The organism is Homoserinibacter sp. GY 40078 (assembly GCF_008017545.1).
Classification (GTDB): Bacteria; Actinomycetota; Actinomycetes; order Actinomycetales; family Microbacteriaceae; genus Homoserinibacter.
The window spans coordinates 56126-112921 of sequence record NZ_VRTZ01000001.1 but is presented as its reverse complement, the minus strand read 5'-3'; the positions used below and the strand labels follow the sequence as shown (position 1 = coordinate 112921).

At 67.9% G+C, this 56796-nt stretch carries 54 protein-coding genes, 2 tRNA genes and 1 other RNA gene (2 of these 57 only partly in view); 39 read left to right on the top strand and 18 right to left on the bottom strand.

The genetic code is table 11. The annotated features are described in order from the left end of the window. Positions 1 to 42 carry the end of a GNAT family N-acetyltransferase gene (locus tag FVQ89_RS00545; RefSeq protein ID WP_222706018.1) on the top strand. The gene continues 555 nt to the left of window position 1, outside the view, so the window shows 42 of its 597 coding nt (coding positions 556–597); the start codon falls outside the window, past its left edge; the stop codon is at positions 40 to 42. A 19-nt stretch (positions 43 to 61) separates the two neighbouring features. Here the strand turns inward: FVQ89_RS00545 and FVQ89_RS00540 are convergent, their stop codons facing one another. Next, positions 62 to 703, bottom strand: coding sequence for a hypothetical protein (locus FVQ89_RS00540; protein WP_147899997.1), 642 nt, complete (start codon positions 701 to 703; stop codon positions 62 to 64). Between the two features lie 124 nt (positions 704 to 827). Between FVQ89_RS00540 and FVQ89_RS00535 the strand changes: the two genes are divergently transcribed. From FVQ89_RS00535 to FVQ89_RS00515, 5 genes are all read left to right on the top strand, one after another. Beyond that, positions 828 to 1754, top strand: a complete 927-nt coding sequence (locus tag FVQ89_RS00535; protein WP_222706017.1) for a carbohydrate ABC transporter permease — start codon at positions 828 to 830, stop codon at positions 1752 to 1754. Further along, complete coding sequence (locus FVQ89_RS00530; protein ID WP_147899996.1) at positions 1754 to 2650, top strand: carbohydrate ABC transporter permease; 897 nt, start codon at positions 1754 to 1756, stop codon at positions 2648 to 2650. The genes FVQ89_RS00535 and FVQ89_RS00530 overlap by 1 nt, the downstream gene beginning before the upstream one ends. Positions 2651 to 2688: 38 nt before the next feature. Continuing rightward, a complete protein-coding gene (locus tag FVQ89_RS00525) occupies positions 2689 to 4119 on the top strand; it encodes an ABC transporter substrate-binding protein (protein ID WP_147899995.1) in 1431 nt (476 codons plus the stop codon). Positions 4120 to 4204: 85 nt separating this feature from the next. Continuing rightward, positions 4205 to 5113: a nucleoside hydrolase gene (locus FVQ89_RS00520; protein ID WP_147899994.1), complete on the top strand. Its 909-nt coding sequence runs from the start codon at positions 4205 to 4207 to the stop codon at positions 5111 to 5113. Continuing rightward, positions 5110 to 6099 (top strand): LacI family DNA-binding transcriptional regulator, encoded by a 990-nt coding sequence (locus FVQ89_RS00515; protein WP_147899993.1) that lies wholly within the window; start codon positions 5110 to 5112, stop codon positions 6097 to 6099. The genes FVQ89_RS00520 and FVQ89_RS00515 overlap by 4 nt, the downstream gene beginning before the upstream one ends. 34 nt (positions 6100 to 6133) lie before the next feature. Here FVQ89_RS00515 and FVQ89_RS00510 read toward each other — a convergent pair whose 3' ends face one another. Next, the gene (locus tag FVQ89_RS00510) at positions 6134 to 7750 is read right to left on the bottom strand and encodes a hypothetical protein (RefSeq protein ID WP_147899992.1); all 1617 of its coding nucleotides are present in this window, start codon (positions 7748 to 7750) and stop codon (positions 6134 to 6136) included. A 78-nt stretch (positions 7751 to 7828) separates the two neighbouring features. On the opposite strand from FVQ89_RS00510, the gene FVQ89_RS00505 reads away from it, so the two are divergent. After that, positions 7829 to 10450: an alpha-L-rhamnosidase gene (locus FVQ89_RS00505; protein WP_147899991.1), complete on the top strand. Its 2622-nt coding sequence runs from the start codon at positions 7829 to 7831 to the stop codon at positions 10448 to 10450. After that, on the top strand, positions 10447 to 11340 hold the full coding sequence (locus FVQ89_RS00500) for a ribokinase (RefSeq protein WP_147899990.1): 894 nt from the start codon (positions 10447 to 10449) through the stop codon (positions 11338 to 11340). Before FVQ89_RS00505 ends, FVQ89_RS00500 begins: the two co-directional genes overlap by 4 nt. Before the next feature lie 80 nt (positions 11341 to 11420). Here the strand turns inward: FVQ89_RS00500 and FVQ89_RS00495 are convergent. Further along, positions 11421 to 11505, bottom strand: a tRNA-Ser gene (locus tag FVQ89_RS00495). A gap of 1 nt (position 11506) precedes the next feature. Further along, positions 11507 to 11603, bottom strand: an RNA gene (gene ffs, locus FVQ89_RS00490) — signal recognition particle sRNA small type. A gap of 62 nt (positions 11604 to 11665) precedes the next feature. On the opposite strand from ffs, the gene FVQ89_RS00485 reads away from it, so the two are divergent. From FVQ89_RS00485 to FVQ89_RS00475, 3 genes are all read left to right on the top strand, one after another. Continuing rightward, positions 11666 to 13897: a DNA polymerase III subunit gamma and tau gene (locus tag FVQ89_RS00485; protein WP_147899989.1), complete on the top strand. Its 2232-nt coding sequence runs from the start codon at positions 11666 to 11668 to the stop codon at positions 13895 to 13897. After that, the gene (recR, locus tag FVQ89_RS00480; protein WP_147899988.1) at positions 13897 to 14493 is read left to right on the top strand and encodes a recombination mediator RecR; all 597 of its coding nucleotides are present in this window, start codon (positions 13897 to 13899) and stop codon (positions 14491 to 14493) included. Before FVQ89_RS00485 ends, recR begins: the two co-directional genes overlap by 1 nt. 76 nt (positions 14494 to 14569) lie before the next feature. Continuing rightward, the gene (locus FVQ89_RS00475; RefSeq protein ID WP_147899987.1) at positions 14570 to 15835 is read left to right on the top strand and encodes an aspartate kinase; all 1266 of its coding nucleotides are present in this window, start codon (positions 14570 to 14572) and stop codon (positions 15833 to 15835) included. A 273-nt stretch (positions 15836 to 16108) separates the two neighbouring features. Here FVQ89_RS00475 and FVQ89_RS00470 read toward each other — a convergent pair whose 3' ends face one another. The 3 genes from FVQ89_RS00470 to FVQ89_RS00460 are packed head-to-tail and all read right to left on the bottom strand — an operon-like array spanning position 16109 to position 18734. Continuing rightward, a complete protein-coding gene (locus FVQ89_RS00470; RefSeq protein WP_222706016.1) occupies positions 16109 to 16375 on the bottom strand; it encodes a hypothetical protein in 267 nt (88 codons plus the stop codon). Continuing rightward, complete coding sequence (locus tag FVQ89_RS00465) at positions 16369 to 17550, bottom strand: TFIIB-type zinc ribbon-containing protein (protein WP_147899986.1); 1182 nt, start codon at positions 17548 to 17550, stop codon at positions 16369 to 16371. Before FVQ89_RS00465 ends, FVQ89_RS00470 begins: the two co-directional genes overlap by 7 nt. An 11-nt stretch (positions 17551 to 17561) precedes the next feature. Then, positions 17562 to 18734, bottom strand: a complete 1173-nt coding sequence (locus tag FVQ89_RS00460) for an SPFH domain-containing protein (RefSeq protein WP_147899985.1) — start codon at positions 18732 to 18734, stop codon at positions 17562 to 17564. A 120-nt stretch (positions 18735 to 18854) separates the two neighbouring features. Between FVQ89_RS00460 and FVQ89_RS00455 the strand changes: the two genes are divergently transcribed. Next, on the top strand, positions 18855 to 19916 hold the full coding sequence (locus FVQ89_RS00455) for an aspartate-semialdehyde dehydrogenase (RefSeq protein ID WP_147899984.1): 1062 nt from the start codon (positions 18855 to 18857) through the stop codon (positions 19914 to 19916). 3 nt (positions 19917 to 19919) lie between these two features. On the opposite strand, the gene FVQ89_RS00450 is transcribed toward FVQ89_RS00455, so the two are convergent. Then, positions 19920 to 20513 carry a MerR family transcriptional regulator gene (locus FVQ89_RS00450; protein WP_147899983.1) on the bottom strand — a complete coding sequence of 198 codons (594 nt, stop codon included), beginning with the start codon at positions 20511 to 20513 and terminating at the stop codon, positions 19920 to 19922. 46 nt (positions 20514 to 20559) lie between these two features. On the opposite strand from FVQ89_RS00450, the gene FVQ89_RS00445 reads away from it, so the two are divergent. Both FVQ89_RS00445 and mqo read left to right on the top strand, forming a co-directional pair. Beyond that, entirely contained in the window at positions 20560 to 20985 is a 426-nt protein-coding gene (locus FVQ89_RS00445; protein WP_147899982.1) for a hypothetical protein, read from the top strand. Between the two features lie 38 nt (positions 20986 to 21023). Further along, positions 21024 to 22502: a malate dehydrogenase (quinone) gene (gene mqo / locus FVQ89_RS00440; RefSeq protein WP_187264839.1), complete on the top strand. Its 1479-nt coding sequence runs from the start codon at positions 21024 to 21026 to the stop codon at positions 22500 to 22502. 18 nt (positions 22503 to 22520) lie between these two features. Here the strand turns inward: mqo and FVQ89_RS00435 are convergent, their stop codons facing one another. Beyond that, positions 22521 to 23078, bottom strand: coding sequence for a TetR/AcrR family transcriptional regulator (locus tag FVQ89_RS00435; RefSeq protein WP_147899980.1), 558 nt, complete (start codon positions 23076 to 23078; stop codon positions 22521 to 22523). A 45-nt stretch (positions 23079 to 23123) separates the two neighbouring features. Here FVQ89_RS00435 and FVQ89_RS00430 point away from each other — a divergent pair, with 45 nt between their 5' ends. From FVQ89_RS00430 to FVQ89_RS00405, 6 genes are all read left to right on the top strand, one after another. Continuing rightward, positions 23124 to 23840: an MBL fold metallo-hydrolase gene (locus FVQ89_RS00430; RefSeq protein WP_147899979.1), complete on the top strand. Its 717-nt coding sequence runs from the start codon at positions 23124 to 23126 to the stop codon at positions 23838 to 23840. Between the two features lie 47 nt (positions 23841 to 23887). Next, complete coding sequence (locus FVQ89_RS00425) at positions 23888 to 24961, top strand: Rv2578c family radical SAM protein (protein WP_147899978.1); 1074 nt, start codon at positions 23888 to 23890, stop codon at positions 24959 to 24961. Positions 24962 to 25016: 55 nt separating this feature from the next. Further along, positions 25017 to 25700, top strand: coding sequence for a response regulator (locus FVQ89_RS00420; RefSeq protein ID WP_147899977.1), 684 nt, complete (start codon positions 25017 to 25019; stop codon positions 25698 to 25700). Then, positions 25700 to 26383, top strand: a complete 684-nt coding sequence (locus tag FVQ89_RS00415) for a thymidine kinase (protein ID WP_147899976.1) — start codon at positions 25700 to 25702, stop codon at positions 26381 to 26383. The genes FVQ89_RS00420 and FVQ89_RS00415 overlap by 1 nt, the downstream gene beginning before the upstream one ends. 51 nt (positions 26384 to 26434) lie before the next feature. Further along, positions 26435 to 26511 (top strand) — tRNA-Pro (locus tag FVQ89_RS00410). A 72-nt stretch (positions 26512 to 26583) separates the two neighbouring features. Further along, positions 26584 to 28128, top strand: coding sequence for a UDP-N-acetylmuramoyl-L-alanyl-D-glutamate--2,6-diaminopimelate ligase (locus FVQ89_RS00405; protein WP_147899975.1), 1545 nt, complete (start codon positions 26584 to 26586; stop codon positions 28126 to 28128). Between the two features lie 29 nt (positions 28129 to 28157). Here the strand turns inward: FVQ89_RS00405 and FVQ89_RS00400 are convergent, their stop codons facing one another. Further along, the gene (locus FVQ89_RS00400; RefSeq protein ID WP_147899974.1) at positions 28158 to 29117 is read right to left on the bottom strand and encodes a metallophosphoesterase; all 960 of its coding nucleotides are present in this window, start codon (positions 29115 to 29117) and stop codon (positions 28158 to 28160) included. Continuing rightward, the gene (locus FVQ89_RS00395) at positions 29114 to 31705 is read right to left on the bottom strand and encodes a transglycosylase domain-containing protein (protein ID WP_147899973.1); all 2592 of its coding nucleotides are present in this window, start codon (positions 31703 to 31705) and stop codon (positions 29114 to 29116) included. Before FVQ89_RS00395 ends, FVQ89_RS00400 begins: the two co-directional genes overlap by 4 nt. A gap of 53 nt (positions 31706 to 31758) precedes the next feature. On the opposite strand from FVQ89_RS00395, the gene FVQ89_RS14690 reads away from it, so the two are divergent. Both FVQ89_RS14690 and FVQ89_RS00385 read left to right on the top strand, forming a co-directional pair. Further along, entirely contained in the window at positions 31759 to 31923 is a 165-nt protein-coding gene (locus FVQ89_RS14690) for a DUF4177 domain-containing protein (protein ID WP_147899972.1), read from the top strand. Beyond that, positions 31920 to 32378, top strand: coding sequence for a RidA family protein (locus FVQ89_RS00385; protein ID WP_147899971.1), 459 nt, complete (start codon positions 31920 to 31922; stop codon positions 32376 to 32378). The genes FVQ89_RS14690 and FVQ89_RS00385 overlap by 4 nt, the downstream gene beginning before the upstream one ends. Before the next feature lie 152 nt (positions 32379 to 32530). Here FVQ89_RS00385 and acs read toward each other — a convergent pair whose 3' ends face one another. Beyond that, positions 32531 to 34501 carry an acetate--CoA ligase gene (gene acs / locus FVQ89_RS00380; RefSeq protein ID WP_147899970.1) on the bottom strand — a complete coding sequence of 657 codons (1971 nt, stop codon included), beginning with the start codon at positions 34499 to 34501 and terminating at the stop codon, positions 32531 to 32533. A gap of 462 nt (positions 34502 to 34963) precedes the next feature. Here acs and FVQ89_RS00375 point away from each other — a divergent pair, with 462 nt between their 5' ends. Both FVQ89_RS00375 and FVQ89_RS00370 read left to right on the top strand, forming a co-directional pair. Continuing rightward, complete coding sequence (locus tag FVQ89_RS00375; protein WP_255513316.1) at positions 34964 to 35899, top strand: TadA family conjugal transfer-associated ATPase; 936 nt, start codon at positions 34964 to 34966, stop codon at positions 35897 to 35899. Continuing rightward, on the top strand, positions 35896 to 36825 hold the full coding sequence (locus tag FVQ89_RS00370; protein ID WP_147899968.1) for a hypothetical protein: 930 nt from the start codon (positions 35896 to 35898) through the stop codon (positions 36823 to 36825). Before FVQ89_RS00375 ends, FVQ89_RS00370 begins: the two co-directional genes overlap by 4 nt. Positions 36826 to 36901: 76 nt before the next feature. On the opposite strand, the gene FVQ89_RS00365 is transcribed toward FVQ89_RS00370, so the two are convergent. Further along, positions 36902 to 40033 (bottom strand): hypothetical protein, encoded by a 3132-nt coding sequence (locus FVQ89_RS00365; protein WP_147899967.1) that lies wholly within the window; start codon positions 40031 to 40033, stop codon positions 36902 to 36904. A gap of 586 nt (positions 40034 to 40619) precedes the next feature. On the opposite strand from FVQ89_RS00365, the gene FVQ89_RS00360 reads away from it, so the two are divergent. The 4 genes from FVQ89_RS00360 (at position 40620) to FVQ89_RS14335 (ending at position 42714) form a co-directional block, all read left to right on the top strand. After that, complete coding sequence (locus FVQ89_RS00360; RefSeq protein WP_147899966.1) at positions 40620 to 41381, top strand: hypothetical protein; 762 nt, start codon at positions 40620 to 40622, stop codon at positions 41379 to 41381. After that, positions 41378 to 41950: a hypothetical protein gene (locus FVQ89_RS00355; protein WP_147899965.1), complete on the top strand. Its 573-nt coding sequence runs from the start codon at positions 41378 to 41380 to the stop codon at positions 41948 to 41950. The genes FVQ89_RS00360 and FVQ89_RS00355 overlap by 4 nt, the downstream gene beginning before the upstream one ends. After that, positions 41947 to 42465 carry a hypothetical protein gene (locus tag FVQ89_RS00350; protein WP_147899964.1) on the top strand — a complete coding sequence of 173 codons (519 nt, stop codon included), beginning with the start codon at positions 41947 to 41949 and terminating at the stop codon, positions 42463 to 42465. The genes FVQ89_RS00355 and FVQ89_RS00350 overlap by 4 nt, the downstream gene beginning before the upstream one ends. 84 nt (positions 42466 to 42549) lie before the next feature. Next, positions 42550 to 42714, top strand: coding sequence for a hypothetical protein (locus tag FVQ89_RS14335; RefSeq protein ID WP_187264837.1), 165 nt, complete (start codon positions 42550 to 42552; stop codon positions 42712 to 42714). 243 nt (positions 42715 to 42957) lie between these two features. Here FVQ89_RS14335 and FVQ89_RS00345 read toward each other — a convergent pair whose 3' ends face one another. Continuing rightward, on the bottom strand, positions 42958 to 43815 hold the full coding sequence (locus tag FVQ89_RS00345; RefSeq protein ID WP_147899963.1) for a hypothetical protein: 858 nt from the start codon (positions 43813 to 43815) through the stop codon (positions 42958 to 42960). Between the two features lie 299 nt (positions 43816 to 44114). After that, positions 44115 to 44939 carry a hypothetical protein gene (locus FVQ89_RS00340; RefSeq protein ID WP_187264836.1) on the bottom strand — a complete coding sequence of 275 codons (825 nt, stop codon included), beginning with the start codon at positions 44937 to 44939 and terminating at the stop codon, positions 44115 to 44117. An 88-nt stretch (positions 44940 to 45027) separates the two neighbouring features. Here FVQ89_RS00340 and FVQ89_RS00335 point away from each other — a divergent pair, with 88 nt between their 5' ends. Next, positions 45028 to 46761, top strand: coding sequence for a hypothetical protein (locus FVQ89_RS00335; protein ID WP_147899961.1), 1734 nt, complete (start codon positions 45028 to 45030; stop codon positions 46759 to 46761). A 38-nt stretch (positions 46762 to 46799) separates the two neighbouring features. On the opposite strand, the gene FVQ89_RS00330 is transcribed toward FVQ89_RS00335, so the two are convergent. Genes FVQ89_RS00330 through FVQ89_RS00320 form a run of 3 tightly spaced genes read right to left on the bottom strand, consistent with a single transcriptional unit; the run spans position 46800 to position 48663 of the window. Next, positions 46800 to 47354, bottom strand: a complete 555-nt coding sequence (locus tag FVQ89_RS00330) for a hypothetical protein (RefSeq protein WP_147899960.1) — start codon at positions 47352 to 47354, stop codon at positions 46800 to 46802. A 24-nt stretch (positions 47355 to 47378) separates the two neighbouring features. Next, positions 47379 to 48140 (bottom strand): hypothetical protein, encoded by a 762-nt coding sequence (locus FVQ89_RS00325; RefSeq protein WP_147899959.1) that lies wholly within the window; start codon positions 48138 to 48140, stop codon positions 47379 to 47381. Further along, positions 48130 to 48663 carry a hypothetical protein gene (locus FVQ89_RS00320; protein ID WP_147899958.1) on the bottom strand — a complete coding sequence of 178 codons (534 nt, stop codon included), beginning with the start codon at positions 48661 to 48663 and terminating at the stop codon, positions 48130 to 48132. Before FVQ89_RS00320 ends, FVQ89_RS00325 begins: the two co-directional genes overlap by 11 nt. 829 nt (positions 48664 to 49492) lie before the next feature. Between FVQ89_RS00320 and FVQ89_RS00315 the strand changes: the two genes are divergently transcribed. The 10 genes from FVQ89_RS00315 to topA form a co-directional block, all read left to right on the top strand. Beyond that, positions 49493 to 51430, top strand: a complete 1938-nt coding sequence (locus FVQ89_RS00315; protein WP_147899957.1) for a bifunctional DNA primase/polymerase — start codon at positions 49493 to 49495, stop codon at positions 51428 to 51430. Between the two features lie 450 nt (positions 51431 to 51880). Then, positions 51881 to 52150 (top strand): hypothetical protein, encoded by a 270-nt coding sequence (locus FVQ89_RS00310; protein ID WP_147899956.1) that lies wholly within the window; start codon positions 51881 to 51883, stop codon positions 52148 to 52150. Beyond that, positions 52132 to 52467 carry a hypothetical protein gene (locus tag FVQ89_RS00305; RefSeq protein ID WP_187264835.1) on the top strand — a complete coding sequence of 112 codons (336 nt, stop codon included), beginning with the start codon at positions 52132 to 52134 and terminating at the stop codon, positions 52465 to 52467. The genes FVQ89_RS00310 and FVQ89_RS00305 overlap by 19 nt, the downstream gene beginning before the upstream one ends. 449 nt (positions 52468 to 52916) lie before the next feature. Continuing rightward, positions 52917 to 53135, top strand: a complete 219-nt coding sequence (locus tag FVQ89_RS00300) for a hypothetical protein (RefSeq protein WP_147899954.1) — start codon at positions 52917 to 52919, stop codon at positions 53133 to 53135. A gap of 44 nt (positions 53136 to 53179) precedes the next feature. Next, positions 53180 to 53554, top strand: a complete 375-nt coding sequence (locus FVQ89_RS14330) for a hypothetical protein (RefSeq protein WP_187264834.1) — start codon at positions 53180 to 53182, stop codon at positions 53552 to 53554. Continuing rightward, positions 53440 to 55278, top strand: coding sequence for a recombinase family protein (locus tag FVQ89_RS00295; protein ID WP_147899953.1), 1839 nt, complete (start codon positions 53440 to 53442; stop codon positions 55276 to 55278). The genes FVQ89_RS14330 and FVQ89_RS00295 overlap by 115 nt, the downstream gene beginning before the upstream one ends. After that, positions 55265 to 55333 (top strand): hypothetical protein, encoded by a 69-nt coding sequence (locus FVQ89_RS14685; RefSeq protein ID WP_370454454.1) that lies wholly within the window; start codon positions 55265 to 55267, stop codon positions 55331 to 55333. Before FVQ89_RS00295 ends, FVQ89_RS14685 begins: the two co-directional genes overlap by 14 nt. After that, on the top strand, positions 55308 to 55661 hold the full coding sequence (locus FVQ89_RS00285) for a TadE family protein (protein ID WP_255513314.1): 354 nt from the start codon (positions 55308 to 55310) through the stop codon (positions 55659 to 55661). The genes FVQ89_RS14685 and FVQ89_RS00285 overlap by 26 nt, the downstream gene beginning before the upstream one ends. An 8-nt stretch (positions 55662 to 55669) precedes the next feature. After that, positions 55670 to 56002, top strand: coding sequence for an Rv3654c family TadE-like protein (locus FVQ89_RS00280; protein ID WP_187264832.1), 333 nt, complete (start codon positions 55670 to 55672; stop codon positions 56000 to 56002). An 83-nt stretch (positions 56003 to 56085) separates the two neighbouring features. Further along, on the top strand, positions 56086 to 56796 hold the 5' portion of the coding sequence (gene topA / locus FVQ89_RS00275; protein WP_147899950.1) for a type I DNA topoisomerase. It continues 1992 nt past the right edge of the window; 711 of the gene's 2703 nt are visible here — the first part of the coding sequence; its start codon is at positions 56086 to 56088; its stop codon lies off the right edge, out of view.

The following is a 56796-nucleotide window of genomic DNA, read 5'->3' as shown; positions in this document are numbered from 1 at the left end:
CTACCGTCGGGCGCACTCGGCCGGTGGATCGCTCGCCGCTGACCCCGCGTCGACATCGGCGTCAGAGGAACCGCACGGGCAGACCGAGCTCGACCATCACGAACGTCGTGAGCGCGAATCCGGCGAGGACCGCGGCGGTCACGAGGGTGATCTGCAGCCAACGGCGGTCCTCGAACCAGTACGCGGACCTCGGGTAGGTGCGGTAGAAGTCCGAGATCGGGATCGGATCCGGTACCACCTCGAGCGGAGCGGGCACCGCCGCGGCGAGGCGCACGAGATCCTCGGCGTGCCAGAAACTGCCGCGCATCCGGAACAGGCGCTTGCCTTCGGCGTCGACGACGAGCAGCTGGGTCACGGGATCCGGCGCGGCGCCGACGTAGGTGGGGACGAAGAGCACGCGGGCGATGCGCTCGTAGGGCACACGCACGACCGGGCTGAAGATGCCGTTGCCGATGAGCTCGGTGCCGGTCGCCTCCGAGTGCACACGCAGCTGGCGCCACAGGAGGGCGAGGCCGATCGTGACCACGATCGCGTGGGCGATGACGACCAACTCGACCCCCCGGCGAGGGATCGCGAACCAGTACATGACTCCGAAGATGGGGCTCGTGAGCAGCAGGATCGCCGCGAGCGAGTTGCTGAGCACCGAGAACTTGGGACGCACCCGGACTCGGGCGCGCGCGTCCGCAACCGTGGGCCCCCTCACGCGAACATGCTATTGCCGCGCGAGACCGCCCCGCGCCCCCCGGTGTGGGGCCGAATGCGTCGACTTGTGGGGTTCCCCGATCGGCCGTAGTATTAAATCGATTTAAGACCTCAATGGAGAGCTTGTGGATCCAACACCTCACCCGACGCGGGCGCCCCGGCGGCGGCGATTCCCCTGGTACGCCTACCTCGCACTGCTCCCTGCGGGAGTGGTGCTCGGCGTCTTCCAGTACTACCCCGCGCTGAGCGGGATGTACTTCTCGTTCTTCGACTGGAACCCCGCGGGGCAATCCGACTTCGTCGGTTTCGACAACTATCTCCGGATGCTCGACGACGACCTCTGGTGGAGGTCGTTCCGCAACCTCGGCATCATCTTCGCCTTCAGCATCGTGGCCTGGGTGATCCCGCTCTTCGCAGCAGAGGTCGTCACCTCGTTCCGCTCCGACCGCGCCCAGTTCGCGTATCGCACGCTGTTGATCCTGCCGATGGCCTTCCCCGGCATCGTCACCGCGCTCATCTGGGCGTTCATGTATCAGCCCAACCGGGGTGTCATCAACGAGGCTCTTCGAGCTCTCGGACTCGGGGATCTTGCTCAGAACTGGGTAGGGGACCCCGACCTCGCGATGCTGTCACTGCTGCTGATCGGATTCCCCTTCATCGCGGGACTGCCGTTCCTGATCTTCTACACCTCGCTGCGAAATGTGCCGCGAGAGGTATACGAAGCTGCGCAACTGGACGGAGTGGGGCGACTTCGCCGCGTGGTCTCGATCGACCTGCCCCTCATGCTCACCCAGCTGAAGCTCCTGGTGTTCCTCGCGGTGGTGGGGACTGTGCAGTACGGCTTCGTGGCCTACGTGGTCACCGGCGGCGGGCCCGACAACGCGACGCTCGTGCCGCTCCTGCGCATGTTCAGCGTGGCGTTCCAGGCGCAGGACTGGGGCTATGCGGCGGCCCTGTCGACCATGCTCTTTGCGGTCACGCTCGTGCTCAGTTGCGTGATCGTGTTCGTCCGCCGGGGTTCGCCCGGTTCCGTTGATGTGAGGGGAATGTGATGGCGGTTCTCGAGGCGACGGCGGTGAAGAGCCCGTCTGGAACGCGCGCCCGCGGGCAGGCCCGTCCTCCGCGGCTGCGCGGATCCCGGCCGCAGTGGGGCCTTCATATCGCCGCCGTCGTGCTTGTGCTCGTTGGCCTCGGTCCGTACATCTTCATGCTGACGACCTCCTTCAAGGACAATCAGCAATTCGCGGAGAGCTACTGGCTTCCGGCGTTCCCGTTGCGGTTCGAGAACTTCGCCACGGCATGGACTCAGATCAGCCCGTATCTCCTGGCCTCCGTGATCGTCGCGGCCGGGTCGATCGTGGCGATCGTCGCGATCTCGCTGGTGACAGGCTTCGTGCTCGCGAGATATCGCTTCGTCGGTCGCACGTTCTTCTTCACGATGGTTGCCGCACTGATGATGATCCCCGGGATCGCCAGTCTCATCCCGCTGTTCGTCATGGTGAAGGACATGGGTCTCATCAATACCTACCTGGTGCTGATGATCCCGCACATCTCCGGGGGCATCGTCCTGGGGACCATCCTCATGAAGACGTTCATCGAAGGGATTCCCCAGACGCTGTTCGACGCTGCGCAACTCGACGGCGCCGGAGGCGTGCGGATCTTCGCCTCGATCATGCTCCCGTTGTCGCTGCCCGTCGTCGGGACGGTCGGGCTCATCACCGTGAACGGTGTCTGGAATGACTTCTTCTGGCCGCTGTTGACGATCACCCAGAACGAACTTCGGACGGCGTCGGTCGGGCTCCTTTTCTTCCAGAGTCAATCCGGCACGAACTACGGGCCGATGTTCGCCGGCTACCTGCTGGCCAGCATCCCGCTCGTGCTGCTCTTCACCTTCTTGTCCAAATACTTCCTGGCCGGAGTCCAAGGAGGGCTCCCCGGGTCGCACTGAGAACCACCTTCGAAACCACAGAGAGGAATCACCATTCCATGAATCGCACACGCACAGCGACGACGAGCATCGCGCTCGCGGCAGCATCCGTTCTGGTGCTGTCGGCGTGCTCGACCGGAGACGGATCCGACGGCGTCGTCGAGATCACGATCGCCGGCCCCAACCAGTGGAACTCCGAGACGACGACGTTCGGGGCAGGCTGGGATCAACTGATCGCGGACTTCGAAGAGGCAAACCCTGACATCCGGGTGAAGACCAACGTGCTCCCCGGGGCGGACTGGTCCCAGACCCTCTCGACTCAGCTCTCGGCCGGGACCGCCCCCGAACTGATCTTCAACCAGGCGCCGCACAGCCCCGACCAGATCGTCCCTCTCGACGAGTACCTCGACGAGCCGAATCCCTACGTTGACGGCGTGGACCGGTGGATCGACACGTTCAATCAGGACTACTTCGGCGAGAGCGCGACGCGAGCGAGGAACGCGGCAGGGAACTTCGAGTGGATCCCGTTCAATCTCGTGATCGCCGGCATGTACTACAACGCGGATGCCTTCGAGGACGCGGGCGTCGACCCGTCATTCGACAGTGTCGGCGATCTGATCGAGGCCTGCGGGAAGCTCGAGGCCGCAGGATACGACGGCATCGCCGCGGACCGTGGTCCGCTCACGTCGACCTGGATCTTCAACGCGATCAGCTCTGCGCTGATGGACAAGTACAAGGATGAGCTCAACCAGTTCGATGCGGAGGGCAACCCCGGCACGGCGGCTGAGGTGACGCAGAAGAGCCTCGCAAAGGCGTACCTCACGGGCGAGCTCGACCCGACGACCACCCCCGAGTTCGGCGAGAGCCTGCGGCTCATGAAGGAGGTGTACGACGCCTGCATGACTCCGAACTGGTCAGGCATCAACACCGGTGGTGCCTTCCACGGCGCTGAGGACTTCCTCAGCGGTCGGGCGGCGATCGCCTGGGGGTCGAACTTCTCGGCGCCCGCACTGGACGAGGTGGACTGGGAGTGGGGCACCTTCGGGTTCCCGAACGTCTCCGTAGAGGACTCGTCGTACGCCGACGGCACCCCGTCTCGATTCGGGGCGGCGCCCGGCGGTACGAGCTACATGATCCCATCGACCACGACGGGGGCGAAGCTCGAGGCCGCGGTCCGCTTCATGCAGTTCATCACCTCGCCGAACGCTCAGGGATGGCTCGACTCCTCGGGCGGCATCCCCTCGACCAACGACACGGTCGCCGCGCCGGGCCTCGAGGGGCTCACCTCGGGCGACTGGGCCGCGACTCCGGTCGTGAAGGACCTCGGGATCAGCTCCAAGGCGAAGGGCGGCCTTCCCGACTTCAGTGGCTACCTGCTGGGCACCAAGCGCATCGACGAGGAGTTGGAGGAGCTGAAGGCCGACTTCATCCTCTGGGCGCAGGAGCTCGCGGCCGACGGCGGCTGGACCGAGGGCTGGGCCAGCAGCTGACACAGGAGCGCAGGCGGGGGCGGGGCCATTCGGCTCCCGCCCCTTCCGGCGTCTGACGACGACCCTCAATGCGAGATGAGAGAGTATGCGACCCGCCATCCTGATCGACACCGACTTCCAGATGGACGTCGACGACGTCGGCGCCCTCGCCCTCGCCCATGCGCTGCATGACGCGGGGATGCTCGACCTCCTTGCGGTCGCGGTCGACACGTCGAGCCCGTTGGGGCCGCTCGCCGTCGACATCGTGAACCGGGCTTGCGGGCATCGCCTCGTGATCGGAGTGCGCCCCGCTGTCGACGAGCCGATCCCGTCCCCCGAATATGCTCATGGCCTGGTACAGCGCTTCGGGGCTGCGAAGGACGCGCCGCTCGAGTCGGCGCTCGGACTGTATCGGCGCATGCTCGCATCCGCCGTGCCCGGCTCGGTGACGATCGTCTCGATCGGCTTCTACGGCAACCTCGTCGAGCTGATCGACAGTCCCCCTGACGGCCACTCGGATCTCTACGGTCGCGCGCTCATCGAGCGGGCGGTCGCCGAGACGATCGTCATGGGAGGCATCTACCCGGAGGGGCGCGAGTTCAACTTCCTCGGCGACATCGAGCTCACCCGTCGATTCCTGTCCGAGTGGCCCCTTCCGATCCGATTCGTCGGATTCGAAACCGCTCACGGCGTCATCACGGGGGCCGAGTTGTCGAGTTCGCGCGGAGTGGATGACCCGGTCGCCGTGGCCTATTCCGCCTACAACGGCGGCGAAAGGGGGCGAGACAGCTGGGATCCGCTCACCGTGCTCGTCGCGGCGGATCCGTCGAGGTTCGCCTGGAGTGACACCGGAGTCGTGCAGATCGATGCGGAGGGGGTCGACCGATTCGACGAGGTGCCGGGCGGACCGCACCGGATCCTTCTGCCGCTGGCTTCTCCCGATGACATCGCGGCAGAGATCGACGGATACCTCCGGACCGAGCCGAAAGCGGTGGAGTACCGTTGCGATTCGTGAAGGACGTCAAGCTGAGCGAGGTGGCTCGCCTCGCCGGAGTGTCGCCCGGTACCGTCTCGAACGCATTCAACCGGCCGAGCGTCGTCGCGCCCGAGACCCTCGAGCGCGTGATGGCCGCCGTGGCGGCGCTCAACTACGTCCCGAACGGGGCCGCGCGTCAGCTTCGCGTGGGAACCAACAGCACGATCGGCATCCTGCTTCACGATCTGAAGAACCCCTTCTTTGCCGATCTCGGCGAGGGTGCCGAGATGCGGGCCGCCGAGCACGGCTTCTCGACCCTCATCGCCACCAGCAACGGATCGGGCGAGAAGCAGCGCGACTATCTGGCTCTCTTCGAAGAGCAGCGTGTGCACGGGGTGCTGCTGCAGCCGAACGACTTCCCCGCCGCGGCGCTCGATCAGTTGAGGTCCCGCGGCATCCCCGTCGTCCTCCTCGACCCCGCGCCCGATGGATCTGACGTCACCTCCGTATCCGGTGACGACCTCGAAGGCGGCAGGATGGCTGCCCGGCATCTCATAGAGTGCGGGCGCCGCCGGGTGGCGATGGTGTCCGGCCCGCTCGAGGAGCGCGCGTTCGCGGAGCGCTGGGAGGGCGCGCGCGAGGAGTTTGAGCGCGCCGGCGTGGAGGTCCTGCCTATGCCGTCGGACGCGACCATCCAGGCCGGCCGGGCGGCTGGCGAGTCGATCATCGCCGACGGGGGATTCGATGCCGTCTTCGCGGGCAACGACATACTGGCTCTGGGTGTCTTGCACGCACTGCGTGTGGCCGAGATCGAGGTGCCCGATCGAGTTGCTGTGCTCGGGTACGACGACATCGAGATATCGCGTGCGGCGATCGTGCCGCTCAGCTCGATGCGCCAACCCGCCGGCGAGATGGGGCGCGTCGCCGTTCAGATGCTTTTCGACCAGATCGAAGGCCGGGAACCCGAGCAGACGCGCGTCGTGTTCACACCGAAGCTGGTCGCCCGAAGCTCGACCGTGGGGTGAGCGGCTGCGTGCGCGGCCGCCCACCACACGCGTCTCACGAGGCGTCGAGCCGGATGTCGTCGACGAAGAACTTCGAGACCCACGGGGTTGTCGAACCCACCGCGCGGAATCCGATCTCGATCGAGGTCACCTCGCTGCGGCTGGTCCAGCCGCTGAGGTCGAGTTCGATCGTCTGCCACGAGCCTCCCGGCGAGAGCACTGTTGTGGAGCGTGTCGTCGCGTCGGCCGCGTGCACGATCACTCGCGCCTCGTAGTCGGTGGCTCCGGGCGCGCCGCCCCAGTGGTCGAGATCCACCCGCAACACTTCGTGCTGCGAGAAGTCGACCTCCCGTTCGAAGCTGCGGACCACGCTGCGCCAGGTCTCGCCGGTCACGGCGGATGACTCGGCGGAGAGGAGGCGTGCTCCATCGGCCGCGTTCGGAACCGATGCGCTCGCGTCGCCGAAGCGCGATACGGCGGACGCAGTGCCCGTGCCGGCGACCCATCCCTCTTCGCCGGTTTCGAACCCGCCGAGAGCCACCGACTCGTCGACCAGTCCGGTCGGGAACGGATCGTGCGCCTTGTAGGCGGCGATGTATCCCTCCATGTAGTCGAGGTAGCGGTCGCCGAGGGGCCCCGACGAGGGCTCGATGTCTCGGCTGTATTCGTCAGTGAAGTTGTCGACGAACCTCGTGTTCCCGTATTCGTCCTCGAATCGCTGTGCGATCCACTCGTTCCACCAGGTGAGGGTGACGATCTTGGGCCGTACGTCGAACGCGCGCTGCCATTCTGTCGCGAAGGTGATGCCTCCGCGTCTCGGGGTCGCGGTGAGCGGATGCGACATGTAGCTCTCCTGGAAAGCCGTCGCGACGCTGAGCTGCTCGGGGTCGGCGCCGTTCATCGCCACCGATTGCGGGTAGGGCTGAAGGAAGGACCACTCGCCTGCCGCGAGGCTGGGCTGGAGGCCCCACATCCGTCGCTGGGTGAAGTCGGCGTCGAGCGCGGTCGGTGTCGTATCGGTGCCGAGCATGAGCGGCTTGCCGTCCCACTCCACGAACAGCTCGTCATAGGTGCCCGGTGTGTAGAACTCGTCGCGGATACCCTTGCCGGCGAATCCCGGATCTGCTTCCGCCGGGCTCGTGCGGTTCCAGAACACGACGTGAGGAGTGTCGATACCCTCGTGCCTCATGGTGAGCATCTCGTCGAGCAGAACGGCGACCGGGTCGAGGAAGATGTCCTCGTAGTAGGCCGTCGGCCAGGTGCTGTTGGCGTTGGAGTTATCGATGATGATGAAGTCGACTCCGGCGGCCTCGAGCTGGGTCATGTGTCTGCGGATGACGTCGCGATCGTCGGACCGGTAGTAGCCGCCATCTGGTTCCGACCAGTAGTGGAACGCGCCGAGCGGTCCCCAGGCTGGGGCGGTCTGCGTCGCATTGGCGGTCGCGAAGATGTCGCTGATGTCGGGCGGCGCGGGCGTTCCGGTCTCTGGGATCACCGGATCGAACCAGACGGAGTAGAGGATCGATACGAGATCATCGCGATCGGTGATGTCGAGCGGTTCGGACTCGATGCACGCGTTGGCGGCCGTTCCCACCGCGCCGGTGGCGGTCGTGGCGAGGGCGAGTGCGACCGCGGCTCGTGCAAGCGGGGGAGTGAGGCGTCGTCGGCTCATTCCATTTCCTTCCAGTAATGTGGATGCTGCTTTAAATCGATTTAACCAAACCGGTCCGATTCTGTCGAGGGAGACTCCATGCTGACCGCCTACGCCCTGTCCGTCGAAGTGGAGGAGACGTCCGCTCGCGGATCGCTCACCCGTTTCGCGTGGCGGCTCCGCGCCGATGAGCCTGCAGAGGATCAGGGCGCGATGCGGATCCGGATCGAGCGCGTGGATGGTGATCGCACGCCGCTCGTCGTCGACACGGGGTGGCGCGACGATCGTGAGGTGCTCTTCCGCGAGACCCTTCCGCTCGAATCGAGTTCGAGGTATCGGGTGCGCCTCGAGGTGCGCGGCGTCGACGGGCGCCTGGGTACAGGTGACGAGACCGACTTCGTGACCGGATATCTCGACCCGTCCCAGTGGAGGGCCCAGTGGATCGGTCGTGACCCCGAGCCGGGCGGCGCAGCAGCACCGGTCGCGGCACCGCGCGACTTCGGTCGCAGCTGGCAGACCATGTATTCGCCGGCCCCGCTCCAGTTGCGGCACTCGTTCCAACTCGACCGGCTGCCCGTTCGAGCGGTCTTGCACTGCACCGCGCGTGGCATCCATCTGAGCTATCTCAACGGAGAACGTGTCGGGGATCGGGAACTCGCGCCCGGCTGGACCGACTACGCCACGCGGATCGAGAGCGACTCCTTCGATGTCACCGACCGTCTCGTGATCGGTGAGAACGTCGTCGCGGCGCTCGTCGCCGACGGGTGGTGGGCCGGATACGTAGGGTTCGACACGCGCCGTCACGCGAAGCTCTACGGTGACGCGCCTCAGTACCTCGCCCAGCTGGAGCTCCTGATGCCGGACGGCTCGCGCCGGATCGTCGTGAGCTCCGAGGAGTGGTTCGAACGACCGGGCCATGTCGCGATGGCCGACCTGTTGATGGGGGAGTACCACGATGTGGCCCTTGAGACCCCCGGCTGGACGGCGCCCGGATTCGACAGCCGTGACTGGCGCCCTGTCGCCGTCGCCGACACCGAGCTCGGCCCCGTCGTTCCCGCCTCGGGGCCACCGATCCGGGTGATCGATCGGCTCGCCGCCACGTCGGTCACCTCCGTCGGGGAGACCACTGTCGTCGACTTCGGCCAGAACCTCGTCGGGCGTGTGCGGCTGACGCTGAAGGATCAGCGTCCGGGGGCGCTGGTGCGCATCCGCCACGGCGAGATGCTTGACGGCGAGTCGGTGTACACCGCCAACCTGCGCAGCGCGGAGGCGACGGATGCGATCGCGCTCGACGACCGGGGCGCCGCCGTGTTCGAGCCGCAACTCACGATTCACGGTTTCCGGTATGTGGCCATCGAGGGGCTGACGGGACGTCTCGACCCAGAGGACATCGCGGCGATCGTGGTCGGGAGCGACCTGCCCGACACCGGGACCTTCGCCTGTTCGTCGCCCCTCCTCAACCAGCTCTACGAGAACATCCGGTGGGGGCAGCGGGGCAATTTCGTGGGCATCCCCACCGACTGCCCGCAGCGCGACGAGCGCCTGGGTTGGACTGCCGACACCCAGGTGTTCGCCCCGACGGCCTTGTTCAACAGCGACGCCCGATCGTTTCTCGAACGCTGGCTCGTCGATCTGCGCTCCGCTCAGGATGCCGACGGAGCCGTGCCCGACGTCGTCCCGGTGCCTCCCGGCTCGGCAGGCCTGGAGCGCGGCGCGCCCGCCTGGGGTGACGCCGCCGTGCTCGTTCCGTGGGCGATCTACCGCGCAACCGGTGACCGTCGAGTGCTCGAACGGTCGTTCGACAGCATGCTCCGCTGGAACGACTACTGTCACGAGCGAGCTCTCGACGGAGTGTGGGATCGCGCGCGGGGTAACGACTACGGCGACTGGCTCTCGGTCGATGCCGAAACCTCGAAGGCGCTCGTCGCCACCGCGTACCTCGCGCACACCACGCGGATCGTCGCCGAGACCGCCGCCATCGTCGGGCACACCGAGTTGGCCGAGCAGATGACCAATCGCACCGAGAAGGTCGTCCGGGGGTTCCGGGCGGCGTTCCTGAGCGAGGACGGGCTTCTCGAGCCGACCCAGACGGCGTGCCTGATGACTCTCGCGTGGAGACTCGCCGAAGCGGACGCGGCGGCGCAGGTCGAGCGACAGCTCGTGGCGGATCTCGAGGCGCGCGGTCGTCGGCTCACGACCGGCTTCCTCGGAGTGAGCCTGCTGTGCCCAGTGCTCGCCGACATCGGACGACTCGACCTGGCGTACGCGCTCCTGCTGCAGGAGGAGTACCCGTCGTGGGGCTACTCGATCCGTCATGGCGCGACCACCATCTGGGAGCGCTGGGACGGCTGGACCGAGGATCGCGGGTTCCAGACGATCGCGATGAACTCGTTCAACCACTACTCCCTCGGATCCGTCGGCGAATGGCTGTACCGGGGCGTGGCCGGCATCGACCAGGCTCCGGGTGATGCCGGATTCCACGATGTGATCCTGCGGCCGCTGATCGCGCCGGATCTGGAGCGCGCGGCCGCCTCGTTCGAGGCGCCGCGAGGGCGGATCAGCTCGTCGTGGCGTCTCGACGGCGAGGGCTATGCCGTCGACGTGGAGCTGCCTCCGGGGGTCCGCGGACGGGTCGAGCTTCCCGGCGTCAGCCATGACGTGGGGTCGGGTGCCTACTCGTTCCGGGTGCCCCTGCAGGCGGTGCTCGGGGGACTGCGGTGAGCGTCGTCGTGGTCGGGAGTGCGCACCTGGACCACGTCGTCCGGGTCGAGCGCCGACCGGAGCCGGGTGAGACGGTATTCGGCGCCTCGTTCGACACGAGCCCCGGCGGCAAGGGGCTGAACCAGGCGGTGGCGGTCGCCCGAGCCGGGGCAGCGGTCGGCTTCATCGGAGTGGTCGGCGACGATCCGCCGGGCGCGGAGCTCCGTGAGGTGCTTCAAACGCGCGCGGTCAACGTCTCGCGGCTCGTGACTGCGGCGGGCGCCACCGGGACGGCCCACATCACCGTCACGAGCGATGGTGAGAACTCGATCGTTGTCGTCCCCGGTGTCAATGCCGCGATCGACCATCTCGACGAGGCGGATCGGCAGGCGATCTCCTCCGCACGCGTGCTCATGCTGCAGCTGGAGCGGCCGATCGGCCTTGTGGCCGAATGCCTCGCGTGGGCTCGGCGGGTCGGAGTCATGACGGTACTGACGCCCGCCCCCGTGCGTGCCCTCGACGAGGAGCTGCTCGCGCATGTTGACGTGCTCGTGCTCAACGCGATCGAGGCGCGGGCGCTGACCGGACTCACGGATGCGGTCGAGGCGACCAGGAAGCTTGCTCAGTTGGTCGGCACGGTGATCGTGACGCTCGGTGCCGAGGGGGCTCGTGTCGTCGACTCGTCCCGCGAACAGCACGTGCAGGCACCTCGGGTCGAGGCGATCGACACCACGGGCGCGGGGGACGCATTCACCGGGTGGCTCGCGGCGGGGCTCGCCCGCGGCGACGATCTCATCCGCGCGGTCGACCTCGCCGTCGAGGCCGCCGCTCTTTCGGTGACGCGTCCGGGTGCCGCAGAGTCCGTTCCGGACCGCAACGAGGTCGCCCGGTGGATGCAGGCGCGCCGGTAGGCGGGCGCCGAACAGGCGAACCCCCGCGATCGGAGGTCGCCCGAGGCGCCGGGGTCGAGCCCCGAGCAACATCACATCGGCGGAGGATGGGGGATTCGAACCCCCGAGGGTTTTCACCCAACACGCTTTCCAAGCGTGCGCCATAGGCCACTAGGCGAATCCTCCTGACGAGGACCCCCCGCGCACCCGCCAGAGCCCGGTTACCCTTGCTGCGTTTCCGCCCTGGGGGAGTTGGCCTGGATGGCGCCACGCGGGGAGCCGCGGACAGTCTACCGGTATCCGCAGGGCCCGGGCCCCCGTCGGTCGTGGCGACTACTCTTGACCCGTGGTCACCGCCCTCTACCGTCGATATCGCCCGGAGACCTTCGCCGAGCTGATCGGGCAGAGCCAGGTGACCGATCCGCTGCGCACCGCGCTGCGCACCGACCGCGTCAATCACGCCTACCTCTTCTCGGGGCCCCGCGGATGCGGAAAGACCACGAGCGCGCGGATCCTCGCCCGGTGCCTCAACTGCGCCGAGGGGCCCACCGACACCCCGTGCGGCGTGTGCCCCAGCTGCGTCGAGCTGTCGCGCGAGGGCGGTGGATCGCTCGACGTCGTCGAGATCGATGCCGCGAGCCACAACGGCGTCGACGACGCCCGCGACCTGCGTGAGCGCGCCGTCTTCGCGCCGGCGCGCGACCGCTACAAGATCTTCATCCTCGACGAGGCGCACATGGTGACGCCCCAAGGATTCAACGCGCTGCTCAAGATCGTCGAGGAGCCGCCGGAGCACGTGAAGTTCATCTTCGCGACGACCGAGCCCGAGAAGGTCATCGGCACGATCCGCTCGCGCACCCACCACTATCCGTTCCGGCTCGTGCCGCCGGCGCAGATGCTCGACTACGTGCAGCAGCTGTGCGCGTCGGAGGGCATCGAGGTCGAGGGTGGCGTGCTGCCGCTCGTCGTCCGGGCGGGCGGTGGCTCGGTGCGCGACACGCTCTCGCTGCTCGACCAGCTGATCGCCGGATCCGAGGGTTCGACGATCGCCTACGAGCGGGCCGTCGCCCTGCTCGGCTACACGCACGGCGCCCTGCTCGACGAGATCGTCGACGCGCTGGGGTCGCGGGATGCGCAGGCCGTGTTCGCGGGGGTCGACCGCGTGATCCAGACGGGTCAGGATCCGCGCCGCTTCGTCGAGGATCTGCTCGAGCGCATGCGCGACCTCATCGTGGTCGCGGCGACGCGGGATCACGCGGCCGCCGTGCTGCGCGGCGTCCCCGCCGACGAGATCGAGCGGATGCAGCACCAGGCCTCCTCATACGGCGCCGCCGAACTCTCGCGCGCCGCCGATGTCGTGAACGACGCTCTCAGCGAGATGACCGGCGCGACCTCGCCTCGACTCCACCTCGAACTCATGGCCGCCCGCCTGCTCGTGCCCTCCGCCGACGACACCCAGCGGGGTGCGCTTGCGCGCGTCGAGCGGCTCGAGCGACGCATCGGCATCGAGGGTTCGGATTCGGTCATCGGTTCGGTCGCCCCGCCGCCCGCCCGTGAGTCGGCGCCTGCTCGGCCGCCTGCTGCAGCCGCGCCTGCGGCATCCGCTGCTGCGGCATCCGCTGCTGCTCCCGAGGCGCCCGCGCCCGCGCAGGGGTCGGAGCCTGTCGAACCCGTGGTGTCGCCCGAGCCCGCGGCGGCGGCCGCTGAGGCACCCGAGCCCGAGGATCCGCCCGCCGCGAAGCAGGCGCCCGCCCCGCAGGAACCCGCTGCCGCCGAGGAGCCCGCGCCCGCAACCGAGCCCGCGCCCCCAGCCGAGCCCGCGACCGAGGAGCCGAGGCCCACCGCCGTGACTCCTGGCGCTCCGGTCACTCTGCAGCAGCTGCGCGACGCATGGCCCGAGATCCTCGAGGGTGTGCAGGAGATCAAGCGCGGATCGTGGATGGTGGTCTACACCTCCACGCCGCGCGCGTTCGAGGGCGATGTGCTCACCCTCTCGTTCCAGAGCGATGGCGATGTGCAGAACTTCCGCCAGGCGCAGGGCTCCGGTGACAGCGTCAGCGAGCACCTGCGACGCGCGATCCTCGCGGTGCTCGGGGTGCGCGTGAAGTTCATCGCCCGCGTCGAGGGCGCGGCGCAGGCTCCCGGTGCCCCCGCCGCCACGCCCGCACCCGCGTCTCGTCGTGCCGCCGACCCGCCCGCGAGTGCGGCTCCCGCATCCGCGTCGATCGGGTGGAATGTCACCCCGATCCCCGGCGCTGCTCCCGCCTCCGACGATGTCCCCCCGCCCGACGACGCGGACGCTCCGCCCGCAGACGACGAGCCTGAACCACCGGCCGACGAGACCACTTCTGCCCCCGCCGAGTCATCCACATCGCGTCGACCTTCGGCGGCGTCGGCTACGCCCCCGGCGCCCGCTGCGGCGAGCCGCAACCCGAACCGTCCCGGCCGCTACGGCGAGGCGGTGGTGCGCGAGGTGCTCAAGGCGAGCTTCCTGCAGGAGGAGCAGCTGAACCCGCGTGACCGTCCGGTGCGCCTGGTCGAGGAGCCGGCCCCGACCGACGCCAGGAACGAGAGCTGATGTACGAGGGAATCGTCCAGGACCTCATCGACGAACTCGGCAGGCTGCCCGGCATCGGGCCGAAGTCCGCGCAGCGGATCGCGTTCCACATCCTGCAGACCGAGAGCTTCGACACCACCCGGCTCGCCGAGATCCTCACCGTCGTGCGCGACAAGGTCAAGTTCTGCCAGATCTGCGGCAACGTGTCGGAGCAGGAGACGTGTGCCATCTGTCGCGACCCGCGTCGCAACGGTGCCGTCATCTGCGTGGTGGAGGAGGCGAAGGATGTCGTCGCCATCGAACGCACCCGCGAGTTCCGCGGGCTGTATCACGTGCTCGGCGGCGCCATCAGCCCCATCGACGGCATCGGCCCCGACGATCTGCGCATCGCGCAGCTGCTCCAGCGGCTCGCGAGCACCGAGGTCACCGAGGTCATCATCGCCACCGACCCGAACCTCGAGGGCGAGGCGACCGCGACCTACCTCACTCGGCTGCTGATCCAGCCGGGGCTGCGGGTCACGCGCCTCGCGTCCGGCTTGCCGGTCGGAGGTGACCTCGAGTACGCCGACGAGGTCACCCTCGGACGGGCCTTCGAGGGGCGCCGGGTCGTCGAGTAGCGCCCGGTGCGTGCGTAACCGGGAATGGACGCCTCGGTAGGATGACGTCGTTCCCTTCCCCTGGAGTGCCTTTCCCGTGACCCTCATCGTCCAGAAGTACGGCGGATCGAGCGTCGCCGACGCCGAGAGCATCAAGCGGGTCGCGAAGCGCATCGTCGAGACCCGCAAGGCGGGCAACGAGGTGGTCGTTGCGGTGTCCGCGATGGGCGACACGACCGACGAGCTCATCGACCTCGCCAACCAGGTCTCGCCGATCCCCGACCCGCGCGAACTCGACATGCTGCTCACCACCGGTGAGCGCATCTCCATGGCTCTGCTGGCGATGGCGATCCGCGACATGGGCTTCGAGGCCCGTTCCTACACCGGCAGCCAGGCGGGCATGATCACGGATGCGCGGCACGGCTCCGCCCGCATCGTCGACGTGACCCCGGGCCGCGTCCGCGAGGCGCTCGACGCGGGAGCGATCGCGATCGTCGCCGGATTCCAGGGCTTCAACCGCGACAGCCGCGACATCACGACCCTCGGTCGGGGCGGCTCGGACACGACGGCGGTGGCGCTCGCTGCCGCGCTCGGCGCCGATGTCTGCGAGATCTACACCGACGTCGACGGCGTTTTCACCGCCGATCCGCGGATCGTGCCGAAGGCCCGCAAGCTCGATCGCGTGACGAGCGAAGAGATGCTCGAACTCGCGGCTGCGGGGGCGAAGGTGCTCTATATCCGCGCCGTGGAATACGCGCGCCGTCACGGGGTGACGCTGCACGTTCGATCGTCGTTCAACAACAACGAAGGCACCTGGGTTGTGAACCCGGTGGAGGGAGAGACCGTGGAAGAGCCCATCATCACCGGGGTCGCGGGAGATCTCAGCGAGGCGAAGATCACCGTCGTGGGTGTGCCCGACGTTCCCGGCAAGGCGGCCGAGATCTTCACGATCGTCGCGAAGACGGGCGCCAACATCGACATGATCGTGCAGAACGTCTCGGCGGCCGCCACCGGCCTCACCGACATCTCGTTCACCCTCCCGAAGGCGGATGGCGAGAAGGTGCTGGCGGCCCTGCGGGTCGCCCAACCGGATGCCGGGTTCGCCTCGCTTCAGTACGACGACCAGATCGGCAAGCTCGCCGTCGTCGGCGCAGGCATGCGCACGAGCGCGGGTGTCTCGGCGGCTCTGTTCCGTTCGCTGTCGGAGGCGGGCATCAACATCGAGATGATCTCGACCTCCGAGATCCGCATCTCGGTCGTCACTCGTGCCGACACGCTCCCGCAGGCGATGCGCGTGGTGCATGCCGCGTTCGGTCTCGACGGCGACGCCGACGCCGTGGTCTACGCAGGAACCGGACGCTAAGAGCGAAGGCCATTTCTGGCCTTCGCGCGTCCGGTTCCCGCGGCCGTCTCGGCCGCGGTGGACGCTAAGAGCGAAGGCCATTTCTGGCCTTCGCGCGTCCGGTTCCCGTGGCCGTCTCGGCCGCGGTGGACGCTAAGAGCGAAGGCCATTTCTGGCCTTCGCGCGTCCGGTTCCCGTGGCCGTCTCGGCCGCGGTGGGTGTTGCGCGGTTCCCCCGTCCGTATGGGCCTCGGTGGACGCGCCCGTACAACGCGCCCGTCCGACTGGGCCCGGCTCAGAGGCGGCGGCGCGGCTCGTCGGAGTTCATGCCGCGGATGGTGCGTGCGGTCGTGCCGTTGTTGGTCCCGATCTTCACGTCATCGCCGCGCATGTCGTCGACCGCGATCGCCGTCTCGCGCTCGAAGCTGTGGCTCTTGTTCGTGTTGCGGTACGACATCCACACCGCCCAGTAGAAGACGGACGCGCCGACGGGTCCGAGAGCGAGCAGCGCGAGGACCCAGTCGGAGTCTGCGGACGCGAGCACGTGCACGGCGATCACCACGCGCTCGCCGCGACGATGGGTATCGCGATGGCCTCGAGCACGGCTCCGACGACGAGCGCCGCGACCACCAGCTTCGGCACGTTGACCGGGATGCTTCCCATGGTCTCTCCTGTGCGGCCGTTGACCGCGATGTAGTGCAGGAAGGCGCTGCCGTCGGACTTCTTCTCGTAGTAGGAGTACAGCCACACGGGGAGCAGCACGGCCACCCAGCGGGTGCCTTTCACATCCAGCTGCTCGCTCTCCCAACGGATGCCGCGGTCGTATCCGGGTGCCGCATCCGTCGCGGTCTGACGCGCGATGCTGAGGAGCTGGTGCCGCACGGTGGGCATGACCCCGGCGATGTCGAGGTCGCGCTTCTCGGAGGTGAAGTCGCCCATGTAGCGCGCGTCGTAGGCGACCGCGTTCTTCGTGTCGAACGGGAGGATCGTGTTGATCACGTTGTTCGTGTTGCGCGACGTGTCGAGGTCGGCCCGGGCGGACGACGACTCGACGGTCAGGTCGTCGACTGTGAAGTCGAAGCTGCGGGTCACGCGGTAGACGTCGGCGTCGTAGTAGGTGGTCTTGTTGTTGTCGGGGCCGCGTTGGTAGGTGCGGGTCTTGATCTCGCCCTGGCCCGCGATGTCGGCGTGCAGGTTGCCGTCGACGAGCAGGTACGGCATGTAGACACCGACCACGTTCTCGGGCACGAACTCTTCGCGGAAGCGCTTGAGGGCGAACATGCGCCGCCGCGATGCGAACCCGCGGATGAGCTCGACCGCCTGCGGATGCGTGACCGTGAACGGAAGCAGCGCGTCGGGGACCGCGCCGTTCGGGATCTGCGTGTTCTGCGAGAGCACCTGACGGCACCAGTGGCAGCGGGCTTGCAGGCTGCGGCCGGTGTCGATGACCACCTCGGCGCCGCATCCCTGGCATTTGAGGGTCACCATGGTCGAGGCTGCGGCCTCGATGTCGGCGACGCCGGTCGTCGTCACGGTTCCGACGATCTCATCCAGTGGCACGTCGAACGCGGCGCCCGCGTCGAAGGCGCCCGGCTCCCACTCGTAGCGGCAGAACGCGCACTGCAGCTTGTGAGTGCCGACCACCGGGCCGATCTCCGTTGCGCCGCACCTCGGGCAGCGGTCGAGACCGTCGCGCTTGTCATTGCCGGTGTCGACCGGCTCCTGGATGTCGCTCATCGTCGCGTCCGTCAGGCGCCGAGCACCCGCGCCTTCAGGGCGTCGTAGTCGTCTTGCGTGATGAGCCCGGCGTCGAGCATCTGCTTGGCCTGGGTGAGCTTCGCCATCGGGTCGTCGGCCGGCGCGGCCGCGGGCGCCGGAGCGGGAGCGGGAGCGGGTGGCGGCGCAACAGGCTGCTGGAGGCCTCCGAGTCCGGTTGTCCCGGCTGCCATGCCGAGCCCGACGAGGCCCGCGGCGCCGCCCGACTCGCCCGCGCTCTCGAATCCCTGCGCCACCGAGGCCTGCAGGTTCGAGTTGCCGCGTGCGCCGCTGAGCGCATCCGCCCGCTTGACCTTCGAGAGCAGCTCGGTCGTGTCGGCGTCGTACTCGATCGAGATGATCGCGGTCGAGACGATCTCGAGCCCGCGGTTCGCCTTCCAGGAGTAGCCGTCCTCGACGGCCGCCGCGAGGCTCTTCGCGAAGCCGAGCGAGTCGGACTGGATCTGCGTGATCCGCCCCTTCGCCGGGTCGTTCGTGTACTTCGAGAACGCGGGGGCGAGGGCCGAGACGACCTCGTTGAAGAGCTGCGTCGCGGCGTCGTTGTTCATGTCGGTGAAGTCGAAGACCTGCCCGCCGCCGAAGTAGCTCGCGGGCACGAAGTTCTTCACGAACAGGATCGGGTCGACGATGCGCAGCGTGTAGGTGCCGCGGGTGAGCGCGCCCACCTGAGTTCCGAGCCAGGCGTCGTCCCAGTAGATCTCGCTCTGGGTGCCGAAGCGGTTGTTCGGCAGTTCCTTGAGGTTCACGTAGAACGCGGCCTGCTGCGATCCGGGGATACCGCCGCGCTTGAAGCGCTCCCAGGTCTGGGTGATGAGCGGCGAGACGATGCCGTTGCCGGCGAGCAGCGATTTGCTGTTCACGTCGTCGGACTGCCAGATGTAGCCGCCGGCCTCGGTGACGAGTCCGGTGATCTCGCCGTCCTGCATCGTGAGGAGGCCATACCCCTCGGGCACGACGATCTTCGAGCCGTTGGTGATGATGTTGTCCGAGCCCTTGGTGTTGGAGCCGCGGCCCGCGTTGGTCTCCTGCTTCACTGCGGGGAACAGCGCCGCGGTCGGCTGCACCGACGGGATCGAGTAGAAGTCGATCCACTGGTCGGCGAAGGTCCCGCCGAGCGCTCCGACGAATGCCGTGATGAAGCCCATGTCGCTCTCCTTCGGGTGGCTGTGCCCACACAGTATCGCCCGGTGGTGTCATCCGTCTCTCCCCGGTTTCGCCGTCCGTCCATGCCGGAAACGCTCGGATCGCGCCGGTACGATGGCGGGATGAGCAGCAGCGGTATCCGTCTCGGCGTTGTCGGCGCCACCGGCCAGGTGGGCGCGGTCGTGCGCCGCCTCCTCGTCGAGCGCGACTTCCCGATCTCCGAGATCCGGTTCTTCGCGTCGGAGCGCAGCGCCGGCACGACGCTCCCGTTCCGCGGAGAGGACATCGTGGTCGAGGACGCCGCGACGGCCGACCCGACGGGGTTGGATGTGGCGATCTTCTCGGCGGGCGCCACGATGTCGCGCGTGCAGGCGCCGCGGTTCGCGGCCGCGGGCGTGCTCGTCATCGACAACTCGAGCGCGTGGCGTATGGACCCCGAGGTCCCGCTCGTCGTCTCCGAGGTGAACCCGCACGCTCTCGACGAGGCCGTGAAGGGCATCGTCGCGAACCCCAACTGCACGACCATGGCCGCGATGCCGGTGCTGAAGGTGCTCGACGCGGAGGCGGGTCTCGAGCGTCTCGTGGTCTCCACGTACCAGGCGGTGTCGGGTGCGGGGCTCGCGGGCGGCGAGGAGCTGCTCGAGCAGGCGGCCGCGGCGGTCGCACAGAACGCCATCGGCCTCGTACACGACGGCCACGCGGTCGAGCTGCCGGAGCCGGTGAAGTTCCCGCGCAACATCGCGTTCAACGTGGTGCCGCAGGCGGGCTCGTTCGTCGACGACGGGCTGGGCGAGACCGACGAGGAGAAGAAGCTCCGCAACGAGAGCCGCAAGATCCTCGAGCTGCCGGAGCTGCTCGTCTCGGGCACGTGCGTGCGCGTCCCGGTGTTCACGGGTCACTCGCTCTCGATCAACGCGACCTTCCGCGACGCCCTGACCCCCGCCCGCGCCACCGAGCTCCTGGCGGATGCGCCGGGTGTCCAGCTGTCCGAGGTGCCCAACCCGCTCGAGGCGGCGGGCGCCGATCCGAGCTTCGTGGGGCGGATCCGGCAGGATCAGTCGGTGCCGGAGGGCAAGGGCCTCGCGCTGTTCATCTCGAACGACAACCTGCGCAAGGGTGCGGCTCTCAACGCCGTGCAGCTCGCCGAGATCGTCGCGGCGAAGCTGAGCGCCTCGGTCGCCTGACGTTCAGCGGGTCGCCGCGATGTCCTGGTGGGCGAGGCGGCGGAGCGCTGCGATGACGGGCTCGTGCGCGGCGGTGCCGAGCACCGCGTAGGCGATCGCCGCATCGGGATCCTCCGGGATGCCGTCCATGTCGTACTGCGCGATGCCGCGGATGTGCGGGGCGTACGCCCGCAGGCGCGCCTCGTCGAGCGGCACCCCGACGGCCTCGGCGGCGGCGATCGCGTTCTCGAGTTGACGCACGGCCGGGTAGCCGGGGTCGCACATCCAGCCGAGCGCGCCGAGCGCCGCGCGCGCCCGCGGATAGTCGTCTTGCTCGGGCACCTCGGGCGGCAGATGAGAGAGGGCGCGTCCGAACGCGTCGAACAGAGACGGGCCGGGGTCGTCGACGACGGCGAGCACGCCGCGGGTCTGCTGCACGCTGAGGCCCACGGTCTCGGTGAGGGCGCGAATGACGCGCACCCGTCGCACATGGCTCTCGTCGTAGTCCGCTCGGGTCTGAGAGAGGGGAGTGCCCGCGGGGAGCAGGCCTTCGCGCAGGTAGAACTTGAGCGTCGGGACGGGTGTGTCGGTCGCGGCCGAGAGCTGTGACATCAGCATGGCGCCCCCTTGCATTGGGTAGTGCAACTATCTAACATTGGATACCATGACAATCCAACCATGGACCGCCGTCCTCCTGGGGGCGCTGCTCCTCTCCCTCATCACCGTCGAGTCCGGCGGCTGGTTCCTCACTCGCGTGGTGCGCGGGTCGGTGCCGGCCAACGCTCTGCAGACGAGCTTCTTCCGCGCCGGCCACGCCCACGCGGCCGTCCTGCTGCTGTTGAGCCTCGCCGTGATCCCCCTGCTCGACACCGCGGAACTGCCCCTCGCGATTGATCTGATCGCACGGTTCGGCATCCCGACGGCGGCGCTGCTCATGCCCGCCGGGTTCTTTCTCTCGGTGCTGGGGCGCGACCCGCAGCGACCGGGCCGGGCGATCGCCGTGCTCTGGATCGGCGCGGCGAGCCTCACGCTCGGGCTGGCCGCCGCGGGCGTCGGACTCATCGGGGCGGGCGTCTCGCAGTTCGGCTAGGACCTCCGGCCCGCTGACCCGCGGGGCGCCCGGTTAGGATGGAGGCCGTGTCCGAACCCGTCGACGTCGTCCTCATCGGCGGCGGGGTGATGAGCGCGACCCTCGGCTCGCTGTTGCAGCAGCTCGAACCGGAGTGGTCGATCACCATCCTCGAAGCCCTGCCGAGCATCGCCCAAGAGAGCTCCAACCCGTGGAACAACGCGGGCACCGGGCACTCCGCACTCTGCGAGCTGAACTACTCGCCCGAGAAGAACGGCGTCATCGACATCACCAACGCGGTGAAGGTCAACGAGCAGTTCCAGGTGTCGCGGCAGTACTGGTCGCACCTCGTGCAGGAGGGGCTGCTGCCGGAGCCCGACAAGTTCATCAACCCCGTGCCGCACCTGAGCTTCGTGTGGGGCGCCGACAACGTCGAGTACCTCCGCAAGCGCTACGAGGCGCTCAAGGACCACCCGCTCTTCCCGGGAATCGAGTTCACGGAGGATGCGCGCGTCATCCGCTCGTGGGCGCCGTTGCTCATCCCCGGCCGGTCGAAGAAGCAGCCGATCGCGGCGACCCGCATCGTGGGCGGCTCGGACGTCGACTTCGGATCCCTCACCACCCACCTCGTCGAGGGTCTCGTCGAGCGCGGAGCCACCCTGCGCACCGAGCGCCGCGTGACGGGCCTCAAGCGCTTGGCGGACGGCACCTGGCGAGTCCGCGGACGGCACACCGTGGGCAACACGCCGTTCGAACTGCATGCGCGATTCGTCTTCGTCGGCGCGGGCGGCGCGGCCCTCGGTCTCCTGCAGAAGTCGGGCATCCGCGAGATCCGCGGATACGGCGGGTTCCCGATCAGCGGGCAGTTCCTCCGCACCGACGACCCCGAGATCGTCGCGAGGCACCAGGGCAAGGTGTACGGCAAGGCGGCCGTCGGCTCGCCTCCGATGTCGGTGCCGCACCTCGACACCCGCGTGGTCGACGGGCAGGCGAGCCTGCTGTTCGGACCGTATGCGGGGTTCTCGCCCAAGTTCCTGAAGTCGGGCACGTGGTTCGACCTGTTCGGGTCGATCCGGTGGCACAACCTCGGCACGATGATCGCGGCGGGCGTCAAGAACCTCGACCTCGTCTGGTACCTCGTGACCGAGCTGCTCGCGAGCAGGCGAGCCCAGCACGAGGTGCTCCAGCAGTTCGCGCCGACCGCCGAGCAGGGTGACTGGTACCGGATCACCGCCGGCCAGCGTGTGCAGATCATGAAGCGCGGCTCGGACGGCAAGGCCGTCATCCAGTTCGGCACCGAGGTCGTCTCGGGCGCGGATGGCACGATCGCCGGGCTGCTCGGGGCGTCGCCCGGTGCGTCGACCGCCGTGCCGATCATGCTCGACGTTCTCGCCACGTGCTTCCCCGACCGCATGGCGGCGTGGACGCCTGAGCTCGGCCGCATGATCCCGTCCTACGGAACCAAGCTGTCGGATTCGCCCCAGGCGGCGGCGACGGAGCTCGCGGAGACCGCGAAGGTGCTCGGCCTCTCCGTCTGACCTCCGCGCGCCCGGCGATCAGTGCGGTTCGAGCGTCGCGATGATTCGCGTGAGGCCCCAGTTCCATGCCTCGTCGATATCGCCGCCCATCCGGAGCGAGCCCGCGAGCTCCATGGTGATGAACCCGTTGGCCCACGCAGTGACGAGGCGGGCGCCGTCGAGCGCATGCTCGTCGCCGGTCAGCTCGCGGACCGCATCCAGCAGCGGCGTCACGCTGCGGGCGAGGGCCGCCGGTTCGCCGCGGGGTGCGCCGTGCGCTCCGAAGAGGAGCGCGTAGCCGACCGGTCGCTCGTGTGCGAAGCGACGCAGGCCGTCGGCCTGGGTACGGATGCGCGTGCGAGGGTCGGGGTCGTCGAGCGTGGCGTCCAACTGCGACGCGAGCGCGTCGATCGTCGATGCGACGACGAGGGCGAGGAGCTCGTTGCGGTCGCGCACGCGCTTGTACAGCGAGGGTGCGCGCACGCCCACTCGTGTGGCGACCGCTTGCATGGTGAGGTCGTCGATGCCGAGCTGCTCCACCAGGTCGCGCGCCGCGGTCACGATCTGGTCGAGCGTCGTCTTCTCGGGTGCCGGCATCGGATCTCCTTGACTCATCGTCGATGGCTAATTATCGTAGCCTTCATGGAACTCGCCCCGCAGCTGCGCCGCATCGGCAACGACCTCGTCGCTGTCCATCTCATCCTGACCGACGAGGGGATCACCGTCATCGACACGGGGTTGCCCGGGCATTACCGCGATCTCCGCCGTGAACTCGAGGCGATCGGGAGGTCGCTTTCGGATATCCGCGGCGTGGTCTTGACCCACGGCGACAGCGACCACACGGGATTCGCCGAGCGCCTGCGCGCCGAGCTCGGCATCCCCGTCTACGTCGGCGCGGACGACGCCGGTCGCGCGATGGGCGAGAAGCCGCCGTCGCCGCCGAAGGACCGCCGGCGCCTCGGTCCCGTGCTGCGCTTCTTCGCGTACGCGATCAGCAAGGGCGGCGTGTCGATGCCCAAGGTGGCCCAGGTGGAGTCGGTCAGCGATGGGGATGTGCTCCCGCTGCCGGGTGATCCGGTCATCATCGGGATGCCGGGGCACTCGCCGGGCAGCGTCGCGATCCACGTGCCCGCCGTTCGCGCGGTGTTCGTGGGCGACGCGCTCACCACGCGCAGCGTGCTCACCGGGGTCGAGGGACCGCAACCCGCGCCGTTCACGGATGACTGGAGCGCCGCGTCGCGGTCGATCGAACGCCTCGTGGGGCTCGACGTCGACTGGGTGATCCCGGGGCATGGAGCGCCCTGGGTGGGAGGGGTCAGTGCCCTCGTCGCCGCGTACCGGGCCGCCGAGAGCGCGTGACCGTCTGACCGCTTGACAGTCACTCGAACACATGTTCGAATGACTCGATGAGGTGGAGCGGGCAGGAGCTGAGCGTCGAGAGCGGCGACGCGCTGCCCGGCCTGGCCCGGCTCGACAATCTCGTCCGTACCGTGCGCACACCCGAGTTCGCAGGGCTCACCTTCCACGAGGTGCTCGCGAAGTCCGCGCTCAATCACGTCCCGGGCGCCGCCTCCGCGCTGCCGTTCGGATGGACGATCAACCCGTACCGGGGCTGCTCCCACCAGTGCGTCTTCTGCTTCGCCCGCAACACCCACACCTACCTCGACCTCGATGCGGGTGCCGACTTCGACAGTCAGATCATTGTGAAGGTGAATGTGGTCGAGGTGCTCGAGCGCGAGCTCGCCCGACCCAGCTGGCAGCATCCGAACGTCGCGCTCGGCACCAATACCGACCCGTACCAGCGGGCCGAGGGGCGGTACCGGCTCATGCCCGGGATCATCGCGGCGCTCGCCGCGTCGGGCACGCCGTTCAGCATCCTGACCAAAGGCACCTTGCTGCGCCGCGACATCCCGCTCCTGCGGGCTGCGGCCGAGCGGGTGCCCGTCGAGACGGCCATGTCGATCACCGTCTTCTCGGACGAGGAGCTGCAGCGCTCGATCGAGCCCGGCGCCCCGAGCACCGCGGCTCGGCTCGCCACCGTACGCGCCGTGCGTGAGGCCGGCCTCCCATGCTCCGTCTTCCTCATGCCTGTGCTCCCGCACCTCACGGATTCCCGTGAGCAGCTCGACGACGCCCTCTCGCGGATCGCCGAGGCCGGGGCTACGAGCGTCGTCTACGGCGCGCTGCACCTGCGGCCGGGCGCGCGCGAGTGGTTCGCGGCGTGGCTGCGCCGCACCCATCCTGACCTCGTCGACCGCTATCGGCAGCTGTATGGGTCGGGGTCCTACGCGGCGAAGGGCTATCGCCGCGAGCTCGGGGCCCGCATCCGCCCGTTGCTGCGCCGCTACCAGCGCGAGCGCCCTCGCCTCGACCCCGGTACCGGCGTACCGTCTGCTCTGCCGAGGAGTTCAGGCGTCGCCGAACTCGCCTCCGAGCTCAGCCCCCGTGCCGCCGCAGCCCTCCAGCCGACGCTCTTCTGAGCGTGTCGGAGCGGGGCCGACGAGCCGGGCGGATGTGCGAGGTAGGCTCGAAGTCATGGCTTCCACTCTCAGCGCGGCTCCCGCGCGTACCGAGACGGGGAGCACCGTAGTGCGGCTTGCGATTCTCGACGACCACGAGGTGCTCCTCGACACCCTCGCGAGCTGGATCGAGCGCAACGCACCCGACTTCGACCTCGTGCTGGCTGCGTCGAACTGGCTCGACCTCGTCCAGAGTCCCGCGTTCCCCACCGACCTCGTGTTCATCGACCTCCAGCTCAAGGAGCCGATTTCGATCGAGGCGCGCGTGCGCACCTGTCGCGCTGCCGGCGCCAAGGTCATCGTGCTGTCGAGCCTCGACACCCGTGAGGCGCGCGAGCGTGCCTCTGCAGCCGGTGCCGCCGACTTCCTGTCCAAGTCGCTCCCGATGACGGCGGTCATGGCTGCCGCGCGTCGCGTCATGGGGATCGATCAACTCGGCGAGGAGTCCACCGAGACGCGCGAGACTGTCGCTCCGCTCGAGCAGCTGCGTCCGAAGCTGAGCCCCGGCGAGGAGGAGGCGTTCAAGCTCTACGTCTCCGGCCACAGCACCATCGCCGTCGCGCAGCGCATGAACGTGCAGTACGAGACTGCCAAGACCTACCTGCGTCGCGTGCGCGAGAAGTACGCCAAGGTGGGGCGCCCCGCGGGCAAGAAGGCTGAACTCATCCGCCGCGCTGCAGAGGACGGATATCTCGAGTAGTGGCGAAGCTCTACTTCCGCTACGGGGCGATGAACTCGGGCAAGAGCACCGCCCTGCTGCAGGCTGCCTTCAACTATGAAGAGCGCGGCCACGAGGTGCTGCTGGCCAAGCCCGAGATCGACTCGAAGGGCGACAACGCGATCGTGTCGCGTCTCGGCGTCGTGCGTCAGGTCGACTTCACGGTCGGTGCGGCCGAGGACCTCCTCGACCGCTTCCAGCGCGAACGCGCGCGTGCCGTGCAGCAGCGTGGACGCGACATCAGCTGCCTCCTGCTCGACGAGGCTCAATTCCTGAGCGAGGGGCAGGTCGACGACCTGCTGCGCATCGCCATCCAGCTCGACATCCCGGTGCTCGCGTACGGCATCCGCACCGACTTCCAAACGGTCGCGTTCCCCGGCAGCCGCCGACTGCTCGAGATCGCCCACTCGCTCGAAGAACTCAAGACGATCTGCCGATGCGGACGCAAGGCGGTGTTCAACGGGCGGCGGGTCGGCGACCGCTTCGTCTTCGACGGCGACCAGGTCGCGATCGACGCGTCGCTCGCATCCGGCGGGGTCGAGGTGGCCTACGAGTCGCTCTGCGGCGCCTGCTACCTGGAGGAGTCGGGCGGGGTGCTGAATCGCGGATGGCGGCCCAAGCTCGAGTTCAGCTACGGCGAGGAACCGGACGCCGACTTCACGTGATCCGCATGCCGTCGGCATCGGGTACGATTGACAGGTTGCCACCAGCAACACCGGGGTATGGCGCAGCTTGGTAGCGCGCGTCGTTCGGGACGACGAGGCCGCAGGTTCAAATCCTGTTACCCCGACCATCACGCAGAGGGTCGCCTTCGGGCGGCCCTTCGTGCATCCGGTGCGAACAGCGCGCCGCCTAGACTCGGACCATGCCCACCCGCTTCTCCGGTCTTCTCGACGCCCTGCCGGAGGGGATGCTCCTCTCGGCCGGTGGCGATGTGGAGGTCACGGCTCCTCCCGTCGAGCGGGCGGATGAGGTGCAGCCCGGCGGAGTCTTCATCGCTCGGCAGGGCAAGGTCGTCGACGGGCGCACGCTCGCTGTCGAAGCCGTCGCGCGAGGCGCCGTCGCCGTCGTCGGCGACGCCGAGCACATCGACGTCGGCGTGCCGTACGCGCGCGTCACCGACGCGCAGCAGGCGATCGGATACCTCGCCGCGTCTTGGTGGGGACTCCCCACCAAGAAGATCGAGATCACCGGCATCACGGGAACGAACGGCAAGACCACCACGACCATGTTGCTGCGCGGCGTGGTCGACGCCGCCACCGGGGGACCGGTGGGGCTCATCTCCACGATCGGCGTCGAGTACGGCACCGGCTTCATCCCCGTGGGAGTCCACATCACGACGCCGGGCGCACCGCAGGTGCAGGAGATGCTCGGAAGCATGGTCGACGCGGGCTTCCCCGAAGCGCTCGTCGAGATGTCGAGCCAAGGGCTCGAACAGGGCCGACTGAACGGCATCGGGATCGACGCGGGAGTCTTCACGAACCTCACCCACGAGCACCTCGACCACCACGGCACCTTCGAGGCTTACCGTGCCGCCAAGGGCATCCTCTTCGAGCGTGTCGGGGCGATGGGCGGCATCACGGTGATCAACGCCGACGACCCCTCGGGCTCGTGGTTCCGCGACGCGTCCCGCGGCGCGACGGTCATCGAGTACGGGGTGAACGCGGGCGACGTGCGACCCGAGCAGCTCGAGGTGACCCCCGGCGGGATCCGCATGACCGTCGACGGCGACGAATACCGCACCGCGCTCACCGGCACCTTCAACGTCTCCAATGCCCTCGCCGCGATCGCCTACGGTCGCGCGCGAGGCTGGTCGCCCGAGGTCGTGCAGCGCGGACTCGACGCGACGACGGCTGTGGACGGGCGGATGCAGACGATCGACGAGGGGCAGCCCTTCACGGCGCTCGTCGACTTCGCCCATACCCCCGACGCCTACGAGCAGCTGTTCCCGTCGTTGCGCCGGATGCTGGCCCCCGGCGGGCGCCTCATCGCCGTCTTCGGCTGCGCGGGACTCCGCGACCGCGACAAGCGCGAGACGATGCCCGCCATCGCGGCGAAGTACACGGACCTCATGGTGCTGACCGCGAGCGACCCGCGCACGGAGCCGGTGGACGAGATCCTCGACACCATGCAGGCGGCGGCGATCCGTTCGGGTGCCCGCCTCGGCGAGAACCTGCTCCGGATCCCGGATCGCGGCACCGCGATCCTCACGGCCGTGCAGGCGGCCCAGCCGGGCGACGTCGTCGTCGCGTGCGGCAAGGGTCACAAGCAGAGCATGTCGATCGGCGGCACCGAGTACCCCTGGGACGACCGCATCGCCCTGCGGTACGCGCTGCACGGGGTCGCCATGGGCGGGCTCCCCACATCGCCCGCGGGTGCGCCGACCGTGGAAGACGCGCGCCGCAGCTGACGAGGCGCAGCTGACGAGGCGGCGGGCGGCTAGAGGCTGACCGGAGTCAGCGTCATCACGATCGCCTCCGGCGGGCACGCGAACCGCACCGGTGCGTAGATCGACGTGCCGAGCCCCGCCGACACCTCGAGGAACGCGCTCTGCGCTCCCGTGCGCCAGACGCTCAGGCCCTGGGCCTGGGCCGGCGGGATGTCGCAGTTCGTGACGAGAGCCGGGCGCCCCGGGATCCGCACCTGGCCGCCGTGGGTGTGACCGGCGAAGATCAGGTCGGCGCCCTGGGAGACGAACGCATCCAGCACGCGACGGTACGGCGCGTGAGTCGCGGCGATCGTGAGCACCTGGCGCCGCTCGTCCGTCGACCACTCGACGTTCTCGCGCAACTCCTCGACCGCGCCCGGCAGCTCGCCGAGGCGATCCCATCCCTTGTGCGCGTCACCCGTGCCGAAGAGCTCCAGTCGAGTGCCCTTCACCTCCACCGCACGCACCGCGTTGTTCAGGTCGAACCATCCGAGCTCATCCACCAGATACGCGTTGAGCGCAGCCGTGTCGAGATCCGGGGAGCGCTTCGTGCGCCGAGCCTTGTCGCGCGGAGCGAAGTATCCGAACGGGTTCTTGAACTCCGGGCCGAAGTAGTCGTTCGAGCCGTGCACGAACAACCCTGCGGCGCCGGCGAACGGCTCGAGCGCACGACGGATGCCGTCGATCCCGTCCGCGTGGCCCAGATTGTCGCCCGTGTCGATCACGAGGTCCGGCTCATACACGGCGAGCGAGCGGACGAAATCCTGCTTCGCCCGCTGCCACGGTGCCATGTGCAGATCGCTCAAGTGCAGGATCGTGATCGGACGCGCATCCGGTTCGAGCACCGGCAGCGTCTCGTGGCGCACCGTGAAGCGGTTGCGCTCCACCGCGACGCCCCAAGCGAGCGTCGCGGCGCCCGCGGCGGCGACGGCACCGAGGGTGCCGCCGATCGCGCCCGCGGAGCGGCTCACGGCCCGTCGCAAGAGAGCTGTCGGACGGTCAGCGTGACCTTCTTCTTCGGATTCATCATCGTTCCGGCCGCCGGATCCTGCGCCACGACCGTGCCGATCGACCCCGGATCGGCATCCGGATCGGCGACCTCACACGCCTGCGAGAAGTTCGCGAACCCTTGGCTGCGGAGAGCAGACTTCGCACCCTCGTAGTCGTAGCCCATGTTCGATACATCCGGGAGGGCAACCGCGAGCCCGTTGCTCACATACACCTTCACGCCGCTGCCCTTCGGCACCGATGCGCCCGATCCCGGCTCCGTCTTCACGACCGTGCCTGCAGGCTCGTCGGAATCCACCGACCCTGCGTCGACATACGAGAGCTTGGCGAGCTCGATCGCGGCCTTCGCCTGCTCGGCCGTCATGCCCACGAGGTTGTCGGGGACGATCACCGGAGTACCCGAGAGCAGCGAGGAATCAGCGCCGGGGAACGCGTGCCCCGGATACTTCGAGTCGATCGCCAGCGCGATCGGCTTGAAGATGTAGTGGCGCAGCGAACCGCCGTAGTTGCCGTTGATCGAGATCGCACGGAGGCTCTGGTCGCCGACGATGTTGCCGACCCACACCGTGGTCGACACTTCGGTCGACGAACCCGACATCCAGGTGTTCTGCGCCTTGTTCGCGGTACCGGTCTTGCCGATGTAGGGGGTTCCGTCGTTCGGGTTGGACGCGCTACCCGTACCGGAGGTCATCACCATCCCCATCGCGTACGCGGCCGTATTCGCCACGGCGGGCGATGCGAGCGTGGGGTTGCACTCCTGCTCCTGGCCACCCAGCTCCGTGCCGTCGACGGCGGTGATCTGGTCGATGATGATCGCCTTGCAGAAGGTGCCCTGGTTAGCGATGCCCGCATATGCCGCGGCGGTCGTCATCGGGACGAAGTTGTTCTCACACCCACCGAGGGAACACGCGGGGCGTGTCGCGATGTCCGACCCATCCGCTGCGCCATCCGCGCGGTGCATGCCGAACGAGCGCGCCATCTCGCGGATGTCGCACTGGTCGAGCTCGGCCGCCATCTGGGTGAACACCGAGTTCACGGATGCCGCCGTACCTCGGGCAGCCGTGTACAGGCCGCGCTCACCCGAGTCGTTCTTGTAGGTGTAGTCAGGCCCAGTCCACGGCCCGTTGCAGGAATCCTGGAACGACGACATCGGCATGCTCAGGATGCTCGCGTTGAACGTCTCGTTGATACCGTGCCCCGCCGCAAGGAAGGTCAGCAGCGTGAACGGCTTATACGTCGAACCCGGCTGGTAGCCCTTCGAGGCGCCATGAGCCTCATCGGCCGAGAAATTCACAGCCGTCGTCGTCAGCTTGTCACCGTCGCCGGTGTCGTCGAACGTCTTGTTCTGCGCCATGATCAGGATCCGTCCGGTCCCGACCTGCACGCTCGTCACGGCCGCACCCAGCTGCATGCTGGTCACGTTCGCCGGAGCGTACTGCTTCGCCACATCCGTCGCCGTCTTCTGCAGCCACGGGTCGATCGACAGGACGACCGTGAGCCCGCCCTCCTTCCAGCGAGCGAGCTGCTCCTCCTTCGTCGCGCCGAGCGAAGGAACCTCGCCGTTGAGGATCGTCTTCAGAGCGAAATCGCACGGGTAGCGGTATTCCACCGGTGCCGACGTGCAGCCACTGCGAGGGGTGTTCTGGCTCACCGTCGTGTCATCGACGGGGGTCTCCTTCGCCTCCGTGTACTGCTCGTCCGTCAAGTGGCCCTGCTCGTGCATCCACCACAGGATGAGATCGCGGCGCTCCTTGTTGCGCTCGAAGTTCTCCGGATTGTTGAGCCCGTTCCTGCTCGGGTTCTGCACGATCGCGATCAGGCTCGCCGCCTGCGCGGGAGTCACATCCGCCGCCGAGGTACCGAAGTAGCGCTGCGCGCCCGCCTCGACCCCATAAGTCGTGCCGCCCATCAGCACGATGTTGAGGTACCCCTGAAGGATCTCGTCCTTCGTGTACTTCTTCTCCAGACCGATCGCGAGCTTCATCTCCTTGAGCTTGCGGTTCAGGTCCGGATACGTCGCCGCGCGGATCGCCGCGTCGTAGTCGTCCTGGGTGAACTCGTCCGAGATCGGCGTGTTCACCGCACGCAACACGAGGATGTTGCGCACCAGCTGCATCGACAGAGTCGAGGCGCCACCCGAATCGCTCTCACCGCTCAACTGCCCGATCGCCGCACGCACGAGCGACGGCAGATCGACGCCACCGTGCTCATAGAAACGGCGATCCTCACCATCGATCGCCGCCCACTTGAGGTCCTCGTCGATGCTGTCGAGCGACACCTCCTCGCGGTTCTGGTTGAAGACATCCGCGATCTTGATCTCGTTGCCCTTGGCGCCGAGCGCCACGAACGTGTTCCGCTGCTGCTGCTGCGCGATCTCGATGTAATCGGGCATCTCCTGGAACACGGTCGTCGAGTTCGTCGCGGTGATGCCGGTGACAGCGATCGCAGGGGCGACCATGACAGCCACCAGAAGACCGGCGATCGCGCTGAAGCCGAAGAGGCCGAGGCCTGCGCCGAGCAGACTTCTAGCCGTGGTTCGTTGAGCGGGCATAGGGTCAGGGTACGGGATCGCCCCTCCTCGATAGCTGAACGGAAGCCCGAAAAGTGCCCACCTGGGAATACCTGACGACACCCCTCCTGATCCACAACACCACCGCCATCCTGAATAATTGGGGATCCCAAGGCTGGGAGCTCGTCCAAATCGTCACCGGACCGGAAGGTGGGCTCGTGGCATACATGAAGCGACCCATCGAAGGAGAGAACGCGTGAGCGTTGCCGACCGAATCGCCGAACTCGGACTCGCACTGCCCCCCGTCGTCCCGCCCGTCGCGGCCTACGTGCCCGCCGTCGTCACCGGGAACCTCGTCTACACCTCGGGGCAGCTGCCGATGATCGGCGGAGTACTCCCCGCCGTCGGCAAAGTCGGCCGCGAAGTCTCCGCCGAAGAGGCGAAGCAGTTCGCCCAGGTCTGTGCGCTCAACGCCCTCGCGGCCGCCGAGAACGTCATCGGCTCACTCGACCGCGTCACCCGCGTCGTCAAGGTCGTCGGATTCGTCGCATCCGCCCCCGACTTCACCGGCCAGCCCGGCGTCATCAACGGCGCATCCGAGCTCCTCGGCGAGGTGTTCGGCGACGCAGGCGTACACGCCCGCTCGGCCGTCGGCGTCGCAGTGCTGCCGCTGGATGCGCCGGTGGAAGTGGAGCTGGTGCTCCAGTTCGCCTGACGCACGGGGCGCAGAGCGGGGTGGGATCGCGAGAGCGTCGCGTACCCGCGCGTGCCTTCGGCGCGCGCCCGCCAGGCCCGGTGCCTGCGACGCTCTCGCGATCCCACCCCGCACCGCTCGGCGGAGGCGGACTCGGGGGATGGGGCGAGGGGTCAGTCCTCGGGGGCTGTGCCGGTTCGCAGCTTGTCGCTGATGATCTGCATCACGGAGGTGTCGGCGAGCGTCGTCGTGTCGCCGACGGCGCGGCCCTCGGCCACGTCGCGCAGCAGGCGGCGCATGATCTTGCCGGATCGCGTCTTCGGCAGCTCGGTCACGATGAACACCTGACGCGGTCGGGCGATCGCGCCGATCGCCTGCGCCACGTGGGCGCGCAGCAGCTGGGAGAACTCGTCGTCGCTGTGCTCCTCGCGGTGCGACTGCTTCACGATGACGAACGCGACGACCGCCTGCCCCGTCGTCTCATCGGAGGCGCCCACCACGGCCGCCTCGGCGACCATCGGGTTGCCGACGAGAGCCGACTCGATCTCGGTCGTCGAAAGCCGGTGACCTGAGACGTTCATCACATCGTCGATGCGGCCGAGCAGCCAGATGTCGCCGTCCTCATCGACGTGGGCGCCGTCTCCGGCGAAATAGCGCCATCCGGACTGCGAGAACTTCTCCCAGTACGTCTCGACGAACCGCTCCGGGTCACCCCAGATGCCGCGCAGCATCGACGGCCACGGCTCGCGCACCGTGAGGAGACCGCCGTTCGGCGGGTCCACGCGGGACCCGTCGTCGGCGAGGATGTCGATCGTGATGCCAGGTTGCGGCACCTGCGCGCTCCCGGGCTTCAGCGTGGTGACCCCGGGCAGCGCGGAGATCATGATCGCCCCCGTCTCGGTCTGCCACCAGGTGTCCACGATCGGAGCCGTGCCGCCGCCGATCACGTCGCGGTACCAGACCCACGCCTCCGGGTTGATCGGCTCTCCGACCGATCCGAGCAGCCGCAGGCTCGTGAGGTCGAACTTCTGCGGGATCTGGCGCCCCAGCTTCATGAAGGAGCGGATCGCGGTGGGCGCCGTGTAGAGGATCGTCACCTTGTACTTCTCGATCAGCTCCCACCAGCGGCCCGGGTGCGGAGTGTCGGGGGTGCCCTCGTAGAGCAGCTGGGTGGCGCCGTTCGCGAGCGGACCGTAGACGACGTAGCTGTGTCCGGTGATCCATCCGACGTCGGCGGTGCACCAGTAGACGTCGGTTTCGGGGTGCAGGTCGAAGACATCGTGGTGGGTGGCCGCCGCCTGGGTGAGGTAGCCGCCCGAGGTGTGCAGGATGCCCTTGGGCTTCCCGGTGGTGCCGGAGGTGTAGAGGATGAAGAGGGGGTTCTCGGCCTCGAACGCCTGGGCCTCGTGGTCGTAGTCGGCGCTCGTCATCGCGTCGTCCCACCAGATGTCACGACCCTCGACGAAGTCGACCTCGTTGCCCCCGCGCTTGACGACGAGCACATGCTCGACGCTCGATGCGCCCTCCACTGCCTGGTCGACGGTGGGCTTCAGTGGGAACACCTTGCCCTTGCGATAACCGCCGTCTGCGGTGATGACGAGCTTCGCATTGGCGTCGTCGATGCGAGCCCGGAGCGACTCGGCGCTGAACCCGCCGAACACGACGGAGTGCACCGCACCGAGGCGCGCGACGGCGAGCATCGCGATGACCGCCTCCGGAACAACCGGGAGGTAGATCGCCACCCGGTCGCCCTGCCGGATGCCGAGGGCGGCGAGCGCGTTCGCGGCGCGCTTCACCTCGGCGGTGAGCTCGGCGTACGTGAGCGTCCGGCTGTCGCCCGGCTCGCCCTCCCAGTGGATGGCGACGCGGTCGCCGTTGCCGGCGAACACGTGGCGGTCGAGGCAGTTGTAGGCCACATTGATCCGCCCGTCGGCGAACCACTTCGCGAACGGCGGGTTGGACCAGTCGAGGACCGTCTGGAAGGGGGTGTGCCAGTGCAGCTCGCGGGCGCGCTCCGCCCAGTACCCGAGGCGGTCGGCCGCGGCGCGTTCGTACACCTCCGGTCCGGCGACGCGGGTCGCGGTGAACTCGGGGGACGGGGCGAAGCGCCGGGTCTCGGTGAGCAGGCTGTCGATCGAGGTCATGGACGTCATCATCCTTGTGTCGATTCGCGACCGTGCCTGGTAGTCGCGCGGAGGTTTTCCGGGGAACCCCACGATCCTATCCACAGCGCGCGGCGCGGTGTCGGCCCGCGCCGGATGCGTCCAGAAGACAACTCCGGACGCGCGCGTTGCGTAACCTCGGGGTACCCCGTTGCGGTGTCCTCCATTTGGAGTACACTGACCCCACCGAGCATTAAACCTCTCGGACTACGCAGCGCGGTCGATTCCCCCCAATCAAGCGTTGCTTGCGGCGGCGCCCATCCCCCCCAAATGGGCGCCGCCCCTCCGTTTAACAGGGGTTTTTGGGGCATTCGTACCGTTCAACCGGTGAACCACTGGGGTGCGCCGCCGTCCGTTCCTCCACAGTTTCGGGCGCCGCCTGCTTGTACCCCGAAATGCCGCTTGTCACCCGAAATGAGGTGGCGCGCGTTCGAAGCTGGCGGGATGGTTCACCCGCCTCCCGCGGCCTTCGGTCCGCTCGCCGCATTCCTCGTCGATGACGATGTCACGGACGTCTTCGTCAACCCCGACGGCGGGGTGTGGGTCGACCGTGGAGGCGGGGCTCGCAGCGAGCCCGCCGTGCGCATCCCTCCGGGTGAGGCGCGCGAGCTCGCGGTGCGTCTGGTCGCTCTCGGGGGACGTCACCTCGACGAGGCGACTCCGTGCGCCGACGTGCGCATCGGCGACGGCATCAGGGTGCATGGCGTCCTGCCTCCCGTGTCACCCGACGCCACGGTGCTCTCCATCCGCATTCCCCGGCGCCGCCGCGTGGGGCTCGACCAGCTGGAGGCGGCGGGGGCGTTCGGCAGGATCCCGCGGGCGTCGGTCGAGCGACTCGCCGCAGACCGAGCGAACCTTCTCGTCACGGGAGCCGGTGGCTCCGGCAAGACGACGTTGCTCAGCGCATTGCTCGGCGCGGCGCCCGCTCACGAGCGGATCGTGATCGTCGAGGACGTGGGAGAGCTCCGGGTGCCGCACCCCCACGTGATCCGGCTCGAGGCGCGTCAGCCCAACCTCGAGGGTCGGGGTGGAATCGGCCTCGACCGCTTGGTGCGAGAAGCGCTGCGGATGCGTCCCGACAGGCTCGTGGTGGGCGAGGTGCGCGGGGCGGAGCTCCGCGAGCTGCTCATCGCCCTCAATACGGGCCATGACGGGGGAGCAGGCACCCTGCACGCGAATTCGCTCGCCGATGTGCCGGCGCGGCTCGAAGCGCTGGGGGCGCTCGCGGGGTGGCCCGCGCCCGTGCTCGCGCGGCAGGCGGTCAGCGCGCTCGATGCGGTCGTGCATCTCGAGCGGCTCACCGACGGCACGCGACGTGTCGCCGAACTCGGTCGGCTGCGGCTGTCGGCGCGCGGAGAGCTCGAGGCGGAGGCGATGTGAGGGGCCGGCCGACGACGGCGACCGAGCCCGAGCAACTCGAACAGGCCGCCGAGGGAGCGCGTCGTCTCGCCGTCCTCTTGGGGGCGGGTCTCGATCCGCTCTCCGCGGTGAAGGCGCTTGCCTCCAGCGTGCATCCGCTCGCCGTTGCAGCGGGCTGCGAGAGCCCGAACGATGTACCGGATGCGATCCGCGTCGCTCTCGACGGGCAACCTGGGGCCCTCCGCACCGCGTGGCGGCTGCTGTCGGTGCAGTGGGAGCTCGCCATGGTGTCCGGTGCGCCTGTCGCTGACGCCCTCGCCAGAACCGCTGATGCGTTGTCGGCGCTCGCCGACGCGGGCCGTCAGGCGGATGCGGCACTCGCCGGGCCGCTCGCCACCGCGCGGATCGTCGCCCTGCTGCCGCTCGCGGGTGTCATGCTCGGCCTCGCCATCGGTGCCGACCCGTTCGGCGTCCTGCTGGGGACGGTGCCAGGAGCGCTCGCAGGACTTGCGGGCGCCGCCCTGCTGGCCGCCGGACGCCGCTGGAACCGCCGACTGGTCGAGGCGGCCCGCCAGGTCGAGCCGCTCGCGGGGATGGGGGCGGAGCTGCTCGCGGCCGCACTCGGCGGAGGCGTCCCGCCTGCTCGCGCCGTGGAGCTGGCGGAAGCGGCTGCGCACCGCGGCGGACTCGAGCTGAGCGCCCAGCTCGAAGCCGCGCGGGAGGTCCTCGACTTCGCCGTCCGAACCGGCGTGCCGGCCGCGGAGCTGCTGCGCGCCGAGGCGGTTCGGGTGAGGCGCACCGAGCTCGCGGATGCACTCCGCCGTGCTGCGCTCCTCGGATCGCGTCTGCTGGCGCCGCTCGGGCTGTGCTTCCTGCCGGCGTTCGTGCTGCTGGGCGTGGTGCCGCTCGTGGTGGGCATTCTGCGCGATGCGCTGTCCGCGTTCTGAGGCGCGCCGTCGCCGACACACGGAGCGGGCTCCGCCCCGGCCCAAGCCGGAGACGGAGCCCGCCCGTACTGAGGAACTACTGGTCGGCGTCCACTCGGCGACGCATGCCGCGCAGCACGAGGAGGAGGCCACCGCCGGCGAGCAGCATCACGCTGAACGCCACCCAGCCGATGACCTGGCCCGCGTTGACACCGGTACCCGCCAGGGATCCGTCTCCAGCCGGAGCCGCGGTCCCGCCGCCCGAGCCGCTACCCGAGCCGCCGGATCCGCTGCCCGAGCCGCCGCCGGTCGGAGCGCTCGGGTCGACCACTGCGAACGCGGTCGTGCCCACGGTGCCCGAGCCGTAGCCGGTCGCGACGAAGGTGTGCGATCCGAACTCCGCGTCGGCCGGGATCGTCACGGTGAACGAGACCGTACCGTCGGTGCTCACCACCGATCCGAGAGCGACGGGTTCGGAGTGCATCTCGAGCGAGACCGACTCACCGGCACGGAACCCGGAACCGGTGACCGTCACGGTGTCGCCACGCTTCGGCTTGGACGTGCTCGCGGTGAGCTTCTTGTCCTTCCCGAGCGCTTCCTCACAGGGGTCGCCCTGCACACCGACCTCCGGTAGCGCCGTGGCGCCGCCGGTCACCCCGTCGTCCTCGCGGATCGTCAGGTTGGCGAATGCGCCCGCACCCATCACCGCGTTCGAAGTGTTGGTGACGCTGACGGTGTAGACGGAGGACGCCGCTGTCGACGTCGTGCTGTTGCCCTGCGTCGGCACGTCGACTGCCTTGCAGACCTCGCCGGGGGCGAAGGTCACAGGCTGCATCGCGACGCCCACGGACCCGGAGGTCGAACCCAGCACGCTCACGTACCCGGTGATCGGCTTGCTGTCGGCGCGGTTGAGGTACACCGCGACCTGGCCGGTTCCGGGGGCGTTGCCCTCCTCGAGGATGGTCGGCGCGACGTTCACCGTGGTGCGGGTCTGCACGACGGCGGTGCCGAGGCTCGGGGTGTCGAAGGCGAGGTCGGAGAGGTAGACCCCGCCGTTCCCCGTCCCGTCGGCCCCGATGGCCGCCTTGATACGGATCTCACGCACATCGGTCAGGTCGATGCCGGTCATGTCGGCCGTCGGGATCGTGAGCTGCTGCAGCACGATCTTGTCGAGCCGCGAGTCGCCACCCGGCATCCGGTTCACCGCGAGCGGGTTGATCTCCGACGCCGCCACGCTGAACGTGTGGTTGTGACCGTCGACCACCTCGATCGTGAAGTCAGTGCCGGCCGTCACACTCTCATCCGGTGCCGTCTTGAGCGTCAGCTGGCTGCGTCCGGAGACGTCCCGCATCGTGCTCGGCACACCGATCAGCAGCTGGCCGGTGCTGACATTCGTCGGCACGGCCGAGGTCCACAGCAGTCGCGTGACCGGGTACTCCGGCACGTTCGTGGCGAGGGTAGCCGGCGTCCAGTGCGGAACCTGCGACGATCCCTTGGTCTCCGTGCAGTAGGGCAGCGACTGAGCGACCGTGCGGCCGTTCATGTTCGTGCAGATCTTGGCGCTCGCGTCTCCGGAGGTGCGGATGAGCGAGCTGTTCTGCTCGAAGCTGGTCACGAGCGACGTGGCCGACGTCGGCTGGGACGCCATGATGCGCACGTCCGCGTATTCGGTCGAGCTTGTCGAGGGCTTGATCGATCCGTCGAACAGCGGCTGGAACTCCGTCTCGCCGCCCACGGTCAGGCGGAAGAACGCCGTCATGTACGACACACCCACCTGGTACTGCTGCGCGGCGGTCAGACGCGTCGGGCTGCTCGTGTGACAGGTGGAGGGAGTCGGCAGGCCGTTGCTGTCGCGCCAGTCGTCGCTCGTCGCCGCCGGGTAGAGGCCAGGCGTCCACACGGTGTTGAAGAAGTTGTGGTCGGCACCCATCACCCACACCGCGGAGCGGAGCACGTCGTCTCCGAACGCGTGGCGCGAGTCGTCGATCATGTGCTGACCCTGCTGGTTCGACACGTCGCCGTCGCAGTAGGGCAGGAAGACCGCCGTGGGAACGTCGGGCAGCGTCATGCGACCGAAGTCGACCGGCGCGAGCGGCAGCACCGACACGATGCCGAACGGCTTCGCGAGGCCCTGGTTGAGCGTCGCCGCCGAGACGACACCTTCGCCACCACGGGAGTGACCCATGATGCCGATGTTGGTGAGGTCGAAGCGTCCCTTGAGCGACGCCGCGGTCACGCCCGACGGAGCCGCCGGCTGGTCCGTGCGCGTCGTCGCGAGGGTGAGAGCTTCATCGAGGGTGCGCGTCACGGTCACCGGCTCCGCGTCGCCCACCGGCCACGCGATGTCGTCGAACGCGACCGGCTTGCCGGCGTTGGCGTTCTTCAGCCAGCTGAGGGTGTCGAGGATGAGCTGTCCGCGCGCCTGCGCTCCGCGGTCGAGCGCGAGCTGGTTGTCGTTCGAGTTGATCGAGTTGGCGGCGATCGAGACGACGTTGAAGCCGTGCGACGCGAGCGCGCGTGCCGTTCCCTCGTATCCGAGGTAGGAGCGGATGTTCATCTGCGTCGGGCCACAGGGCCAGCGCAGCGGGTTCGATCCGGATCCCGAGCACGAGGTGTGGCGTCCGTGCAGGAGCACGATCGTCGGGCGCTCGCCGGACGCGCTCGTGAGGTAGAGCTTTCCGGTCATCTCGCCGCGGATGTCGCCGATCGCGGCGAGGGCGACGGCGCGGTCGCCGAAGTCGTACTCGGCTTCGGTCACCGCGTACTCACCGGTGTCGGCCGGGTCTGCTGCGGCCGCCGCGGGCGCCGTGAGCGGTGCGAGCTGACGCAGGAGCGTGCGGGTGTCGGGGGCGGAGTCGGCGTCGTCGGCCGAGCCCTCGAGGTCCTGCACGTCGGCGCCCGACGACCAGCCGGTCTCGACGTCGCGGGCCGAGGTGACGCGCGGGTCGTTGGTGGTGAGGGTCAGCGACAGGCCGTCGCTCGACTCGGTCGCGAGACCGAGCGGGACGCCGTCGACGATGATCGTCGGCGCGTCATCGACCATCGGCAGCGGCTCGTCGAGGTCGTAGGTGACGAGGTAACCACCGGGCGAGGTGGTCACAGACCAGTCATCGCCCTGAGCGACCACCCCGTCGTCCGCCGCGGATGCGGGGATGGCGGTGAATACGGATGCGCCGAGGGCGCAGAGGAGGACGGCAGACGCCGACCGCCTCAATCGAAATGTGGACACACTTCTCCTGAGTGAGGAATGGATGAGGTGGTGAGCCCTGCGTCGACGTCGCCATTCGCAACCCTGCGGCGGCGTCCCCGCCGTTGGGTCTCGGGCTGAACGTATCCAGCGCCATCTAGGGAGCATTGAGACCTTGTCAACCGAAGACCTCAGCGAAACAGGGTGTTTACACAGCTGAGATTTAGGGGAAACCGGGGGAACGTCGAGGCGCTCATGTGCGGTCTCCGAGGAGGGTCACGAGTCCTCCACTGGTTGCGGGAGTGGCTCGTCCTCCCCTGAGCTCCTCCGAGCGCCGCCGCAGGGTGCGCCCACGTCGGAGCATGGAGTCGCCGTGCCCCGATAAATGGAGGAGCTTCCATGCAGACCCACGTCTCGAATGGTGCCGCCCGCCGCGCGCGTACCCCTATCAGCACGCGTCTTCGTCGCGACGACGGCGCCGCGACAGCCGAATATGCGATCACGATCATCGTCCCCGTCTCCCGAGTTTCCCGGCATTCGAGTTCCAACTGGACGCGCCTTACGCGGCCTGATGAAAGCCCCCTCGTCAGCGCCCGCTGCCGAGGTCACCCACTGAAAGGAACCCATCATGACCAGCAGTTTTGCGGAAGCTCTCGCCACCGCTCGACGGGCCCACGAGGCAAATCCCTCGCCTCATGCGACGCCCCCGGGCTACGCCGCCGCACATGCCAAGTACCGCTCCGCAATCCGCGAAGCAGTGAAGTTCAACGACGCGAACTGGACGGAGGAAGCCATCAACCGGGAGCGGCAGAAGCGGGTGCAGGCGGCCCGCGCTGAGTTGAAGCAGGCGCTCGATACCCAGGCTGAAACCCTCGCCGATCCCGCATCTGCGCAACGGGAGGCGTTCGATCAGATCGCCGCCACGGATGCCGATTCGGTGGCCGTCGCCCGCAACGAGTGGGGCAAGGTTCGGGCCATGCTCGACGCCGGGCGGAACCTATCGCACATCATCGACAACGCCGACCGTCGACGCCTCTCCGCGATCCTCGACCATCTCGATTCGGACCTCGTCGCCGAGACGGACGACCCCAGCGGCGTCACCGCCGAGGTGTCGCAGGCCGTGCTGGTCCGCCTCGCCGGGCTCGGCGATGAGAAGGCGAAGGCGGCAGTCGCGGCGCAGGAGTCTGTCCGCTATGACAGCGCATGGCGTCAGGTGATCGAGCAGACAGTGAGCGGGCAGCAGGTTTCCGTCGGTGCCCGGACCGCGCTGTACGGGGCGAACATCGATGAGTACCGCGCGGCGTTCGATGATGACGACCCGGAGGCCGCGGAGGTCGCCCAGACCGTCGAGCAGCTCGACAAGCTCCCGCCGGTGGAGGCGCAGTCGTGACCGCTCCACCGTGGACATCCAAAGAGGACGAGACACTCCGGCGTCTCCACTCCGAGGGTGCCTCGCTGCATTCCATCGCGAAGTCGTTGGGGCGGTCGAACGCTGCCGTCTCACGTCGGGCGAAGGTCCTGGAGGTGAGTTTCGACCGCTCTAAGACCGAGGCAGCTACGCATGCCGCGGTGGCCGACGCGAAAGCTCGGCAGATGGTCCTGGAGCAAGACCTCCTGGGCGACGTCGAGCAGGTGCGACTCAAGCTGTCGGAGGTCCAGACCATGCGGGACTTCCAGGCGTTCGGGCAGGGGCTCGACGCGACGGTGCGGGCCTACGCGAACTTCAAGCGCACCATCCCGGACGACGGCGGTGCGGGAGAGGCTCGCGGGATTGTCGGCAAGATCTTGTTCGCTTTGGAGATAACCATCCTCCACGAGGGTGACAGCCCTCTGCTGAACCCCGTCGGCTACGCCAACCCCGCCACCGGAAAGGTCGAGGTGGCGCACACTTACGGGGAGGCGTGGAATCTCCACCAGGAGCAGATACGGTCGCTCGCCCTGAAAGGAAAGGCACGATGACCGGGGAACTGATCGAGTTCCCCCGCGGCTACAAGGTCGGCAGGGAGGAAGTGCTGGACTGGACGCAGTGCATGTCGATCACCCGGGAGCGTCGGGAGGACGGCTCGGAGTTCTGCATCTGCTGGATCGGGACCTTCGCGCTCGTCACTACGGATGGCGGTGGATGGCAGCCGGACGAGGGGGCGGCGCTCGGAGTCGACCCGGACGGTGGCACCCGGATCGATGGTGAGTGGCGGGACCAGTTGGGGGAGCTGCCCGACGAGACCCAACAGGAGCGCCCACGGTGGCCGATGTTCACGGCTCTTGAGCTTGGGCAGCGGATCGCGGAGGCGGCCACGATGGTACTCCCGGCGGTGGATTACGCGTTCGAGATTGGGGGCTCTTTCGAACACCTTGAGCGCACGGTTCGCACACTCGACGCGGATCCGGAGTTCTCGGGCGAGTTGGCGCAGATGTTTGGAGTCGCTCTCCAGATGCTGTGGCTGGCCGAGGAGTCCAGGCGTCGCCAGGGCTGAGCGCGACCGGGAGGTCGTGCGAGGGGGCCGGGGCGGGATGCTCCGGCCCTCAGCCATGTCTGAGGCTGCCTCTACAGTCCTGCCATGGACATTGATTGGTGGTCGTTGATCATGCAGGGGGTCGGCGCTGCCGTCGACACCTACGTCAAGGCGTTCCAGATGAACCCTTGGCCGTGGCTCGCGATTGGTGGCCTGGCGCTCGGGCTGCTGCTGCTACCCGCTACGAGGCGTCGTCGCCGCCGGTACTGAGCCGGGCGCGTCTCTCCTCGATGCGTCGTGGGGTCTCCGTGACCACGAGAGGGCCCCCGGTCCTCGCCGCCCGCCCAGGCGCTCTCAGGTCACGGGAGGGCCGCGGGGTAGCCTCACCGCATGGAGGACGACTACCTCGCCGACCTGGGCGCGCCGAACTGCTCGCGCTGCCTGATCCCGATGGAACTCGGCGAGCGGCGATGGGAATGCCCAGAGTGCGGGCTCGTGAAGGTCAGCTAGCGCCTAGAAGGTCGTGTCGGTTTGGCCATTGAAATGCATCTGGCCCCGCTGAATCGCGACGTCCCAAAGCACTGCGCCGACGTCCTCCGATGGCTCGGGGAGGTCGGAGAGGATCCGTCCCTCGCTCGGGTCGACGTACTCAAACTTCTGCGCGCCCACCTTCACCCAAGCCTCCACGAACTCGACCCCACCAGTAGTAACGAAGCAGTCAGGGCTGACCATTTCGCCGACGGGGTCGCCAGAGAGGATTGTCAAGCTATCGCCTTCCCTTGCCGCCACTGCTTCTCTCAGTGCGACTTGAAGATTACGGAAGAGGGCCGCTGCTGAGAACTGCTTCGAGAGCCAGCCGTAACCCGCTCGCACCATCACCTTCTGCAGGCGTTGTACGGCCTCCACCGGCGATGTCTCGTGGTCCCACGTGATCGCGTAGGCGCGTGCGTAACTCCGCCGAAGCTCCATATCTTTTGGCACAAACGCGAGATCGAGGCTGCCGGGATTATTGCCGAAGACGTTCCAACCTGAGGTATAGAGAACCCTCACGAGGGGGGCCCCGAAAGTCTCTCCCGCTCGCACGATAAGTGAGTGCGTGGCACCGCCCATGCCTTGATCCAACCGTTGGATCGCCTCGATCTCGGCTGCCGCCGCGAGGGCTTTCAAGATGCTCTCGCGGGAGACCTCCTCACCGATTGAGTCGAAAGTCTCGGCCTGTTCGGTCGCCTTCTGACTACGACGCTCGGCGACCTGCTTGTCGATCTCAGTGATACGAGTCGACAAGTCCGCGCGAGCCGTCTGCGCTTCCTGTGTGGCGATGTTGGCCGCTTCGGTCGCCAGCCGAGCAGCATCGGTGGCTTGCTGTGCCACGTTCACAACCTCTGCGCGTTCGCGTCGAGCTTCTCGGACGATGGACCGCTCGAACCAGAACACGACGGCGGCGAGGAGCAGTGTGTGCTTCCAACGCTAACGAGCAGTCCGGACCAGAACCCGCCGAGGTCACCGTCCTTGTCGCTAGCGACGATGAGCCACGCGAAGAACAGTGACGCGACGCCCGCCATCGCAAAGAGGACAAGGAGGCCCCATCGGATTCGAGTCGGTGGTGGCTCAACCGGACCGTCGGGCGTCGTCATGGCAGAAAAGCTAGCAGCGAGCTTCTTTCGAGAGTGCTAATCCTCCTCGGGGATTTCGCCTCTCTCGACCGCCTTGAAGTACTCCTCCGCCTCCTCCATGAAACTTGTGAAGTCGAATGAGCCGAGCCCTTGCCAATCAATGTGAACGACCCATGGCATCACCGGCTGGAACGGCTTGGTGAACTTCTCGACGTGTACCTCGAATCCGACGCTGTGAGTACCGCTGAACGGTAGGTAAGCCGTCATGGCTGCCGGGCCGACCGTACCTGCGCCCGCGCCAGTCGTCATGCGGAGCGCCGTGCTTCGGTTGACCCGAGCAAGAAGTCGGGCCACGTCCTTCGGTTTGGAGTTGACACCGACTACGCGAAGAACCTCCTGCTTCTCGGACTCTCGGATCCTCAGACCGCCGCTCCCGCCAGCGAAGTGGGTGATTTCTCGGATCACCTTTACCTGGTAGGGGAACTCGACCGAGCCATTCGGGTACCGATACGGCCCCGTCTGAAACACCGCCATCTGCGTTCCGGTTCCGCTCAAATCGCGATCAATGACCACTCCGACGATGTAGAGGGGAAAGCGCTCCTTCATCCTCACCTCACGATTGAGCCTGTCAAGAAGTCGACGGAGCGCTTCCTCGTTCGTCTGCCATTGTCGGTCGAACGTGGCGGCGATCCATTTCGGAACTGAGATACCGTCGATCTCTGCGCGCCCGAAGAATGAGAACACAATTTCCCCATTCGCGGTCGAAAGTCGCATGATCTTAGACCTCTCGGCATCGACAACCGTTCCTGCACTGGTTATCCGAGTGTCCGCACAAATCCATGCACCACGGGCAGGATCAGCCGCAATCTGCACCAAGGTCATACGCGCAATTTAGTGCCGTTCGAGAACTTATGGGCCCCATAAACCTCGTGTTCCCGTGGCCGGGTAGCCAGCCCGGAAGGAACACACCATGGCCCTCGACCTCGGCGACCTCGTCGGTCGCCTCGTCCTCGAAGACGAATACACGCCCAAGCTCGACCGAGCCGACGACAAGACCCAACGCTTCACAAGCAGCGCAGGCTCCATGTTCGTCAAGTTCGGCGGCGTCCTCGCAGGCGTGTTCGCCTCCGTCCAGATCGGCCAATGGGTATCCGACGGTATCGGGTACGCCTCCGACCTCAACGAGACCCTGAACAAGTCGTCCGCGATCTTCGGCACCCAGGCGGGTTCCATGGAGAAGTGGTCATCCACCGCGGCCACCTCCCTCGGCCTCTCCCAAGCCGCAGCGCTCAACGCCGCCGCCTCCTTCGGCGACATGTTCACCCAGATCGGTTTCACCGGTGACGCCGCCGCGAACATGGCCAAGGAAGTCGTCCAGGCGTCCGCCGACCTCGGCTCCTTCTCCAACCTCGACACCGCCGATGTAGCCGACCGACTGTCCGCCGCTTTCCGCGGCGAGTACGACGCCCTCCAAGCCGTCATCCCCAACATCAACGCCGCCCGGGTCGAATCCGAAGCGCTCGCCATGACCGGTAAGAAGGTGGCCGCCGAACTCACCGCACAGGAGCGGGCCGCTGCCGTGCTCGCAATCGTCCACCAGGACGGGGCCCGCGCGATGGGCGACTTCGCCAAGACCTCGGATGGCTTCGCGAACCAGCAGAAGATCGTCGCCGCCCAGATGGAGGAGGTTGGCGGGAAGGTCGGGGAGCTGCTGCTCCCGGCGCTCAACGCCCTGCAGGGGATCCTGCTGGACTACGTCATCCCCGGGCTCGAGGCGGTGGTCGGGTTCATCTCCGAGAACGTCTCCTGGCTCGGGCCCCTCGCCGCGGGCATCGGCATCGTCGTTGGTGTCATCGGCGCGTGGACCGCCGTGCAGTGGCTTCTCAACGCGGCCATGACTGCCAACCCCATTGGCGTGGTGATCGTCGCCATCGGCCTCCTGATCGGCGCGATCATCCTGTTGGTCCAAAATTGGGACACCGTCATCGCGTGGATCGGCGACACCTGGGAGGGGTTCGTCGGATGGCTGACGGACAGTCTCGCGGGGCTCGCCTCCTGGTGGGAGGACGTGTGGTCCGGCATCACCGGGTTCTTCGAGGATCTGTGGAAGGGCTACGTCCAGTGGGTCATCTCGACGACCCTCGGCTTCATCAACTGGTGGAACGGGCTGTGGAGGGGTATCGCATCGTTCTTCTCGGAGCTGTGGAACGGGATCGTCGGGTTCATCACGGACGCTTGGGACAACGTCATCGGCTGGCTCGGCGGCGTCCCCCAGATGCTCCTGAACGTGTTCGCGGGGGCGGCCCTGTGGCTGTTCGAGGTCGGCCAGGACATCATCGGCGGGCTGTGGAGGGGTCTCGAAGACATCTGGAACGGCCTGATCGGCTGGATTGGCGACATCGGCCAGACCATCGCCGATACCTTCGCCGACGTACTGGGCATCCACTCGCCGTCGCTGGTGTTTCGCGGGTTCGGCGTCAACATCATGGATGGTCTGGCGATCGGTCTCGAAGATGGCCGGTCTACGGTGGACAACCAGTTCGGCTCGATGTTGGATCCGCTGCTGCGCGGCCCTGCCAGCTCCAGCTCGACAGTGAACCACACGGTCGGCCCGACCTACGTGGTGAACCTGGAGAACAACCGGGCTCAGATGGATGAGGAAGCGCTTTACGCCGCACTCGGCGGTCCCCGACTCGCGGCGTAGTTTCCGCGGGGCAGGTCGGGCCTCCTCGGAAGCCGGGACTACTTCTTCGCGCGCGGGAGCGTGGTGTCCACCAGGTTGATGCCGGTGGAACTGAGCTTGAGGTCGTCGGCCTTGCCCGAGCTGAGATAGGTCGCCTTCACGGCCTGCGATGCAGCATTCGCGACGTCGGTGGGCAGTGCCCAGCCGACGTTGCGGTAGCAGGAGACAACCTGGGCCACCGTCGCCTCGCCAACCTGCGCGACTTCGCGCAGCCAGTAGACGGCGACCGCGTACCGCTCGTTGTTGTTGCTCGGGCTCTTGGTGGCGGCGAAATCCTTGAAGGAGGTCTTGCCCTCCGGGAACAGGTTGAGGTCCCGGTCCTGCGTGATCGCCGTCTTGGTGGCCGAGGAACTCCGAGCCCGCTTCTGGGACGCGGGAGGAGCTTCGCCGCCTTCAGAGGGGACCCGAACCTCCGGTGCGGGCGATGTCGCCGGGACGTCTCCGAGCAGGTACCGGAACGCCTCCGCCTGCAGGGCCTTCGAGGGCAGGCCGCCGATCACCTCGGCTGCCTTTCGAACTCGCTCGACCCGGAGGTCGAAGTCGGACTCGCTCATGTGTTGCTCCTTTCGGTCGGGTTACTAGCTGTGCAGATTGATAAGCGTCTCGGCCTCTTTGATGCCCGGGGGCAGGAGCCGCAGGACCTTGGTGGTCTCGTCGTAATCGAGCAGGCGGGTCGTGTGCATCGGTCGCAGTACGTTCTTGCGGAGGGTGCGGACGTCCTTGTGTTCCAGCCACGCGACGAGTTCGGCCTCGGTCGCCTCGGTCACGCTGGAGAGAAGTAGAAGGACCTGCTGCTTCCAGGTGAGACCGGTCTTGAGTACGCGGCGCTTGTCATCCCACGTGTGGACGAGCGCGACATTCCGCTCGACGAGCGCCTCGACGATCTCGGCTGCCTCATCGGTCGTGAGCCCGTGAAGGAGCCGAACGAGTTCCGCCATGAGCCACTTGCTCATGTAGAGGACGGCGGTGGCATCCATCTGGTTCGGGTCGACGTCGCCTCCGGCGTGGCCGACGCCGCGGTTGTTCCGAATCTCATACAGCGCGACGATCATCCGGGGGATCTGAATGCGAGGCGATCGGTTGGCAGTCGGGTAGGTCTGCTCGAACGCCTTGCAGGCCGCGGGCATGTTCTGGGGCTTGCTGGCTCTCGCCGCAAAGGTGCCGCTCATGTAGCCATCGACGATCGTGTAGACGGCCTCGCACAGCTTTCCTCCGTTCAGCTCCGACGGCTCCCAGCGGCCCTCGGCGAAGTTGGTCACGATCTCGGCGTAGGCGTCGAGGAGATCCTTCGCGAGGGTCGCCGGGAGCGCGGCGAACGCGGTCTTCGGGTCAGTCAGCATTGCCGTTCAGCATCGCCTCGACCGCCTTCACACCCGCGGCGGTGAGCTTGTAGGTCTTACGGGCCTGGCGACTCTTGCCGGTCTTCGAGGTCTGCATGACCAGCACGGGCTTCTGGTTCTCGGCAGTCGCGAGCGCGTCCGTGATGTTCGTGATGCCGATGCCGAGGTTCTTCAGCGCGGTGTTGAGGGTGTACGACTGCCAGCCCGTTTTGCCCTCGACTACCTGGAACCAGTAAGCCGCGAGCAGTGCCTTCTGGGTGTTGGTCTTGGCGATGCCGCTCTCGAACAGCTCATCAATCGAGCTGTAGCTCGGCTTGTCACCGCCCGCACCGCTCCCGCGTGAGTCGTCGAGTTCTTCGGCAGCGCCGCGCGCCCCGGTGTTTGCGAACTTGAGGTCAGCGAGTCCGTACCGGTCGGCGGCCCAGCGCAGCACGCGAACCTGCTGCTCCGGTTCCAGCGGGTTGAGCGCCCCCGCGACTGCTGACATCGCGGCGATTTCCGAGTCGATCCCTTCGTCAACCATGGTCACTCCTTCCGGGTCGTTAGACCATACTGCGACAACAGTGACACTCCGCCGCCGATAAGTCAAGCGATAAATGAACCTATTCTTGATGGCAACGTGCGTGCTTCTGGCCCCCTCCTGGCACAATGGGAACTGATGCCGTTTTGACCAGGGATTTTGCGGGGGAAGCACGGCGAGCGCCTGCGTCCATCTGGCGCATGTGGTTCGAATATGTATCGCCGTGTTGACAGCCGTATGTCAATAAAGCCACTTCCGCTCGGCCCAAACTGCGTGATCCGATGGTTGTGGCGCTGGATTGGTTCCCGGTTCCCCACTTCGGTTGGACTACACGCACGACCCCCTCGAAGGAGTAGATCGAGGGGGTCGTTGCGTATGGCCGGCCTTGACTGCGAGTCAAGCTCGACACGCCCGGGCCCTCCCGGAGCTTGTGCGTAGATGAACGGCTGGTGTTCGCTAGCTGGGTAGTCCAACTAAAAATCGTCCTCGCCATGTCGGGATGACGTGTTGCTAGCCCGGGTCCGACCCTGAGCGATTTGAAACGGAAATCGCGGGCGGCGAAGTACGCCAGCCACAGCAACACACCGACGCAGATGAACCATTGGCAGGTTCACATCAGGGCACGGGAAGCACTACACGCGTAGTGGCTGGAGATGCACGTAAGACCCAATCTGGGCGGTGCCGAGGTCGCGTGGGTGCGGAATGGAACCCCCGTGCTCTCGCGAGCCGATCTTGAACTGACCCCTGCACCTCTCCCAGAGGACGACCTCGAACGCCTCTTGGCGTTGCTGTTCGGGGACGACGAACCCTCCGACGAGGAGGCCGCCGCCTGATGGTCCGATACCAACCACAGGACGAGCCCCCCGCGAGCTCGATGCTCGACCTGGCACTCGCATACGTCGGGGCGGGTTACTCCGTCCACCCGCTCAAGCCCAATGGCAAAGAACCACTCACTCGCCACGGCTTCAAGGACGCCACCCGCGACCCCGAACAGATCCGCCGGTGGTGGACGGCCCGGCCCGACGCCAACATCGGCATCTCGTGCGGGCCATCGGGCATCATCGTCGCCGACCTCGACGTGAAGAACGGCGGCACCGGACCTGCCAACTGGGCGGGCCTCGTCGCCGACGTCGAGCACGAACCCGGCTTCGCCTGCGTCACCCCGACTGGCGGCACCCACCTCATCTGGCGTGGGACCGGGGTGGCCAGCAGTAACGGCCAGGTCGCCGAGTCGGTCGACATCAAGGCCGAGGGTGGCTACATCGTCGCGCCGGGCTCCAGCATCGGCGGCCAGCAGTACCGGACGGCCACGGGAGAGTCCCTCCCGCGAATCGAGGAGCTGCCCGTGGCCTCCGAGGCCCTGCGCGCTGCCGCGACTTCACGAGGAGCCCGCGAGCGCGAAGCCCCACAGGGGACGGTGACACCCGGCGGCAACCGCACCACCCTCGGGGACCTTCTCGGCAACCCACCCGAACGCGGCGACGGGCGCACCAACGACTGGCTGCGCGACGTGGCGGGGCACTACGCCTACCTGCACCGGGGCCACTACGACGCCTACATCCGCGCCTGCAAGTCGGCGATGGAGCTGGTCGATGTGGACTACGAGGACTTCGGCAAGACCACCCGCTCGGTCTGGAAGGCCGACCTCAGGAACCACTCCGAGGCGCTGGTCGCGGCATCACACGAGGCGGACGTGGCCAAGGCCGTCGAGCGGATGCTCGTGCAGTACGAAGCTCGGCGCGCGTTCAATCACCGGCTAGGTGAACTGGACCCCGCCGAACCGTTCGACGCCGGACCGCTCGCGAACTACCTCGGCGAGGCCGACGCAACCCGCTACCGGGCAGAAGGGCTCATCCTCCTCGGCGGATCGACCATCGTCTCGGCCAAGCGCAAGACCGGCAAGACAACCTTCGTGGTGAACCTCGCCCACTCGCTGCTCACAGGCGAACCCTTCCTCGAGTCCTTCAAGGTGGAACCGGTTGGGGGCCGGGTGGCCGTCCTCAACTACGAGGTGACCGGCGGGCAGTTCGCCCACTGGGCGACCCGGGCGGACGTGCCGGGCGACCGGATGATCTTGGTGAACCTCCGCGGTCGTCGGAACCCGCTGGCTCACACCGCCGACCGCCAAGCCCTCGCCGAGTACCTCCGCGAGCAGCAAGTCGAGTTCCTGATCGTGGACCCGTTCAGCCGTGCCTTCACCGGCGCGAACCAGAACGACGTCTCCGAGGTGGGGACCTTCCTCACCGACCTCGACCTGTTCACCCGCTCCGAGGTGGGAGCCACCGACCTCCTGCTCACTGTGCACACCGGCTGGAACGGCGAGCGGTCCCGCGGCTCGTCCGGCCTGGAGGACTGGCCCGACTCGATCATCCGCCTGACCACCCGCGAGGACGACGAGACCGGCCCCCGGTTCCTCTCGGCGATGGGCCGCGACGTGGAGGTCGCCGAGGACCAGCTCGAATTGGACCCGGCCACCTCCCGGTTGCGCCTCACCGGCTCGGGTTCCCGGAAGTCCGCCGCCCAGACCGGCAGAGTCAGCGCGCTCGCTGGACCAATCCTCCAGCTCGTCGGCCAACACCCCGGTGTGAAATCGCGCGAGCTGCAAGGGCTCCTCCGTGAGGCCGGGGCGTCATTCCGCAAGGGCGACGACTCCCGCGCCCTCCAGGCGCTCGTGGACAGCGGCGAGGTCATCCGCCGGGCGGTCCGAAACGCCCAGCTGCACTACCTCCCGCAAGACGCCCCGCAACCGCTCGAAGGGGGGTCGTTCTGATGCTCTCCGAACGAACTGCCCCGCAATTGCCCCGCCTGGACTGCCCCGGAACTGCCCCGGGCTCTCTGCCCCGTCACGACAGGATTGCCCCGCTGTGCCCCGCTGTGCCCCGGCATACGCCCCGCGAACTGCCCCGCCCTCCTAAAAGGGGCGGGGCGTACGGGGCAATTCATGAGACCCCCCCCAAGAGGACGGGCGGATGTTCCATCCCTTGCACGCGTGAAGGACCACTCCCGAGGAGGGACCAGCAATGACTGATCAGACCTTGCCCGAATGGATTCGGGTTCATGCGGCGGAGGTGAGGCAGTGGCCCCGCATCGCGACTGCCAACGACCCCGGTTGCGATGTCGAGTTGTGCGACCGCGATCGATTCGCTGCCGGGCTCTGCAAGGCCCACTACATGCGGGCCAAGCGAGCGCATCGCGCCGAACTCAAGAACGGAGCCGAGCGATGAACATTCGCCAGTGGATCGAGTATCGCCGGGCATGGCGCGAGTTCGAGGAGGTGGTTCAGGAGCGGCGACGCGAATCGAACGCACAGATCGAGATAGCCCTCGCCGAGTTGGAGTCCGACCCCAGCAGCGAGCACTTTGCCAAAGCCGCACGGCTGGTCAGCAACCGACTCGGGTTCGACGAGCAGGTGTCGCGAGTCGTCCACCTCGACCCGGAGCGGTTCTGCATCGAAGTACGGGAGGTGACCCGATGGAACCCTTCGAGCTGACATCCGAGGAGGAACGCAACGCCATCAGGATCCTCCAGGACATGACCCGCACGGTGCTCCAGATCGACACCTTCAAGGGCACCGGCGAGGTCGAACACCTCACCTTCGACATCGGACGCCTGATTCTCAACGTCCAGGCATGGGCGATCAGTCGGCAGGAGGTGACCCTCGACCTGTCCGAGCTGAACGAGGGCGAGCGCGCCGGATACCGACTCGCCCAACGGCACGTGCTGCACGTCCTGATGCGGACGGCGGTGTGGCCGCACTACGGGATGCCGCTCTACGCCGACGCCGACCCAGACGGTGCTGCTCCATGAGCGATGCACTGACTTCCCACGAGCCCCAGCGTCCCCGTCTGGGTTTCGCTGCTGACGCCAGCCGCGGGGCCGCGCTCGCTGACCTCCACGACGCAATCGGGGTCGAGTTGCAGCGCGGACGCCCGGTGCCGTGTGTCGAGGATCCCGAGGGGGGCTGGACGTCTGGCGGCTCGCGGGCCAGGGATCGGGCAGCTGACCGGTGCCTCGATTGTGCGGCCTTCCTCGCCTGCGACCAGTACGTCACGAAATACCCGGAGCGGTCGGGCGTCTGGGCCGGGCGCGGCTACTCCGACTACGCCCAGCCAACTCGAGACCTCGACCGATCTGAACGAGTTGCGACACGTCCGGACGACACGCGAACTTATGCACCGAACCCGGCGCGTGTTTTGATCGCGGAGAAGGCAAAACAGCCTTTGACCAGGATATTTACCACCCCGAAGGAGCCAACCGTGACCAAGATCAACACACCCGAGCCCGGCACCTGCAAGTGCGGATGCGGCGAACAAGTCAAGCGCGACTACCGCCCCGGCCACGACGCCCGCCACGTCTCCCAACTCACGCGAGCCGTCCGCGAGGGCGCTATCGAGAAGCGCGTCGCCCTCCGCCTCCTCCCCACCGAGTCCCTCCGCGAGAAGCTCACCCGCACACTGGCGACGAAGGTCGCGTGATGGCTGCAACTAAGCGCTGCCCGAAGTGCGGCGAGACGCTGCCGGTGGACTCATTCGGTTGGCGCGACGGCGCGCACACAGCACGCCAGAGCTGGTGCCGGAGCTGCCTCAGCCGGGCCAGCCAGCGTGCCCGAAACCGCCAGGGCCGCGACGGGCGCGAACACCTCCGCAACCACTACGACGCCGCCCTGACCATCTGCGGCAAGAGCGCCGAGGCGGCCAACGTCGCCTCTCACTTCTTCGACCAGGAGCCCACGACCACTCTCCCCGCCTGCGCCTCCTGCGCCCGGCTCGATGAGGAGGCATGCATTCAGGCCGACGCCGCCCAGCGAGCCCCCCGTGGCCCGTTCGACTCGAACCCATACCGCTCGACTTACCTCGCCACGGTCGAGCGCCTCCGAGAGGAGCAGCCCGCATGAACATCAAGACCCCGACCAAGACAATCCGAGCCGCCATCTACGCCCGAGTCTCCACCGAGGAGCAAGTGGACGGCACCTCGCTCGATGAGCAGGTGCGACTCTGCCGCGAGGAAGCAACCCGCCGCGGATGGGTGGTGACCGCCGAGTACGTCGACGCCGGTATCTCCGGGACAGACCGCAACCGGCCCCGCTGGCGCGCACTCCTCGCCGCCGCCCAGCAGCGCGAGGTTGACGCGGTGATCGTTCTCAAGCTCGACCGCTTTGCTCGCAACGCAGGTGCCATCATCACCGAGACCGACCGGTTCATTGAACTCGGCATCGGATTCGTGGTCGTCGACCAGGCCATCGACATGAGCACCCCCGCGGGCCGCATGATGCGAACCGTGCTCTCGGGAGTCGCCGAGATGGAGCGCGACCTGATCGTCGGACGGACCGTTGCCGGGCAGCGCGCCAAGGCCCTCAACGGAGGCTGGCCCGGTGGCGAACCTCACTACGGCTGGGAGCTGGTCGGCAAGGGCCGCGATGCCCGACCCGCCCCGTCCGAGCCCGAACGCGAGGTGATCCAGCTCGTTCGCAAACTCCTCACCCGGAAGCGCCTCAATGCCCAACAGGTGGCCGACCACCTCAACGGGCTCGGGATCAAGCCGAGGCACGCCAGCCGATGGAATCCCGATGTCCTTCGGCGGATGATCACGAGTCCGACGCTCCACACCGGCAAGACCTGGTGGGGTGCGCCCGAGTCCGGATCGCTCTACAAGCGCACCCACCACACGCGCCTTGATCGCGACGGCAAGCCGGTCCACGGCGACCCCATCGAGCTGACCCTGCCGGAGCCGCCACTGACTCGGGACCAGCATCGGGCCGCGGTTCGTGCAGTGGCTCGCCGGTCCACCCGCGGCCTGACATCCGCCCCCAAGACCCAGCTCTTGTCCACCCGGCTGGTGGGCGCATGCGGCAAGCACTACATCGGGGTCAGCCTCGCCGGGAAGGACTTCGACGTCTATCGCTGCTCGGGCCGGAAGCACATCAACGGCGAAAACAAGTGCAAGTGCAAGCAGGTCCGCGCCGACGCGCTCGACGGGCGGGTGTGGTCCGAGGTGGCCACCCTCCTCGGCAGTCCGGACCGACTGGAGGCGATGGCTCGCCTGTGGCTGGAGGTTCCGGAGGACGCGGATCTTGCCGATGTCGGGCCGATCCTCGCGCGGCTTGACCAGGAGATTGAGCGGAAGCGCCGCGCGCTCAGCCGGTCGCTGGACGACAAGTACGAGGCCGACGACCCCACCGAACACGATGAGCGGATCGCCCGATTCCGCGCGGAGTTGTCAGAATTGCAGGAACGCCGGGCCGGATACTTCGCGATGCAGTCGACGGCGGCCGAGAAGCGCGAGCGGCTGACCGACCTGGTCGCACTGGCGGAGCGTGCCCGTCACCGCTTGGACGCCCTCCCGTCGTCCGCCCGTCGGGAGATTGTGGAGATGCTCGACATTCGCGTGAGCATGGTCGGCGAGGTGGTGATGCGTCTCCCCGAGCGCGTATCGGAGCCCGAGCACGTCCGGATCACCGGAATCATCGACCCGCGGCTGTTTGGGGACGGCTCTGCCGACAACCGGGGCGAGGACGTCGGTCCCCCTCCGGGCTTCCCGACCTCGAGAAACCCTTCGCATGGGGACGATGGCCGCGGTCGGGTTCGCGGGGCTGCTCGTGGTGATCATGAAGTCGGGTGAGGTTCAGCAGATCCTCACCGATCTGGTGCGTGGTGCGCTCTCGCTCGGCGGTTGACGATCGCGGCTCGACGGCCGCGGAGTTCGCGGTGGCGCTGCCCGCGGTGATCCTCGTGCTCGGGGCCTGCCTCGGTGCGCTCGGGGTGGTCTCTCAGCAATTGCGGTTGCAGGACGCGGCCGCCGACGCCGCGCGGGGGCTCGGTCGCGGGGAGACGGAGTCCGTGGTCGCCGAGCGGGTGCAGGCCGCACTGGCGGGAGCGTCGATCGCTCGTCACGAAGACGGCGAGCTCGTCTGCGTGCGGCTCTCCGCACCGGCCGCAGGACCGGCCGCGATCGCAGGGCTGCGTCTCGTGGCGTCGTCGTGCGCGCTCGATGGCGGCCGGTGAGTGCGCCCGTGAGACGCGACGACGGCGCGGGTGGTGTCCTCGCGCTCGCGATCGTCGGAGCGATCCTGTCGGTCACCCTCGCGGCCCTCGCGCTCGGGTCGGCCCTCGTCGCGCGGCAGAAGGCGGTCTCCGCGGCGGATGCGGCGGCGCTCGCCGCGGGGGACGTTCTCTTGGGGGTCGTGCCGGGCGATGCATGCGCGGTCGCCGCGGACGTGGCCGCCGCTCATTCCCTCGACCTCGCATCGTGCCGTCTCGAGGGCCTCGAGGCGATCGTCACCATCCGCCTCACGGTTCTCGGGCTCCCGGTCGCCGTCGTCTCCCGCGCAGGCCCGCCCGGCTGAGAGCTGTCCGCAGGCTGCGCGTCGGCCGTGAGCCGGGCTCGGACTCTATGTGTATGGTGTGCACCGGATAGGAAGGACCCGCAGTGCCTACAAAGAAGCTCGTGATCGTCGAGTCGCCGGCAAAGGCGCGCACGATCGCGCAGTACCTCGGCGACGGATACGAGGTTCAGGCGTCCGTGGGTCACATCCGCGACCTCATCGACACGAAAGACCTGCCGCCGGAGCTCAAGAAGGGCAGCCTCGGCAAGTTCTCCGTCGACGTCGACAACGGCTTCGAGCCCTACTACGTGGTGACCGACACGAAGAAGAAGACGGTCGCCGAGCTCAAGCGCGCGCTCAAGGATGTCGACGAGCTCTACCTCGCAACGGATGAAGACCGCGAGGGCGAGGCCATCGCGTGGCACCTTCTCGAAGTGCTGAAGCCGAAGGTGCCCGTGAAGCGCATGGTCTTCCACGAGATCACCAAGGAGGCGATCCAGCGCGCCGAGCAGAACACGCGCGAGATCGACACCGCACTCGTCGACGCGCAGGAGACGCGCCGGATCCTCGACCGCCTCTACGGCTTCGAGATCTCCCCGGTGCTCTGGCGTAAGGTCGGCCCAGGTCTCTCCGCCGGTCGCGTGCAGTCCGCTGCGACGCGCCTCGTCGTCGACCGGGAGCGCGAGCGTCTGGCGTTCGTCTCGGCCTCCTATTGGGACCTCGTCGCCGACTTCACGCCCGAAGGTGCGGATGCGCCCTTCTCGGCGAAGCTCGCACGCCTCGAGGGAAAGCGCATCGCCCAGGGTGGCGACTAC

Coding starts and splice junctions, on each gene's coding strand:
- FVQ89_RS00360 (WP_147899966.1), top strand. CDS start 40,620: ATGACCAGCAGTTTTGCGGAAGCTCTCGCCACCGCTCGACGGGCCCAC.
- FVQ89_RS00375 (WP_255513316.1), top strand. CDS start 34,964: ATGGTTCACCCGCCTCCCGCGGCCTTCGGTCCGCTCGCCGCATTCCTC.
- FVQ89_RS00350 (WP_147899964.1), top strand. CDS start 41,947: ATGACCGGGGAACTGATCGAGTTCCCCCGCGGCTACAAGGTCGGCAGG.
- FVQ89_RS00435 (WP_147899980.1), bottom strand. CDS start 23,078: ATGCCGGCACCCGAGAAGACGACGCTCGACCAGATCGTGACCGCGGCG.
- FVQ89_RS00325 (WP_147899959.1), bottom strand. CDS start 48,140: ATGCTGACTGACCCGAAGACCGCGTTCGCCGCGCTCCCGGCGACCCTC.
- FVQ89_RS00320 (WP_147899958.1), bottom strand. CDS start 48,663: ATGGTTGACGAAGGGATCGACTCGGAAATCGCCGCGATGTCAGCAGTC.
- FVQ89_RS00295 (WP_147899953.1), top strand. CDS start 53,440: ATGCATTCAGGCCGACGCCGCCCAGCGAGCCCCCCGTGGCCCGTTCGA.
- FVQ89_RS00445 (WP_147899982.1), top strand. CDS start 20,560: ATGACAATCCAACCATGGACCGCCGTCCTCCTGGGGGCGCTGCTCCTC.
- FVQ89_RS00530 (WP_147899996.1), top strand. CDS start 1,754: ATGGCGGTTCTCGAGGCGACGGCGGTGAAGAGCCCGTCTGGAACGCGC.
- FVQ89_RS14335 (WP_187264837.1), top strand. CDS start 42,550: ATGGACATTGATTGGTGGTCGTTGATCATGCAGGGGGTCGGCGCTGCC.
- acs (WP_147899970.1), bottom strand. CDS start 34,501: ATGACCTCGATCGACAGCCTGCTCACCGAGACCCGGCGCTTCGCCCCG.
- FVQ89_RS00510 (WP_147899992.1), bottom strand. CDS start 7,750: ATGAGCCGACGACGCCTCACTCCCCCGCTTGCACGAGCCGCGGTCGCA.
- FVQ89_RS00335 (WP_147899961.1), top strand. CDS start 45,028: ATGGCCCTCGACCTCGGCGACCTCGTCGGTCGCCTCGTCCTCGAAGAC.
- FVQ89_RS00330 (WP_147899960.1), bottom strand. CDS start 47,354: ATGAGCGAGTCCGACTTCGACCTCCGGGTCGAGCGAGTTCGAAAGGCA.
- FVQ89_RS00310 (WP_147899956.1), top strand. CDS start 51,881: ATGAACATTCGCCAGTGGATCGAGTATCGCCGGGCATGGCGCGAGTTC.
- FVQ89_RS00430 (WP_147899979.1), top strand. CDS start 23,124: ATGGAACTCGCCCCGCAGCTGCGCCGCATCGGCAACGACCTCGTCGCT.
- mqo (WP_187264839.1), top strand. CDS start 21,024: ATGGAGGCCGTGTCCGAACCCGTCGACGTCGTCCTCATCGGCGGCGGG.
- FVQ89_RS00305 (WP_187264835.1), top strand. CDS start 52,132: ATGGAACCCTTCGAGCTGACATCCGAGGAGGAACGCAACGCCATCAGG.
- FVQ89_RS00450 (WP_147899983.1), bottom strand. CDS start 20,513: ATGCTGATGTCACAGCTCTCGGCCGCGACCGACACACCCGTCCCGACG.
- FVQ89_RS00525 (WP_147899995.1), top strand. CDS start 2,689: ATGAATCGCACACGCACAGCGACGACGAGCATCGCGCTCGCGGCAGCA.
- FVQ89_RS00465 (WP_147899986.1), bottom strand. CDS start 17,550: ATGAGCGACATCCAGGAGCCGGTCGACACCGGCAATGACAAGCGCGAC.
- FVQ89_RS00420 (WP_147899977.1), top strand. CDS start 25,017: ATGGCTTCCACTCTCAGCGCGGCTCCCGCGCGTACCGAGACGGGGAGC.
- FVQ89_RS00460 (WP_147899985.1), bottom strand. CDS start 18,734: ATGGGCTTCATCACGGCATTCGTCGGAGCGCTCGGCGGGACCTTCGCC.
- FVQ89_RS00455 (WP_147899984.1), top strand. CDS start 18,855: ATGAGCAGCAGCGGTATCCGTCTCGGCGTTGTCGGCGCCACCGGCCAG.
- FVQ89_RS00425 (WP_147899978.1), top strand. CDS start 23,888: ATGAGGTGGAGCGGGCAGGAGCTGAGCGTCGAGAGCGGCGACGCGCTG.
- FVQ89_RS00315 (WP_147899957.1), top strand. CDS start 49,493: ATGGTCCGATACCAACCACAGGACGAGCCCCCCGCGAGCTCGATGCTC.
- FVQ89_RS00505 (WP_147899991.1), top strand. CDS start 7,829: ATGCTGACCGCCTACGCCCTGTCCGTCGAAGTGGAGGAGACGTCCGCT.
- recR (WP_147899988.1), top strand. CDS start 13,897: ATGTACGAGGGAATCGTCCAGGACCTCATCGACGAACTCGGCAGGCTG.
- FVQ89_RS00520 (WP_147899994.1), top strand. CDS start 4,205: ATGCGACCCGCCATCCTGATCGACACCGACTTCCAGATGGACGTCGAC.
- FVQ89_RS00340 (WP_187264836.1), bottom strand. CDS start 44,939: ATGACCTTGGTGCAGATTGCGGCTGATCCTGCCCGTGGTGCATGGATT.
- FVQ89_RS00395 (WP_147899973.1), bottom strand. CDS start 31,705: ATGCCCGCTCAACGAACCACGGCTAGAAGTCTGCTCGGCGCAGGCCTC.
- FVQ89_RS00405 (WP_147899975.1), top strand. CDS start 26,584: ATGCCCACCCGCTTCTCCGGTCTTCTCGACGCCCTGCCGGAGGGGATG.